Source organism: Pseudomonas sp. P867 (assembly GCF_019891455.1).
GTDB classification, from domain to species: Bacteria; Pseudomonadota; Gammaproteobacteria; order Pseudomonadales; family Pseudomonadaceae; genus Aquipseudomonas; species Aquipseudomonas synxantha_A.
The window spans coordinates 1-57,671 of record NZ_JAFLXB010000002.1 but is presented as its reverse complement, the minus strand read 5'-3'; the positions used below and the strand labels follow the sequence as shown (position 1 = coordinate 57,671).

General features: G+C 60.0%; 49 protein-coding genes (1 of these 49 running past the window's edge). 22 read left to right on the top strand and 27 right to left on the bottom strand.

The window, feature by feature from the left end:
* From yccS to betI, 12 genes are all read right to left on the bottom strand, one after another.
* On the bottom strand, nt 1–775 hold the 5' end (the start) of the coding sequence (yccS, locus tag J1G33_RS03720; protein WP_005792181.1) for a YccS family putative transporter. The gene continues 1,409 nt to the left of window position 1, outside the view; 775 of the gene's 2,184 nt are visible here — the first part of the coding sequence; the start codon lies at nt 773–775; its stop codon lies off the left edge, out of view.
* A gap of 216 nt (nt 776–991) precedes the next feature.
* Entirely contained in the window at nt 992–2,170 is a 1,179-nt protein-coding gene (locus tag J1G33_RS03715; RefSeq protein ID WP_032879024.1) for an NAD(P)/FAD-dependent oxidoreductase, read from the bottom strand.
* 159 nt (nt 2,171–2,329) lie between these two features.
* Nucleotides 2,330–3,667 (bottom strand): ATP-dependent RNA helicase DbpA, encoded by a 1,338-nt coding sequence (gene dbpA, locus J1G33_RS03710; protein ID WP_262416734.1) that lies wholly within the window; start codon nt 3,665–3,667, stop codon nt 2,330–2,332.
* 130 nt (nt 3,668–3,797) lie between these two features.
* A complete protein-coding gene (mdtD, locus tag J1G33_RS03705; RefSeq protein WP_032879027.1) occupies nt 3,798–5,225 on the bottom strand; it encodes a multidrug transporter subunit MdtD in 1,428 nt (475 codons plus the stop codon).
* Nucleotides 5,226–5,260: 35 nt separating this feature from the next.
* Entirely contained in the window at nt 5,261–6,151 is an 891-nt protein-coding gene (locus tag J1G33_RS03700) for an alpha/beta hydrolase (protein ID WP_103735275.1), read from the bottom strand.
* Nucleotides 6,152–6,365: 214 nt separating this feature from the next.
* Complete coding sequence (locus tag J1G33_RS03695) at nt 6,366–7,103, bottom strand: hypothetical protein (RefSeq protein WP_050549381.1); 738 nt, start codon at nt 7,101–7,103, stop codon at nt 6,366–6,368.
* A gap of 75 nt (nt 7,104–7,178) precedes the next feature.
* Nucleotides 7,179–8,696 (bottom strand): hypothetical protein, encoded by a 1,518-nt coding sequence (locus J1G33_RS03690; RefSeq protein ID WP_223017708.1) that lies wholly within the window; start codon nt 8,694–8,696, stop codon nt 7,179–7,181.
* A gap of 247 nt (nt 8,697–8,943) precedes the next feature.
* Nucleotides 8,944–10,260 (bottom strand): TldD/PmbA family protein, encoded by a 1,317-nt coding sequence (locus J1G33_RS03685; protein ID WP_223017707.1) that lies wholly within the window; start codon nt 10,258–10,260, stop codon nt 8,944–8,946.
* Nucleotides 10,260–11,702, bottom strand: coding sequence for a TldD/PmbA family protein (locus J1G33_RS03680; RefSeq protein WP_223017706.1), 1,443 nt, complete (start codon nt 11,700–11,702; stop codon nt 10,260–10,262). Before J1G33_RS03680 ends, J1G33_RS03685 begins: the two co-directional genes overlap by 1 nt.
* 224 nt (nt 11,703–11,926) lie before the next feature.
* Entirely contained in the window at nt 11,927–13,630 is a 1,704-nt protein-coding gene (gene betA, locus J1G33_RS03675) for a choline dehydrogenase (RefSeq protein ID WP_005792174.1), read from the bottom strand.
* A 143-nt stretch (nt 13,631–13,773) separates the two neighbouring features.
* Nucleotides 13,774–15,246 carry a betaine-aldehyde dehydrogenase gene (betB, locus tag J1G33_RS03670; RefSeq protein ID WP_032879038.1) on the bottom strand — a complete coding sequence of 491 codons (1,473 nt, stop codon included), beginning with the start codon at nt 15,244–15,246 and terminating at the stop codon, nt 13,774–13,776.
* Between the two features lie 110 nt (nt 15,247–15,356).
* Nucleotides 15,357–15,950: a transcriptional regulator BetI gene (betI, locus tag J1G33_RS03665; RefSeq protein ID WP_032879040.1), complete on the bottom strand. Its 594-nt coding sequence runs from the start codon at nt 15,948–15,950 to the stop codon at nt 15,357–15,359.
* A 390-nt stretch (nt 15,951–16,340) separates the two neighbouring features.
* Between betI and J1G33_RS03660 the strand changes: the two genes are divergently transcribed.
* Nucleotides 16,341–18,275, top strand: a complete 1,935-nt coding sequence (locus J1G33_RS03660; RefSeq protein ID WP_228309931.1) for a BCCT family transporter — start codon at nt 16,341–16,343, stop codon at nt 18,273–18,275.
* Nucleotides 18,276–18,348: 73 nt separating this feature from the next.
* On the opposite strand, the gene choV is transcribed toward J1G33_RS03660, so the two are convergent.
* The 3 genes from choV to J1G33_RS03645 all read right to left on the bottom strand — a co-directional run bounded on the left by choV (nt 18,349) and on the right by J1G33_RS03645 (nt 21,386).
* Nucleotides 18,349–19,527 (bottom strand): choline ABC transporter ATP-binding protein, encoded by a 1,179-nt coding sequence (gene choV / locus J1G33_RS03655; RefSeq protein WP_005792170.1) that lies wholly within the window; start codon nt 19,525–19,527, stop codon nt 18,349–18,351.
* On the bottom strand, nt 19,524–20,369 hold the full coding sequence (gene choW, locus J1G33_RS03650) for a choline ABC transporter permease subunit (RefSeq protein ID WP_003194913.1): 846 nt from the start codon (nt 20,367–20,369) through the stop codon (nt 19,524–19,526). The genes choV and choW overlap by 4 nt, the downstream gene beginning before the upstream one ends.
* Nucleotides 20,370–20,438: 69 nt before the next feature.
* Nucleotides 20,439–21,386 (bottom strand): choline ABC transporter substrate-binding protein, encoded by a 948-nt coding sequence (locus J1G33_RS03645; protein ID WP_032879044.1) that lies wholly within the window; start codon nt 21,384–21,386, stop codon nt 20,439–20,441.
* Between the two features lie 416 nt (nt 21,387–21,802).
* Here J1G33_RS03645 and J1G33_RS03640 point away from each other — a divergent pair, with 416 nt between their 5' ends.
* The gene (locus J1G33_RS03640; protein ID WP_032879045.1) at nt 21,803–23,179 is read left to right on the top strand and encodes an L-serine ammonia-lyase; all 1,377 of its coding nucleotides are present in this window, start codon (nt 21,803–21,805) and stop codon (nt 23,177–23,179) included.
* A 497-nt stretch (nt 23,180–23,676) separates the two neighbouring features.
* On the top strand, nt 23,677–24,780 hold the full coding sequence (locus tag J1G33_RS03635; RefSeq protein WP_005792167.1) for a GlxA family transcriptional regulator: 1,104 nt from the start codon (nt 23,677–23,679) through the stop codon (nt 24,778–24,780).
* Between the two features lie 88 nt (nt 24,781–24,868).
* On the opposite strand, the gene J1G33_RS03630 is transcribed toward J1G33_RS03635, so the two are convergent.
* From J1G33_RS03630 to J1G33_RS03610, 5 genes are all read right to left on the bottom strand, one after another.
* Entirely contained in the window at nt 24,869–25,132 is a 264-nt protein-coding gene (locus tag J1G33_RS03630; RefSeq protein ID WP_032879047.1) for a hypothetical protein, read from the bottom strand.
* 225 nt (nt 25,133–25,357) lie between these two features.
* Nucleotides 25,358–25,849 (bottom strand): thioesterase family protein, encoded by a 492-nt coding sequence (locus J1G33_RS03625; RefSeq protein ID WP_223017705.1) that lies wholly within the window; start codon nt 25,847–25,849, stop codon nt 25,358–25,360.
* A gap of 12 nt (nt 25,850–25,861) precedes the next feature.
* Nucleotides 25,862–26,827 carry an L-carnitine dehydrogenase gene (locus J1G33_RS03620; protein ID WP_078822524.1) on the bottom strand — a complete coding sequence of 322 codons (966 nt, stop codon included), beginning with the start codon at nt 26,825–26,827 and terminating at the stop codon, nt 25,862–25,864.
* Nucleotides 26,828–26,868: 41 nt separating this feature from the next.
* Nucleotides 26,869–27,756 carry a 3-keto-5-aminohexanoate cleavage protein gene (locus J1G33_RS03615; protein ID WP_078822523.1) on the bottom strand — a complete coding sequence of 296 codons (888 nt, stop codon included), beginning with the start codon at nt 27,754–27,756 and terminating at the stop codon, nt 26,869–26,871.
* A gap of 73 nt (nt 27,757–27,829) precedes the next feature.
* Nucleotides 27,830–28,774, bottom strand: coding sequence for a choline ABC transporter substrate-binding protein (locus tag J1G33_RS03610; protein ID WP_032879054.1), 945 nt, complete (start codon nt 28,772–28,774; stop codon nt 27,830–27,832).
* 193 nt (nt 28,775–28,967) lie between these two features.
* Between J1G33_RS03610 and J1G33_RS03605 the strand changes: the two genes are divergently transcribed.
* Together J1G33_RS03605 and J1G33_RS03600 are read left to right on the top strand one after the other, a co-directional pair.
* A complete protein-coding gene (locus J1G33_RS03605; RefSeq protein WP_005792161.1) occupies nt 28,968–29,912 on the top strand; it encodes a GlxA family transcriptional regulator in 945 nt (314 codons plus the stop codon).
* Between the two features lie 68 nt (nt 29,913–29,980).
* Entirely contained in the window at nt 29,981–31,159 is a 1,179-nt protein-coding gene (locus J1G33_RS03600) for a hypothetical protein (protein ID WP_103735270.1), read from the top strand.
* A 31-nt stretch (nt 31,160–31,190) separates the two neighbouring features.
* On the opposite strand, the gene J1G33_RS03595 is transcribed toward J1G33_RS03600, so the two are convergent.
* The 3 genes from J1G33_RS03595 to J1G33_RS03585 all read right to left on the bottom strand — a co-directional run bounded on the left by J1G33_RS03595 (nt 31,191) and on the right by J1G33_RS03585 (nt 32,755).
* Entirely contained in the window at nt 31,191–31,607 is a 417-nt protein-coding gene (locus tag J1G33_RS03595) for a DUF3010 family protein (protein ID WP_148854078.1), read from the bottom strand.
* A gap of 37 nt (nt 31,608–31,644) precedes the next feature.
* Nucleotides 31,645–32,259 carry a hypothetical protein gene (locus J1G33_RS03590; protein ID WP_032879060.1) on the bottom strand — a complete coding sequence of 205 codons (615 nt, stop codon included), beginning with the start codon at nt 32,257–32,259 and terminating at the stop codon, nt 31,645–31,647.
* A gap of 94 nt (nt 32,260–32,353) precedes the next feature.
* Entirely contained in the window at nt 32,354–32,755 is a 402-nt protein-coding gene (locus J1G33_RS03585) for a lysozyme inhibitor LprI family protein (protein ID WP_005792155.1), read from the bottom strand.
* A gap of 218 nt (nt 32,756–32,973) precedes the next feature.
* On the opposite strand from J1G33_RS03585, the gene J1G33_RS03580 reads away from it, so the two are divergent.
* The 6 genes from J1G33_RS03580 (at nt 32,974) to J1G33_RS03555 (ending at nt 40,726) form a co-directional block, all read left to right on the top strand.
* Nucleotides 32,974–33,951: a dipeptidase gene (locus J1G33_RS03580; protein ID WP_005792153.1), complete on the top strand. Its 978-nt coding sequence runs from the start codon at nt 32,974–32,976 to the stop codon at nt 33,949–33,951.
* A 52-nt stretch (nt 33,952–34,003) separates the two neighbouring features.
* On the top strand, nt 34,004–34,534 hold the full coding sequence (locus tag J1G33_RS03575; RefSeq protein WP_005792152.1) for a DUF5943 domain-containing protein: 531 nt from the start codon (nt 34,004–34,006) through the stop codon (nt 34,532–34,534).
* 15 nt (nt 34,535–34,549) lie between these two features.
* Nucleotides 34,550–36,610: a dimethylglycine demethylation protein DgcA gene (dgcA, locus tag J1G33_RS03570; RefSeq protein WP_032879068.1), complete on the top strand. Its 2,061-nt coding sequence runs from the start codon at nt 34,550–34,552 to the stop codon at nt 36,608–36,610.
* 174 nt (nt 36,611–36,784) lie between these two features.
* Nucleotides 36,785–38,725, top strand: coding sequence for a dimethylglycine demethylation protein DgcB (gene dgcB / locus J1G33_RS03565; protein ID WP_223017704.1), 1,941 nt, complete (start codon nt 36,785–36,787; stop codon nt 38,723–38,725).
* Nucleotides 38,725–39,945 carry an electron transfer flavoprotein subunit alpha/FixB family protein gene (locus J1G33_RS03560; protein WP_032879074.1) on the top strand — a complete coding sequence of 407 codons (1,221 nt, stop codon included), beginning with the start codon at nt 38,725–38,727 and terminating at the stop codon, nt 39,943–39,945. Before dgcB ends, J1G33_RS03560 begins: the two co-directional genes overlap by 1 nt.
* 10 nt (nt 39,946–39,955) lie before the next feature.
* The gene (locus tag J1G33_RS03555; RefSeq protein ID WP_223017703.1) at nt 39,956–40,726 is read left to right on the top strand and encodes an electron transfer flavoprotein subunit beta; all 771 of its coding nucleotides are present in this window, start codon (nt 39,956–39,958) and stop codon (nt 40,724–40,726) included.
* Nucleotides 40,727–41,504: 778 nt separating this feature from the next.
* Here J1G33_RS03555 and gbcA read toward each other — a convergent pair.
* Nucleotides 41,505–42,800, bottom strand: a complete 1,296-nt coding sequence (gbcA, locus tag J1G33_RS03550) for a glycine-betaine demethylase subunit GbcA (RefSeq protein WP_032879076.1) — start codon at nt 42,798–42,800, stop codon at nt 41,505–41,507.
* A gap of 281 nt (nt 42,801–43,081) precedes the next feature.
* Here gbcA and gbcB point away from each other — a divergent pair, with 281 nt between their 5' ends.
* Nucleotides 43,082–44,182, top strand: a complete 1,101-nt coding sequence (gene gbcB, locus J1G33_RS03545) for a glycine-betaine demethylase subunit GbcB (RefSeq protein WP_032879077.1) — start codon at nt 43,082–43,084, stop codon at nt 44,180–44,182.
* A 94-nt stretch (nt 44,183–44,276) separates the two neighbouring features.
* Here gbcB and J1G33_RS03540 read toward each other — a convergent pair whose 3' ends face one another.
* A complete protein-coding gene (locus tag J1G33_RS03540; protein WP_032879079.1) occupies nt 44,277–44,477 on the bottom strand; it encodes a hypothetical protein in 201 nt (66 codons plus the stop codon).
* Nucleotides 44,478–44,670: 193 nt separating this feature from the next.
* Nucleotides 44,671–45,711: a low specificity L-threonine aldolase gene (locus tag J1G33_RS03535; RefSeq protein ID WP_032879081.1), complete on the bottom strand. Its 1,041-nt coding sequence runs from the start codon at nt 45,709–45,711 to the stop codon at nt 44,671–44,673.
* 90 nt (nt 45,712–45,801) lie between these two features.
* Here J1G33_RS03535 and J1G33_RS03530 point away from each other — a divergent pair, with 90 nt between their 5' ends.
* The 8 genes from J1G33_RS03530 (at nt 45,802) to fdhA (ending at nt 55,634) form a co-directional block, all read left to right on the top strand.
* Nucleotides 45,802–46,530 carry a TraX family protein gene (locus tag J1G33_RS03530; protein ID WP_148854074.1) on the top strand — a complete coding sequence of 243 codons (729 nt, stop codon included), beginning with the start codon at nt 45,802–45,804 and terminating at the stop codon, nt 46,528–46,530.
* A 235-nt stretch (nt 46,531–46,765) separates the two neighbouring features.
* Entirely contained in the window at nt 46,766–48,019 is a 1,254-nt protein-coding gene (glyA, locus tag J1G33_RS03525; protein ID WP_032879086.1) for a serine hydroxymethyltransferase, read from the top strand.
* A gap of 22 nt (nt 48,020–48,041) precedes the next feature.
* Nucleotides 48,042–49,292, top strand: coding sequence for a sarcosine oxidase subunit beta (locus tag J1G33_RS03520; protein WP_003176546.1), 1,251 nt, complete (start codon nt 48,042–48,044; stop codon nt 49,290–49,292).
* A 15-nt stretch (nt 49,293–49,307) separates the two neighbouring features.
* A complete protein-coding gene (locus J1G33_RS03515; protein WP_003194855.1) occupies nt 49,308–49,610 on the top strand; it encodes a sarcosine oxidase subunit delta in 303 nt (100 codons plus the stop codon).
* Nucleotides 49,607–52,624 carry a sarcosine oxidase subunit alpha gene (locus J1G33_RS03510; protein WP_032879087.1) on the top strand — a complete coding sequence of 1,006 codons (3,018 nt, stop codon included), beginning with the start codon at nt 49,607–49,609 and terminating at the stop codon, nt 52,622–52,624. The genes J1G33_RS03515 and J1G33_RS03510 overlap by 4 nt, the downstream gene beginning before the upstream one ends.
* Nucleotides 52,625–52,747: 123 nt before the next feature.
* Entirely contained in the window at nt 52,748–53,380 is a 633-nt protein-coding gene (gene soxG, locus J1G33_RS03505; RefSeq protein ID WP_032879088.1) for a sarcosine oxidase subunit gamma family protein, read from the top strand.
* 10 nt (nt 53,381–53,390) lie between these two features.
* The gene (purU, locus tag J1G33_RS03500; RefSeq protein WP_005792124.1) at nt 53,391–54,248 is read left to right on the top strand and encodes a formyltetrahydrofolate deformylase; all 858 of its coding nucleotides are present in this window, start codon (nt 53,391–53,393) and stop codon (nt 54,246–54,248) included.
* Between the two features lie 186 nt (nt 54,249–54,434).
* Nucleotides 54,435–55,634 (top strand): formaldehyde dehydrogenase, glutathione-independent, encoded by a 1,200-nt coding sequence (gene fdhA / locus J1G33_RS03495; protein WP_005792122.1) that lies wholly within the window; start codon nt 54,435–54,437, stop codon nt 55,632–55,634.
* Nucleotides 55,635–55,836: 202 nt separating this feature from the next.
* On the opposite strand, the gene J1G33_RS03490 is transcribed toward fdhA, so the two are convergent.
* Nucleotides 55,837–56,295: an anti-sigma factor gene (locus tag J1G33_RS03490; RefSeq protein ID WP_005792120.1), complete on the bottom strand. Its 459-nt coding sequence runs from the start codon at nt 56,293–56,295 to the stop codon at nt 55,837–55,839.
* Between the two features lie 136 nt (nt 56,296–56,431).
* Between J1G33_RS03490 and J1G33_RS03485 the strand changes: the two genes are divergently transcribed.
* Together J1G33_RS03485 and J1G33_RS03480 are read left to right on the top strand one after the other, a co-directional pair.
* Nucleotides 56,432–57,004 (top strand): DUF2780 domain-containing protein, encoded by a 573-nt coding sequence (locus J1G33_RS03485; RefSeq protein WP_223017702.1) that lies wholly within the window; start codon nt 56,432–56,434, stop codon nt 57,002–57,004.
* Nucleotides 57,005–57,198: 194 nt separating this feature from the next.
* Nucleotides 57,199–57,671 (top strand): hypothetical protein (locus tag J1G33_RS03480; RefSeq protein ID WP_223017701.1); only part of this gene is annotated, 473 nt, incomplete at its 3' end.

Genomic DNA, 57,671 nt, shown 5'->3' with positions numbered 1-57,671 from the left:
CGCGTTCGTGGATGTCCTGGGCCAGGAAATACAGCTTCAGGTAGCGGCTGACCTTCGAGCCCGGTCGACCATTGCCGACACGGTGCAGAATGATTTCCTTGGCCGCATTCAGCGCGGCGACCACCCGGCCATTTTGCTGGGCCAGTTCCAGGCGTCGGGCTTCCACATCCAGTTGGCGGATCGGCTCGAACAAGGATGACTTGAGCTTGAGATAGCGCCCCAGCTCACGGAACAACCGCGCCAGGCTTTGCTGCACCGGCTGGTTGGAAAACAACGCCTGCCACAGCACCGACAGCACGCCGTACCAGGCGGCGCCGGCCACCAGCAGCAGCGGCTCATGCCAGAAGTCGGTGACGGCGCCGCCGCGCTGGTCCACGCCGATCATGGTATAGACCGACAGAATCAGGGTGGCTGAGGCAATCGCGCCATAGCGTTCGCCCAGCGCACCGAGCATGGTCAGGGAGAAACTGGCCAGGGCCAGGGCGATGGCGAAGATCCAGGGGTAGGGGAACAGCAATTCCACCGACAGCGCGGCGATGCTGAAACACACCAGTGTCACCGCAAGGGCGTTGAGGCGGCCCTGCCAACTGTCATCAGTTTCGGCCAGGGCACTGGCGATAATCCCCAGGAACAGCGGGATCAACAGCGTCATTTCATCCTGGTACCAACACAGCGCCATGCTGCCGGTGAGGGCGATGAACACCCGTACGCTGTAGCTGAATTTATCCAGCGCCCACAGGCGCCGCATGGACTGCTTGAACGAGGTCGATGACATGAAGTCTGGAGTCTTCCGGGACGTTGTCGCTAAATTGAGCTATCAAGGACGCCACGGCAAGTGTGCTGATCACATCCAACCGCAAATTTTTCAAGATCACTACAAAACCAATGTGGGAGGGGGCTTGCTCCCGATGGCGGTGTATCAGTAACAGATGTACTGACTGATACACCGCCATCGGGAGCAAGCCCCCTCCCACATTTTTACTGCGTTGTGTCAGGCGTATTGCGCGGCTGCGTAGCCCGACGCCCAGGCCCACTGAAAGTTGAACCCGCCCAAGTGACCGGTCACATCCAGCACTTCGCCGATGAAGTACAGGCCAGGGCTTTTCAGTGATTCCATGGTCTTGGACGACACTTCCCGCGTGTCCACTCCACCTAAGGTTACCTCGGCAGTGCGATAGCCCTCGGTGCCGGCCGGTACGAGTTGCCAGCTCCCAAGCTTTTGCGCGATATCGGCAATTTCAGCATGGGTGTACTGCTTCATCGGTTTGGATTCGAACCAGCTTTGGGCCAGCAGGTTGGCCATCTTCTTGGTGAAAATCTCCCCCAGCAGGGTCTTTAGCTCGCTGTTGGGATGCTCGGCCTGTTGCTGTTGCAGCCAGTCATGGGCGTCATGATCGGGCAACAGGTTGATTTCCACCGTGTCGCCGGATTCCCAGTAAGACGAGATCTGCAAAATCGCCGGCCCGCTCAGGCCGCGATGGGTGAACAGCATGTTCTCGCGAAAGCTCTGGCCGTTGCAGCTCACCAGGCAATCCACTGAAGTGCCGGATAACTCACTGCACAATGGCTTGAGCTGGTCGGTGATGGTAAACGGCACCAGCCCGGCGCGGGTTGGCAGCAGTTCGTGGCCAAATTGCTTGGCCACTTGATAGCCAAAACCGGTGGCGCCCAATGTGGGGATCGACAAGCCACCGGTGGCAATCACCAGCGACTCGCAGTGCAACTCGCCGAGCGTGGTCTGCAATTGGTAGCCGCTATCGAGCCTGGCGATTTCCTCGATGGAGGTGTCCAGGTGCAGGCTCACGCCGGTCTGGATGCACTCATCGAGCAACATGCCGAGGATGTCGCTGGACTTGTTATCGCAGAACAGCTGGCCGAGTTTTTTCTCGTGGTACGGCACGCCGTGCTTGGCCACCAGCCCAATGAAATCCCACTGGGTGTAGCGCGCCAGGGCCGACTTGCAGAAGTGCGCGTTATGCGAGAGGAAGTTGGCAGGCTCGGTGTACATATTGGTGAAGTTGCAGCGGCCGCCACCGGACATCAGGATCTTCTTGCCGGCCTTGTTGGCGTGGTCGATCAGCATCACTTTGCGCCCACGCCCGGCGGCGGTCAGTGCGCACATCAAGCCTGCGGCGCCGGCGCCAATGATCACAACTTCGGTCGAGCGCAAAACGGTGTCCTCATACAAATTCTGAATTGAAATACAGTCAAATGTGGGAGGGGGCTTGCTCCCGATGGCGGTGGTTCAGTCACATCTATATTGACTGAGACTCCGCTATCGGGAGCAAGCCCCCTCCCACATTTGAATCTCCATTGGTGTGCGAGATATTTACAGGATCCGCACGCGCAACGAACGGCCTTTGATCTTGCCGTCATTCAAGCGCTGCAACGCCTGCTTGGCGATCCCGCGTTCCACGGCCACGAATGCCTGGAAGTCAAAGATCGCAATCTTGCCGACCTGGGCGCCCGGAATGCCGGCTTCACCGGTCAATGCACCCAGAATGTCGCCTGGGCGGACTTTGTCTTTACGCCCGGCGCCGATGCACAGGGTGCTCATCTGCGGCAGTAGCGGGCCACCGCTTTGCGGCTTGAGGTTGTCCAGTTGGTCCCAGTTCAGCGGCGACTTCTGCAGTTGCTCGATGGCCTGGGCGCGGTGCGCTTCGGACGGCGCCACCAGGCTGATGGCGATACCGGTCTCGCCAGCACGACCGGTACGGCCAACGCGGTGGATGTGGATTTCCGAGTCGCGGGCCAGTTCGACGTTGATCACCATGTCCAGCGAGTCGATGTCCAGGCCACGGGCAGCCACGTCGGTAGCCACCAGCACCGAGGTGCTGCGGTTGGCGAACATCGCCAGTACCTGGTCACGGTCGCGTTGTTCCAGGTCGCCGTGCAGGCCGACGGCGGAAATGCCTTTGGCTGTCAGGTGGTCGACAGTTTCCTGCACTTGCTGCTTGGTGAAGCAGAACGCCACGCAGGAAGCCGGGCGGAAGTGCGCGAGCACCTTGGTCACCGCGTCCATGCGCTCTTCCGGCGAGATTTCGTAGAAGCGCTGTTCGATCTGGTCATCGGAGTGGAACGCCTCGGCCTTCACCTGCTGCGGCGCACGCATGAACTTGGACGCCAGCTGCTTGATGCTCACCGGGTAGGTGGCCGAGAACAGCAGGGTCTGGCGGCGTGGTGGGGTCTTGCTGATGATGTCTTCGATGGCGTCGTAGAAGCCCATGTCGAGCATACGGTCAGCTTCGTCGAGGATCAGGGTGTTCAGGCCGTCCAGTACCAGCGAGCCTTTGCGCAGGTGCTGCTGGATACGGCCCGGGGTGCCGACGATGACGTGAGCGCCATGCTCCAGGGAGGCGATCTGCGGGCCGAGGGACACGCCGCCGCACAGGGTCAGCACCTTGATGTTGTCTTCGGCACGGGCCAGGCGACGGATTTCCTTGGCGACCTGGTCGGCCAGTTCACGGGTGGGGCACATCACCAGCGCCTGGCAACCGAAGTAACGTGGGTTGATCGGGTTCAACAGGCCGATGCCGAAGGCGGCGGTCTTGCCGCTGCCGGTCTTGGCCTGGGCAATCAGGTCCAGCCCCTTGAGGATCACCGGCAAGCTTTGCGCCTGGATCTGCGTCATCTCGACGTAACCCAGCGAGTCGAGGTTAGCCAGCATGGCGGCGGACAGGGGCAAAGTATTAAAAGCGGTGGCGATGGTAGTCACGGGACTGGCTCTGCAAAACAAAATGTCGCGCAGTGTACCAGCCCTGTGGGATTTTCCCCGCAAGTTCTCGACGAGAAGCCCGTCAGTGCTCGATATCGTGCTCGCGGCTGACCACGCGTTTGCCGTCTTTTGGCGACAATTGCAGGAAGATCGCCGCCGCCAGCATCGCCATGATGCCCACGGTGAGGAAGGTCAACTGGAACGCGCCGAGGACACTCTCCACACCGTCATTGCCGGCCTCGGCAGTAAACCCGCCAAGCAACGCGCCGGCGCAGGCTACGCCGAGGCTGAGGGACAACTGCGCCACCACCGACAACAAACTGTTGCCGCTGCTGGCCTGGGCGTCGTCGAGGTCGATCAGGGTCACGGTGTTCATCGCGGTGAATTGCAGGGAGTTGATCGCCCCCAGCACCGCCAGCATTGCCAGCAGCAGCGGGTAGGGCGTGTGCTCGCTGACCAGGCCCATGCTCGCCAGCATGATGCCCAGAGCCAAGGTGTTGCCGGTCAGCACGATGCGATAACCGAGGCGCTCGATCAACGGCCTTGCCACGGATTTGGCAAACATCGCCGCCGCCGCGAGTGGCAGCATGCTCATCCCGGCTTCCGATGGCGAGTAACCCAGTGCCACCTGCAACAGCAGCGGTACCAGGAACGGCAGTGCGCCGCTGCCCAGCCGCGCAAACAGGTTGCCCAGAATGCCGACGGCAAAGGTGCGGGTCTTGAACAGCACCGGCGAGAACAACGGGTTATCAATATGCCCGGCGCGCAGCCAGTACGCCGCCAGGCAGGCGAACCCGCCGAACAGCAGCAATATGACCCGCAGGTGCGGCAGGTGCAGTTCGCCCAGGCCCTCCATGGCGATGGTGATCAGCACCATTGCCGCGCCGAACAGCAGGAAACCCAGGCCGTCGAAGCGCGTGCGTTCGCTGCCGCGCAGGTCGGGAATGAATTTCCACACGGCATAGCAGCCGATCATGCCCACCGGCAGGTTGATCAGGAAGATCCAGTGCCAGGTCAGGTATTGCACCATCCAGCCGCCCATGGTCGGGCCCAGTAATGGGCCGAGCAGGCCGGGGATGGTGATGAAGCCCATGATGCGCACCAACTCGGAACGTGGATAAGCGCGCAGCACCACCAGCCGCCCGACCGGCAGCATCAGCGCACCGCCCAAGCCCTGGATCACCCGTGCGCCCACCAGCATGGTCAGGCTGCTGGACAACGCGCACAGCAGCGAGCCGAGGCTGAACAGCATGATCGCGCCAAAGAAAATCTTCTTGGTGCCAAAGCGGTCAGCGATCCAGCCCGATGCGGGAATCAGCAGGGCGACGGTGAGCATGTAGGCAATCACCACCCCCTGCATGCGCAGCGGGTTCTCCGCGAGGTCCCGAGCCATGGCCGGCAGGGCCGTGTTGAGGATCGTCCCATCCAGCGATTGCATGAAGAAGGCAATCGCTACCACCCAGGGGAGCCAGCGGGCGGTCTTGGCATCGAGAGGGGCACGATTCGGCATGGGGACCCTTTTATTAGCAGGCTATGTGTTGGCGATTATGCGCCATTCGTCGCTCCTTTTCCCACTGGCGGTTCGTCTAAGTCCGACAACGTTGCGTGCTCTCCGACCAGGAAATCCAGCAATGCACGGTGAACTGCCAGCGCCGCCTCCCGAGACTCCAGGTCCAGCAGGTGGCCGGTATGCTCGGCCACCGCAAAGCTGCTGCGGCCTACATATTGTTTGAACAGCTGGGCCTCGGCGGCCGGGGTGTATTCGTCCAGGGCACCGTTGAGAAAGTGCACCGGCGTCTCGATCTGTCGCAGCGCTGGCAAGTAGTTGCCATCGCCCAAGGCCAGGACCTGGTGAATGTGAAAGCGCGCCTGGCGGTACTCGGTAGTGGCCATGGTCGACAGGTGCCGATGGTTGTTGCGCTTGAGGCGCGGCGACAGGTATTTGCCGACCGTCTCGTTGAGCAGGTGGCCGACCGCAGATTTGTCATCGGCCTCGATCAACACGCGCACGCGCTCCACGTATTCGAGCATGGCCTGGTTGAGGTTGGGCGCCAGGGCCATCACCACCGAGCTTTCGATGGAGGGCGGGTTGTGCGCCAGGGTCAGCAGCGTAGAGATGCCGCCCCACGAGGCCGACACCAGATGGTTGACCTCAAAGCGTTCCACCAGGGCACGCAGGATTTGCACCTCGTCGTCCTTGGTGACCAGGTCAAGGTCGGTGTTGTGCTCGCGCGAGTAGCCGGAGAACGGCAAGTCGAACAGCAGCACATTGAAATGCTCGGCCAGGCATTTGCTGGTGCGGGCAAAGGAGCGCGTGGTGGACAGCGCGCCATTGACCATCAGTACGGTTTTTCTATGCGGATGGTTACCGAGCTGCTCTACGTGAACGTTGTAGTGTTTGAACAGCTTCTCTATGACAAAACTTCCATGGTTCATCTGAAGGCTCCAGCTTGCCCAGTCCAGGCAAGGTCATGCATCACGTGCGGGCACGTGGGTGGGGTGGCGGGATGCCATCAAGCCTTATAACGAGGAATCAGGGAGGGGACAATAGGCGGATTCGCCAAATGAGAGCACCGCAGAAAGTTTACCAGTGGGAAGGGATTTGCCTGACAGATGAGTCCACTTACAGGCAAGTCAGGCAAAGATTGATTTAAGCCAACACCAATACGGTATTTTCTTTACTGTCGAATGGTGAGTCGCCAAGAGGAACTTTGATACTCCACAAGTCGATATGGCCATCAATGACGGCGACAGAATGGCTGGAGTTGGCAAGGGTACCTATCGCTCCATTTTTTAATTCCTCAAGAGTGCCGCTGCGCATAGAGTGCTTGAGCCCAAGGCGTGTTAACGCTTCACCAGGGTGTTCTCCGTCGTTCAAGGTGTCCATTGCGGTCTTAAAGTTCTGGCTGGCCCGGTGGTCATTGTTTTCGTTCTGCGCCCGCTTTGCGCTGGCCGCATATAGAAAAACGGCATGTCGCAAGACCTTGCCGCTACCAGCGAATCCTGTGTGCTCCATGGCTTGAAGCAGTTCTTGATGGGTCAGGGTGATGCGGACATCGTCGCGCATCACTACGTCATAACCTTCAGGTGTCCGGGTTATCTTTTTATAAATACCCTCTGGATGGCTGCCGAACTTGGCCATCGCCGCCTTGATGGCTGACACCGTGACACAGTTACCTTCGGTGACTTGAAAGAAATCTCGCCATATGTTTTTTGGTCTGATGCCCGAGTCGGTGGTCGAGCGAACAATTGTACGGGCGGGGGCATCATCTTTGCGGGTGTAGGCAGCATTGAATTCGCCTTTTTCCAAGTGGCGATTGTTGATGCGACTATTATCGTAAGGGGTTGGATAGTTGAGGCCATTCAGTGGAGAGAAACCGATATTCATAGTGATTGACTCGGGGTGCATAAAGGGGACTGTCGGTGAACAGGTTGTCTGAGAACTGACGGTGAGGATTTATTATTATGCGAGTTGATATCCGTGGGTGTGTACCTTCTCATCCCCAGGAAGGTTTTTACCTTCCTTTATGAGCCTGCCGTTGTAGAACAGCCCACCAGCGTTACTGCCGATCAACACGGTCAGGCCATCGGCATCGCCTGCTCTTTCCATGTATTTAATAGATGAGCTCACGCCCATCCCTTCCAGAACATTTTTTACCGTACGGCCATCAATGTTGCCAATCAATGCTGCTTCGAAACTCTGCCCAAAGGAACGCACGGGGGGCTGGAGTTGTTGACGTTTGATGTAGGCTGCGAAGATGAAGTTGGCGTCCTTTATCATGCCATCATCGTGCCCGATGAATAAGGAGTGTTGTTGGGCTTGCTCAAGTTCGTCCCGCGAGAGGGTCAATTCAAATCCGTCCCTAAAGGTGACCTGATAGGCGTTATGGGCGAATTTTACATTTGAAAAAACATCGGTTGGGCTCTGCCCGAACTTGGACATCAGCAATTTTATGACATCGGCGTGGGTTGAAGTCTCACCTTGAAAGACAAAAGGTCTTTGCGTATAAAACCCGGTGACCAGGTTATCTGGTTTCTGTCCATTTCGTTTGGCAGAAAGCTCCGGAAGTTCATGGTCGGCCTGAACATCACCTTCAGTGGGAAGGGGTTCGAGCGTGAAGGTGGGAGGTGTTGATATCTGAGGGACCGCAATAGGCGTGGGCATGGAGGTGTGGGGGGCCTTGAGGACAATAAAGCTTTCTATCCATTGTGGTACTTTTTTCTTGTGCCCGTAGTTTTCCATAAAGCCGTCATTAATCATGCCGCGCTTACTCGAAAATACCTTCATTGCCGGTACGGCTACCTGGTTCCCTACGTCCTGAGACCACACATGCTGTAGTTGGTAGTCAAGCCCTAAAAGCTTTAAACCCTCGTACCCGCTGATCCCGTAATCAGAAGAGCTCAGAACAGCACCAAAGCTGTGTTGGTGAATATGGGTGCGATAATCGATTTTTCTGTAGTTGTATTGTGCTTCAAGGTGCTTGCGTTTATTCATGATCGCAAAAATAAAGCGTGCATCTTTTAGCATGCCCTCATCGTCGCCCGCAAACTTGGCATGGTGGGTAGCCAGTGCTAGTTCATCGTTGGATATATGCAGTTTGAAGTCGTCTTTCATGGTGATGTTGTAGCCGTTTCCGGTGTCCTTGACTTCATCAAAAATACTCAAGGGGCTCTGGCCGAGGCCCGACATGGCGGCCTTAATTACCGCCACCCAGTCATCGTGGTCATAACGGCCAAAGTAGGGGTATTTTTCATAGGTGGCATACAAGCCAGTCCACAAGTTACTGGGTGGGGCGCCTCTATCTTTTCCTGACATGACATGTGTTGCGGATGTTTCGGTAGGCACGGCGCGGAGGAGGTGTGAAGACAATAGTTTGTTTTCAGAGCTCGACGTGTTATTTGCGGATTTGCCCCTTGTTTGTAAATAGCTATTTACGCTCGACCGATGACTGCCGGTGGGCGTCGAAATGCTCAGGCTCATAAGTATGCTCCGCAGTTGATAGTGGGTTGCCCGCAAATGAATCACTGTTGTAAGTGTCCTGTTGCTGCAATGCGTTCCCGCTATAGGTGAGAGGATAGGTTACAGAGAGTGACCTCGATTGGTTTTGGATGCAGGATAAATCCGGCCTTGGGTCGGTTTGTACGCAGGAAGGGAAATAGCCGGACACTTATATAACTAATGGCAGCCGGAGTGGCTGCCATTAGTTTTTACGCGGGCTGTGAAAGTTTCACAGCGTCAAGGTCAGGCGCTTGACCAAGGCACCCGGCAGCAGGTTGGAGGCGGTATTGCGCTGGCTGTAAGTGCTGGCCGAGAGCAGCAACTCCCGATCAGCGGTCAGGGCCTCAAGTTGCGAGCCGAGCAACTGATAGACACTGTCATCAAAACGCATGGTGCTGACCGGCGCCTTGATTTCGCCGTTTTCCACCCAGAACGTGGCGAAGCGCGTCATGCCGGTCAGGCGCGCCGCTGGCAGGTCGGAATAGTTCAGGTACCAGAGGTTGCTGATATATAACCCGGTGCCCAACTGCTTGAGGATATCGGCCTGGGCCAGGCTGCCTGCCGCCATTTGCAAGGCGCTGGGCGACTCGTCGCTGCTGGCGCCGTTGGTGCTCAAACCGTATTCGGCGGCGCTGCGAGAGTTGATCAACTGGCCCTCGGCCTTGCCTGCCCGGATCAGGGGCACATCCCCGCGCGGGTAGCCTTCGGTGGAAAATGCCTGGCTCAGGGAACCGCTGATCTGTTCATTGATTGTCACCAGCGGGCTCAGTGATTGTTCACCGGCATACAGGCGCTGCAACGAACTGCCTTTGCTGGCGATGGCCTGGGCCGAAAAACCACCCCAGGTAATGATGCTGATGATTTCTTCCAGCGCTGGCGGTGCAAGGTAGGCACGGTATTGGCCGGGCGCCAGCTTGTGCAGCGGCCGCCCCAGAAACGCCAGTTGCTCGCGGGCCTGTTGAAAGCGTGCGGCAAATTCGGCGCTGTCCCAGGTGTGCCCGGCGTAGCTGGCCTTGACCGCTTCGCCATTGGCGTGGAACAGGCTGAAATCGAAGTTGAAGCTGTTGGCGCAATGCCAGCCGAACGCGCCCGAGGAACTGGCGAAACCACGGCTGATGGGGCCGGCGGCGTAGAAGCCGACCAGATCGACGCCGTCGGCAGACTGGCTGATATCGTCCAGCACCTGGTCCAGGGCCGGCAGCGGCCGTCGCTGTTCGTTGCTGCTTTGCCAGGCGTTGTGGTTGAGCAGCAGGTACGGATCACGTGGCAGTAGCGGCAGGGTTTCACGCAGCTGTTGCAGGGCATCGGCCAGACGCTGGCGATCCAGTGCCGCCTCGCCGGACAGGGTGATGCCCAGATCGGCGTGGCGGCCATCGTTGATCAGCTTGAGGTTCAGGCTGGCCTGTTGCACTTGGCCGGCCTGGCGCACCTGTGCGTGGTTAAAACGCACGAACTCGGACGATTCATCCGCGTAACCCAGGTGGAACTGCTCCTTGTCGGTGACGGCCTGCTTGAGCCAGTCCACCAGTGCCTTGAAGTGGTTCATCAGGCATCGCCCCCAAATACGTCAATGTTACTGAATACACAGGCCGGCGACGCATGGCCGACGCGGATCACCTGGTTGGGCTCGCCCTTGCCGCAGTTGGGCGTGCCCAATACCTTGAAGGTGCTGGCGTCGCCGACCGCGCTGAGGTTGCGCCAGAATTGCGCGGAAATTGCCCGATAGTTGGGGTTCTTCACCACGCCCTTGAGTTCGCCGTTTTCGATCAACTGGCCCCACTCGCAACCGAACTGGAACTTGTTGCGCGCATCGTCGATGGACCACGAACGGTTGGTCGACATCAGGATGCCGTTTTCAATGCCACCCACCAGTTGCTCCATGCTTTTATCGCCGGCCTCGATATTCAGGTTGGCCATGCGGTCGATGGGCGGGCGGTTCCAGCCGCAGGCGCGGCTGTTGGCAACGCCTGGCAAGTCGGCGCGAAATTGCGACAACGCACCGCCCAGGGGCTTGAGCAGCAGGCCATCGCGGATCAGGAATTGCTTGCTGGCGCGGGTGCCGTCGTCGTCATGGCTGTAGCTGGCGAGCTGTTCGGGGATGTCCGGGTCGAAGGTCACGTTAAGCAGCGGTGAGCCGTATTGCAGATGGCCGAAGTCGCTGGCCTTCACAAAACTGGTGCCGGCGTAGTTACGCTCGTCACCGAGGATGCGGTCGAGTTCCAGCGGATGGCCGATGGACTCGTGGATCTGCAGGATCATCTGGTCGGGCATCAGCAGCAGGTCACGTTGGCCGTGGGGCGTATTGGGTGCGAGCAGCAATTGCAGGGCTTCGTCGGCCACCTTGCGGGCGGCGCCCACCAGGCCAAAGCGCTGGATCACACCGGCACTGCCTTGCTGGCCGAAGTTGGTACCGCCCAGGGTGCGGGTCTGGCTGTCGTTGCCGTCGAAGGCGGTGACACTCAGGCCAGGAAAGACGAAGCGCTGGGCCTGACGTAGTTGCGCGCCGGCGCTGTTGAGGTAGATCTGCTCAACATGGGTGGTGCCCAGGCTGACTTCCCAAGTCACCAGGCGTTCATCCTTGGGCACGGCGGCAGATTCATCGCCGAGCAATTGGTAGCAGTCGCTCAGGGACGGGAAGGGCTGATCAAGGTCCGGAGACAGGTAGTCGGCGACTTCATTGGAAACCGGCTGCTGGTGCAGGTCGAGCAGGGCGTGGGGCTGGATCAGCCGGGCTTGCTGTTCGGCGCGCTCAAGGGCCGCTTGCAGGCCGGCAAGGGAAATGTCGTTGGTCGCGGCATAGGCTTCCACGCCATTGAGACGCACGGTAAGCATGGCGCCTTCATCGTGGCTCAGGTGTGGTGGTTCGGCGACGTTCTTGCGTACCGACAGGTACTGACCGGATTCGCGTACGTAGCGCAGGGAGAAGAATTCGGCACGGGTGCGCAGGGCACTGAAGTGCTGTTTGAGGGTGGCGTGGTGTTCGAACATGGGGCCTTCCTTGTGGGCGGCTCGGCGCGCGGCAGGCCAACAGAGTAGGCCGGGGCTGGGAGCTGATCAAGGAAAGTGTAGAGGGGGAGGTTTTGTGGTGTCTGTCAGGGCCTCATCGGGGGCAAGCCCCCTCCCACACTGACTGTGTTCACAAATTCAGATGTGCAAATACAGTCAAATGTGGGAGGGGGCTTGCTCCCGATGAAGGCGCCGCGGTGTATCAGTTACTGCGCAGTAGGCCCTACTTCACGCATCGGCTTGCCACGCACCGGCGCATCGCCCGCCACATAGTAATCGGCAGTGCTGCGCGGGAGTGGCTTACGGCCACGGATCTTGTCGGCGATTTTCTCGGCGATCATGATCGTCGGCGCGTTCAGGTTACCGGTGGTGATGATCGGCATGATCGACGCATCGACCACCCGCAAACCCTGCATACCATGCACGCGGCCTTCGCCATCGACTACGGCCATCTCGTCGGTGCCCATCTTGCATGAGCAGGACGGGTGGAACGCGGTCTCGGCGTGCTCGCGGATGAACTTGTCCAACTGCTCATCGGTTTGCACTTCAATGCCCGGGCTGATTTCGCGGCCACGGTATTGATCCAGCGCCGGCTGCTGCATGATTTCACGGGTCAGGCGGATGCCATCACGAAACTCCTGCCAGTCCTGCTCGGTGGCCATGTAGTTGAAGAGGATGCTCGGGTAGTCCCGTGGGTTCTTCGACTTCAGTTGCACGCGGCCACGGCTTGGCGAACGCATGGAGCCCATGTGTGCCTGGAAACCGTGCTCTTTCACACCGTTGCTGCCGTTGTAGTTAATCGCGACCGGCAGGAAGTGGTACTGGATGTTCGGCCATTCGAATTCCGGACGCGAACGGATAAAACCGCCGGCTTCGAACTGGTTGCTGGCGCCAATGCCAGTGCCGTTGAACAGCCACTCGGCACCGATGGCTGGCTGGTTGTACCAGAGCAGCGACGGGTACAGCGACACCGGCTGGGTGCATGCATATTGCAGGTACAGCTCAAGGTGATCCTGCAGGTTTTCGCCGACGCCCGGCAGGTCGTGGACCACCGGGATGTCGAGGCTTTCCAGCAGCTTGGCCGGGCCGACACCGGAGCGTTGCAACAACTGCGGCGAAGCGATTGCACCGCTGCACACCAATACTTCTTTACGCGCACGGGCTTCAACGCGCTCTTCGGCGGCGCCGATCAGGTAGCGCACGCCAACGGCACGCTTGCCTTCGAACAACACTTTGTCGGTAAGGGCATGGGTGACGATGGTCAGGGTCGAACGCTTTTTAGCCGTGTCCAGGTAACCGCGTGCGGTGCTGGCGCGACGGCCATTCGGCGTGACGGTACGGTCCATCGGGCCGAAGCCTTCTTGCTGGTAACCGTTCAAGTCTTCGGTCCGCGGGTAACCGGCTTGTACGCCGGCTTCGACCATGGCGTGGAACAACGGGTTGTTGCCCGCTTTCGGCGTAGTCACGCTGACCGGGCCTTCGCCACCGTGGTAGTCGTTCGGGCCAATATCGCGGGTTTCTGCCTTGCGGAAATACGGCAGGCAATCGAGGTACGTCCAGTCTTCCAGACCGGGCAGCTTCGACCAGTTGTCATAGTCCATGGCATTGCCACGGATATAGCACATGCCGTTGATCAGCGAAGAACCACCCAGGCCCTTGCCGCGCCCGCATTCCATCCGGCGGCCGTCCATGTGAGGCTCAGGATCGGTTTCGTAGGCCCAGTTGTAGCGGCGGCCTTGCAGCGGGAAAGCCAGGGCGGCGGGCATCTGGGTACGGAAGTCGAGGCGGTAGTCCGGGCCACCGGCCTCCAGCAGCAGGACGGTGACGCCTTCGTCTTCGGTCAGACGGGTCGCCAGGGTGTTACCGGCGGAGCCGGCACCCACAATGATGTAATCGTATTCTTGGGACATTGGATGCACCCTCTTTGAAGTCTAGTCAGGTCGGGCCTCATCGGGAGCAAGCCCCCTCCCACATTTGATCGGGTTCACACAGTCAAAGGTGGGAGGGGGCTTGCCCCCGATGGCGGCCTTACAGGCAATACAAGGCTCGGGTGTTAGAACACCGAGGCGTAATCGCCCAGCTCAACCTGTACCGATTTGATGCGGGTGAAGTTGTTCAGCGAGCTGATCCCGTTCTCACGGCCCACACCGGATTGCTTGTAGCCACCGACCGGCATCTTGGCGTCGGACTCGCCCCAGGCGTTGATCCAGCAGATACCCGCTTCCAGTTGATGAATCACGCGGTGGGCGCGGTTCAGGTCCTTGGTCACCAGGCCGGCAGCCAGACCGAAGTCGGTGTCGTTGGCGCGACGGATCACTTCTTCTTCGGTCTCGTAGGTGAGGATGCTCATCACTGGGCCGAAGATTTCTTCACGCACGATGGTCATGTCATCGGTGCAGTCGGTGAACACGGTCGGAGCCACGAAGGCGCCTTTGGCGAAGTCGCCATCGGTCAGACGATCGCCGCCGCACAGCAGGCGGGCGCCTTCTTCCTTACCTTTGGCGATGTAGCCCAGCACGCTTTCCATGTGGGCGAAGCTGACCAGCGGGCCGAAGTTGGTGTTGTCGTCCTGCGGGTCGCCGACACGGATGCGCGCAACGCGCTCGACAATCTTGGCTTCAAACGCAGCTTGCAGATGCTTGGGCACGAACACACGAGTGCCGTTGGTGCAGACCTGGCCGGAGCTGTAGAAGTTGGCCATCATCGCGATGTCGGCGGCGCGATCCAGGTCGGCGTCTTCGAACACGATCAGTGGCGACTTGCCGCCCAGTTCCATGGTCACTTCCTTGAGCGACGAGCTCGAGGCGCTGGCCATGACTTTCTTGCCGGTGTCGGTGCCGCCGGTGAACGAGACTTTCTCGATGCGCGGGTGCTCGGTCAACCAGGTGCCGACTTCACGGCCGCTGCCGGTCAGTACGTTGAACACACCAGCCGGAACGCCGGCTTCGGTGTAGATCTCGGCCAGTTTCAGGGTGGTCAGCGAGGTGACTTCGCTTGGCTTGAAGATCATCGCGTTGCCTGCGGCCAGGGCCGGGGCGGATTTCCACAGGGCGATCTGGATCGGGTAGTTCCACGCGCCGATACCGGCGACTACACCCAGCGGCTCGCGGCGAGTGTAGACGAAGGAGGTGTCGCGCAGCGGGATCTGCTCGCCTTCGATGGCTGGCACCAGGCCTGCGTAGTATTCCAGCACGTCGGCGCCGGTGACGATGTCGACGTACTTGGTTTCGGAGAAGGCTTTACCGGTGTCCAGTGTTTCCAGGGCGGCCAGTTCATCGTTGCGCTCGCGCAGGATGTCGACAGCACGACGCAGGATGCGCGAACGCTCCATGGCGGTCATGGCAGCCCAGATTTTCTGGCCCTTTTCAGCGCTGACCACGGCACGCTCGACGTCTTCTTTCGTGGCGCGTTGCACTTGGGCGAGAACTTCACCGTTAGCCGGGTTGATGGCTTCGAAGGTGGCATCGCTGCCAGCGTCGCTGTAGCCGCCGTCAATGTAGAGTTTTTGCAGGTCGAAACGGGCCATAAAGTCCTCGCAAGTGCATAAGTGGTTGGCGTTACCCGCCGTACAGTGGGCCATGGAGTTGTGGCAACACTGAGCGGCGGACGTTCAGGGGTTGAGCGTTTATAAGTGCTCTAACTCACCTGCTTGGCCAATTGGAAATCCATGTATTCGTAAGCGATCCGTTGCGCTTGCTCCGTGTCGAAAGCGTCTCCCGACAGGGCGCCGCGCAACCACAAACCGTCGATCAAAGCCGCCAGGCCGCGGGCTGCGCTGCGTGCCTCGGGTAACGGCATCGCACGGCGGAACTGGCAACACAGGTTGGAATACAGACGGTGATCGTTGATCCGCTGCAACCTGTGCAATGACGGGTGGTGCATGCTGGTGGCCCAGAAGGCCAGCCAGGTTTTCATTGCCGGGCCATTGACCTGGCTGGCGTCGAAGTTGCCTTCGATGATCACCTGAAGGTGTGCCCGTGGGCTGTCTTCCTTCAAGGCACGCCTGCGTTCGTGGACGTTCTCGATCAACGCATTCATCAGGTAGCGCATGGTCGCTGCGATCAGGCCGTTCTTGTCCTGAAAGTAGTGACTGATGATGCCGTTCGAGACGCCGGCCAGCCGCGCAATCAGCGCAATGCTGGCATCTCCCATTCCGACCTGATCGATGGCCGTCAAAGTGGCTTCGATCAACTGCTGGCGGCGTATGGGTTGCATACCGACCTTGGGCATGTAGCACCTCTCCTTAGGCCTGCCGATGGGCGATCCACGTCCGTCGGCTTGAGGGCCAGTCTATTTTGTTTTGATTGAACGTTCAATCAACAAAGAATAAGATCTGCGACAAATGGTCGCTGCCTACAGATATTTCCTACCTGCGAGCTGCAACCTCTGACACCTGCAAAAACCCTTGAAACAGGCCACTTCAGAGCCTGATCACCGCTTCGGCGGGCTCAAGAATTTTCGGGGTGTCTTTATAACACCCGTCCGTCGACTGCCGAAAAATCGATGTCCCGGGATAACCGTTGCCTTGTGTTTCTCTCTCGCACTGCCTGGAGCATCTGCGCCATGAGTTCTGCCTCTCTTATAAAGACCCCGCCGGAAAAGGTCCGGGTCAACGGTTGGGTGTTCTACACCTCCACCGCGCTGATTCTGATATTGACCGCCATTCTGATCATCGCCCCGCAGGAGGCCGGGCGCCTGCTCGGCGTAGCCCAGGCGTGGCTGTCGAAAAGCTTCGGCTGGTACTACATGGTGGTTATCGCCGCCTACCTGGTGTTTGTGGTCGGTCTGGCGTTTTCGTCCTACGGGAAATTGAAACTGGGTAGTAAGGACGACACCCCGGACTTCAGCTACGGCGCCTGGGCCGGCATGTTGTTCTCGTCGGGCATCGGCATTTCGCTGTTGTATTTCGGTGCGTCCGAGCCGTTGGACCACTACTTCAACCCGCCCGAAGGCGCAGCGGCCAGCAATGGCGCGGCACGCCAGGCGCTGCAACTGACCTTTCTGCACTGGGGCCTGCACGGCTGGGCGATCTATGCCCTGGTCGGTTTGGCCGTGGCGTACTTTGCCTACCGCCATAACCAGCCGCTGGCCTTGCGTTCGGCGCTGTACCCATTGGTGGGCGAGCGTTGGGTGAAGGGCGCGGCCGGCCATGCGGTAGACGGTTTCGGCATGTTCGTCACCTTGCTGGGGCTGGTGACCAACCTGGGTATCGGCTCGATGCAGGTGTCGTCGGGGCTGGAAAACCTGTTCGGCATGGAGCACAGCAACACTAACTTGCTGATCGTGATCATCGTGATGAGCACCGTAGCGACCATCGCTGCTGTATCGGGCGTGGAGAACGGCATTCGCCGCCTGTCCAACCTCAACATCGTGCTGTTCAGCGGCTTGCTGATTTTTGTGCTGCTGTTCGGCCCGACCCTGCACCTGCTCAACGGCCTGGTGCAGAACACCGGCGATTACCTCAACGGCATCATTCTGAAAACCTTCGACCTGTATGTGTACGAAGGCGACGCCGACAAGACCGAGCGCTGGATGGGCCTGTGGACCCTGTTCTACTGGGCCTGGTGGATTTCCTGGGCGCCATTTGTGGGCATGTTCATCGCGCGTATTTCCCGTGGCCGTACCGTGCGTGAACTGGTGGCGGGCGTATTGCTTATCCCGCTGGGCTTTACCCTGGCGTGGCTGTCGATCTTCGGTAACTCGGCCCTGGACCTGGTGTTGAACCACGGGGCGGTGGAGTTGGGCAAGACGGCTCTGGAGCAGCCGTCCATGGCCATCTACCAACTGCTTGAGCATTACCCAGCATCGAAAATTGTTATCGGCGTATCGATCTTCGTGGGCTTTGTGTTGTTCCTGACCCCGGCGGATTCCGGCGCGGTGATGATGGCCAATCTGTCCTGCAAAGGCGGCAATGTGGACGAAGATGCGCCGCACTGGTTGCGGATCTTCTGGTCGGCGGTCATTACGCTGGTGACGATCGGTCTGTTGTTTGCCGGCAACTTCGAAGCCATGCAAACCATGGTAGTGCTGGCAGGGCTGCCGTTCTCGGTGGTGCTGATCTTCTTTATGTTCGGTTTGCACAAGGCGATGCGCCAGGACGTGGCCATCGAACAGGAGCAGGCGCAACTGGCTGAACGCGGGCGTCGTGGGTTCAGCGAGCGCTTGACGGCGCTGGACCTGCAACCGAGCCAGGCCACCGTGCAACGCTTTATGGACAAGCACGTAACGCCGGCGCTGGAAGAAGCGGCGGTTGCGCTGCGTGAGCAAGGTTTGGAAGTGCAGACACTGCTGGGCAAATCCAAGCGCTGCATTGGTGTGCGCATCGAGATGGAAGAGGGCAACCCGTTTGTCTACGAAGTGAGCCTGGATGCTTACTCGTCGGCGCCGGCTGACTTGCCTGAAGAAGAGCGCACCCGTTATTACCGTGCCGAGGTGTACCTGCACAACGGGCCTCAGGAATACGACCTGATGGGCTTCACCCAGGAACAGATCACCCGGGATGTGCTCGATCAGTTTGAAAGCCATCGGCAGCTCCTTGGCCGTGTCTATAGCTGATAGTTGAAGCCTGGTGGTGCTTTGAATGTGGGAGGGGGCAAGCCCCCTCCCACATTTTGCTTTGCAGTGTTTGCTAGCCCAGGTTCTTGCCTAAGAGGGCATGGTAGAGCTCACTGTCACCCAAGATCCCCACCACCTTGTTGTTGTCATGCAACACCAGCTTGTTCCCCGTCTGGTAGCGAATCTGCAACGCATCGCGCATACCGATGTTGGAGTCCACCAGCGTCGGCACCCGGCCCAGACCTTCCACCGCTTGCCCCGGCGCCCAATTCTGCAGGTTCATCGCCACGCCATTCTGGCGTGCGCCCTGGATGGTGTTGCCTTCGGCCAGGTCCAGCCACGAGTCACCACCCGGATCAAGGCACACCGAACCGTTCACGCGCTTGCAGTTGTCCAGCGTGCGCATCAGGCTGCGTCCGCACAGCACGTTCAGTGGGTTGGTGTGGGCGACGAAGGTGCGTACATAGTCGTCCGCCGGGTTCAGCACGATCTCTTCCGGCACGCTGTACTGGATGATCTTGCCGTCTTTCATTATCGCGATACGGCTGCCCAGTTTCAGCGCTTCATCCAGGTCGTGGCTGACGAACACGATGGTCTTGCTCAACTTGCGTTGCAGCTCCAGCAGCTCATCCTGCAAACCTTGGCGAATCAGCGGGTCGAGGGCCGAGAAGGGTTCGTCCATCAGCAGGATATCGGCGTCCATCGCCAGGGCGCGGGCCAGGCCGACGCGTTGCTGCATACCGCCGGACAGCTCGTCGGGCTTCTTGTTGCGCCATTGGCTCAGGCCCACCAGTTCAAGCTTTTCATCCACCAGCGTGCGCCGTTCCTTCTCCGGACGGCCCTGCATTTCCAGGCCGAAGCTGATGTTCTCGCGTACCGTCAGCCAAGGCATCAGGGCGAACTTCTGGAATACCATGGCGATGCGTTTGGTGCGCATCATTTTCAACTCGGCGGGGGTGCAGGAGGCGATGTCGATCTGGCGACCTTCATGCTCTACAAACAGTTGGCCACGGCTGACGGTGTTGAGGCCGTTGATGCAGCGCAGCAGGCTTGACTTGCCGGAGCCCGACAAGCCCATCAGCACACAGATCTCGCCTTTCTCGATATCCAGGCTGGCCTTTTCAACGCCGACAATCTGCCCGGTCTTCTTCAGAATTTCGTTACGGCTCATGCCCTGGTCCAGCAGCTTGAGCGCTTCGCGTGGGTCTTTGGAAAAGATCACGTCGACATTGTCGAATCGGATAATGCTCATGCATCACCCCCTACTTTAGCGTCGGGTTGTTTGCAGATACGGTCGAGCATGATGGCCAGCAAGACGATCGCCAGCCCCGCTTCAAAGCCCAAGGCGATGTCAGCGGTGTTCAGTGCGTTGACCACCGGCTTGCCGAGGCCGTCGGCACCCACCAGCGCGGCGATCACCACCATCGACAACGACAGCATGATGCATTGGGTAATGCCGGCGGCGATGCTCGGCATGGCGTGGGGCAACTCGATGCGCGAGAGCAACTGGCGGCGCGAGCAGCCAAAGGCTTTACCGGCGTCCATCAGCTCTTGCGGCACATCGCGGATACCCAGGTAGGTCAGGCGGATCGGCGCGGCAATCGCGAACACCACCGTGGAAATCAGCCCGGGCACCACACCCAGCCCGAAGAGGGTCAGGGTAGGGATGAGGTAGACGAAGGTCGGTACGGTCTGCATCAGATCGAGCACCGGCCGCATCATGGTGTAGAACATCGGCTTGTGCGCGGCAACAATACCCAGCGGCACGCCGATGACCACGCAGACCAGGGTGGCGAACAGCACCTGCGCGAGGGTTTCCATGGTTTCCTGCCAGTACCCCAGGTTGAGGATCAGCAGGAAGGAGGCAATGACAAACACCGTCAGGCCCCATTTGCGTTGAATAAAGTGAGCCAGCAGCGCAATCAGACCGATCAATGCCAGCGGATTGAACCAGGTCAGCGCAAACGTCACGCCGTGGATCATCGTTTCCAGTGTCGATGCGATTGCGTCGAAATAGTTGGCACCGTGTTGGGTCAACCAGTCGACGAAGGCAGCGATGTACTGGCCTAGAGGGATTTTCTGTTCAGTCAGCATGGTAGTGAATGTCCACATGCGAAGGGGAAAACATCCCGGGCCAGCGCACCGGCCCGGGGTCAGCGGGTGCTATTTGGCGAGGTAAGCTTTGACGGCATCGAGCCCTGGTTTGCCATCGACGGTGGTGACACCGGCGAGCCAGGTGTCGAGCACTTGCGGGTTCTTCTGCAGCCAGGCCTTGGCGGCGGCGTCGGCCTTCATCTTGTCGTCCAGGACGTTACCCATCAGGGTGCTTTCCATGTCCAGCGTGAACACCAGGTTTTTCAGCAACTGGCCGACGTTGCTGCATTCCTGGGTGTAGCCCTTGCGGGTGTTGGTGTAGATGGTGGCCTGGCCATAGTTGGGGCCGAACGAATCGTCGCCGCCGGTCAGGTACTTCATCTTGAAGCGGGTGTTCATCGGGTGCGGTTCCCAGCCGAGGAACACAATGGCCTGGTTGCGCTTGGAGGCGCGTTCAACCTGGGAGAGCATCCCGGCTTCGCTGGACTCGACCACCTTGAAACCGGCGGTCTTGAGGCCGAAGGCGTCTTTGTCGATCAGTGTCTGGATAGTGCGGTTGCCGTCGTTGCCCGGCTCGATGCCGTAGATCTTGCCGCCCAGCTCATCCTTGAATTTGGCGATATCGGCGAAGTCTTTCAGGCCCTTGTCGTACAGCGCCTGTGGGACTGCCAGGGTGTACTTGGCGTTCTCCAGGTTGGCGCGCACGGTTTCCACGGTGCCGGCATCACGGTACTGCTTGATGTCGTTTTCCATGGTCGGCATCCAGTTGCCGAGGAAGATGTCCATGTTCTTGCCGTCGGCCAGGGACTTGTAGGTCACCGGTACCGAAATCATCGTGGTGCGCGGTTTGTAGCCCAGGCCCTTGAGGATTTCGCTGGTGGTCGCGGTGGTGACGGTGATGTCGGTCCAGCCGACATCGGAGAAGTTGACGGTCTTGCACTGTTCCGGTTCTGCGGCGTGTGCCATGACGGGCAGACTCAGCATGGCGGCCAACAACAACGAGGGTGAACCTTTCATCGGGGTAGACTCCTGTGTCTTTTCTGGCGGCATTCGCCGCGCTTTATAAGTGTTGCGGTTGGAGCGTGCGAGAACAGCTCTGGCGCGGTGCCTTGCAAACGAGTCGAGACTGATCATGTACTAGTGAAAATCTGACGCCTACAGGGGGCGTCGTATCCAGTACAGGGAGGGTCGCATCCAGTACCGATGACGTCGCTTACAGCTTTTTCCCAAGGTAAAACTGCTGTTTTTACCCATCTGCACCGCAAAAAACGGCCAAAACAGGCGTTCGCACGCGAGCGACGCTGGTGAGCATGGATGCGTCGGTGTGAGACGCCGTGGCGAGCAACAAAAGCTTGATGATGCCGCCATCTGGGCGATCTGAGCGTAGCACCTCGTTCAAGCCCGGCCCGCGCTTATCGAGGAGTTACACGTTAATGGCTATCAGCGTTTTCGACCTGTTCAAGATCGGCATCGGGCCTTCGAGTTCTCACACCGTGGGCCCCATGCGCGCCGCGGCGTTGTTCGTGCAGGCGTTGCGTGAGCGTGAACTGTTGGAACGGGTTCGGCGTGTCGAAGTGCAACTGTACGGCTCGTTGTCTGCCACTGGCATCGGCCATGGCAGTGACACCGCAACCATCATGGGCCTGATGGGCGAGTGGCCGGACGCAATCGACCCCTCGCAAATCGGCGTACGCATTCAAACCTTGCGTGAAACCGACACCCTGTTGCTGGACAGCCGCTTGCCGGTGCCATTTGTGTGGGCGCGGGACATGCGCTTGCTCGACGAGAACCTGCCGTTCCACCCCAACGCCATGACCCTGGTGGTATGGGGTGATGACGGCGAACTGCATCGCGATACCTACTATTCGGTCGGCGGCGGCTTTGTGGTGGATGAGGCCCAGGCCCAAAGCGGCGTGGCCGATATGGACCGCACCGAATTGCCTTACGATTTTTCCAGTGCGGTGGAGCTGTTGCAGCTGTGCAAGACCCACAACCTGCGCGTCGCCGAACTGATGCTGGCGAACGAAAAGACTTGGCGCTCCGAAGAAGAAATCCGCAGCGGCCTGATGAAACTCTGGCGCGCCATGCAGGATTGCGTGGAGCAGGGCCTCAAGCACGAAGGCATCCTGCCCGGCGGCCTCAATGTGCGCCGTCGCGCCGCCAAGTTGCATCGCAGTTTGCAAGAGCTGGGCAAACCCAATGTGATCGGCTCGACCTTGAGCGCCATGGAGTGGGTCAACCTGTTCGCCCTTGCGGTCAACGAAGAAAACGCCGCCGGTGGGCGCATGGTGACGGCGCCCACCAATGGCGCGGCGGGGATCATCCCGGCAGTGCTGCACTACTTCATGAAGTTCAGTGAGGAGGTCACCGAAGCCAACGTGGTCGACTATATGCTCGGCGCGGCGGCGGTAGGTATCTTGTGCAAGAAGAACGCTTCGATCTCCGGTGCTGAAGTCGGCTGTCAGGGTGAAGTAGGCTCGGCTTGCGCGATGGCCGCAGCTGGCTTGGCGGAGATTCTAGGTGCCACGCCGGAGCAGGTGTGCAACGCCGCTGAAATCGGCCTGGAACATAACCTCGGCCTGACCTGCGACCCGGTCGGCGGCCTGGTACAGGTGCCGTGTATCGAGCGCAATGCGATTGCGGCGGTGAAGGCCATCAACGCGGCGCAAATGGCCCTGCGCGGCGACGGCCAGCACTTTATCTCCCTGGACCGGGTGATCCGCACCATGCGTGATACCGGGGCCGATATGCATGACAAGTACAAAGAGACATCACGCGGTGGGTTGGCGGTGAGTGCGGTTGAGTGCTGAGACCCAGTCGCCTGCATCGGGGCTTGCCCCCTCCCACACTTGATTTGTGAACACCTTCAAAATGTGGGAGGGGGCTTGCCCCCGATAGCAATAGTGCAGACACAATTGCTCATAAAGTGAACACCAGATCAAAAAACGCCACCTTTTAGCGCGTCGCAAACAGATAAGTAGCTACCAAACGATTTCCCTCTCGTCACCTGCGCATTGTGCTTTGGGTGACAGACATGTCCTACGCCCGCAAAGTGCCTTCCCACAAGTGCTACCGATTTGCTCACACGCTTTGAGTAGCACCCTTCTCACGTCATATCCCGCACCCCACGCGCGGGCTTATATAGACGCATCAACAGGTCGTTTTCAGGAGTTATTGAATAGCCATTCAATTTTCGGCATGGCATTTGCTCTGTCAATTCAAAGCCTCTCTCCCCTCGCAGGGGATGAGCGCAATAACAAGAGCCTCGCCTGAGGCCATCACCCGCTTTGTGTGAGGAGATACCGCGATGACGTCGTTCAACTCCGGGGCCCAACCCCAGAACCGTGCGCCTCAATCCATCGGCTTTTTGCTGCTGGACAATTTCACGCTGATTTCACTGGCGTCGGCCGTGGAACCCCTGCGCATGGCCAACCAGTTGTCCGGCCGCGAGCTGTACCGCTGGACAACCCTGAGCGTGGACGGCAACCAGGTATGGGCCAGCGACGGCCTGCAAATCACCCCGGACGCCTCCATGCACAAAGCGCCGGCGTTGGACACGGTCATCGTCTGCGGCGGTGTGGGTATCCAGCGCACGGTCACCCGTGAGCATGTGTCGTGGCTGCAAAGCCAGGCGCGCCAATCCCGACGCCTGGGTGCCGTGTGTACCGGCAGTTGGGCGCTGGCTTGCGCGGGTTTGCTCGACGGTTTTGATTGCAGCGTGCATTGGGAATGCCTGGCGTCGATGCAGGAAGCCTTCCCGCGCGTCGCGATGAGCACGCGTCTGTTCACGCTCGACCGCAACCGCTTCACCAGCTCCGGCGGCACTGCGCCGTTGGACATGATGCTGCACCTGATCAGCCGCGACCACGGCCGTGAATTGTCGGCTGCCATCTCCGAGATGTTCGTCTACGAACGCATCCGCAACGAACAGGATCACCAGCGCGTGCCGCTCAAGCACATGCTCGGCACCAACCAGCCGAAGCTGCAGGAAATCGTCGCGCTCATGGAAGCCAACCTGGAAGAGCCGATCGACCTGGATGAACTGGCGGTGTATGTCGCCGTGTCGCGCCGCCAGTTGGAGCGGCTGTTCCAGAAATACCTGCACTGCTCGCCGTCGCGTTATTACCTCAAGCTGCGCCTGATCCGTGCGCGGCAGTTGCTCAAGCAAACACCGATGTCGATCATCGAAGTGGCGTCGGTGTGCGGGTTCGTGTCCACGCCGCACTTCTCCAAGTGCTACCGCGAATACTTCGGCATACCGCCACGCGATGAACGTGTCGGCTCCAACACTACCCAGCAAGTGGCGATGATGCCGATTCCGCAGGCACTGGTGTTGTCACCGTTGTCGGGGCCGATGTCGGCGTTGAGCCAGGCCAGGAACGAGTCGACGTTTGCCAGTGTAAGGCTCTAAACCGAGTCGTCTGCATCGCAGGCAAGCCAGCTCCCACCTTGGAATGCGTTCTCCTGTGGGAGCTGGCTTGCCTGCGATAGCTGTATTTTCAGGCGCCGGAGTTCTGTTTGAATTGCATCAGCGCCGGCAACAACTGCTTGTCGATCGCCTGGCGTACCGCCGGCAAAATCGTCGCACTGCCGCTGTACATCTTTTCAACCATGCCCTTGAGCGCCTTGGCCCGCGCCTCGCTCAAACCGCGCACCGCACATTCACACGCCTGCTCGGCGGTGGTACCGCTGGATACTTCAAAACCCAGCGAGCGCAGTTGGCTCAGCAGGTCATCCTGGTCAATCAAATCCGCGTGCATCATGACGTTTATCCTGGTGTAGGGAACAGGGATTGACCTGGATTCTGGTTGGCCCCCGCTGGGTGGGCAAGAGCAGAATCGAGCAATGGCTTGGATGGCTATGAACAGGTCGTTTTCGGGTCACTTGGCAATACGGTTAATAGGCACACTGATCCCAGGCACGCAGCTTGACGGTTTGGTCACCCTCCAGATGCACAGCTCACACAAGGCCCCTCTGCCCCGATCCAGTCACGGCTGGCTCGGGGCTTTTTTTGCCGGTAAACCGATGACACGGCCAAGCAGGGCGGGCCTTGGCAGCTCGGCCTGTGCAGCGTTGATCGCGTCGAGCCGTTGCAGCGTGGCCTCGGTGAACGGCGTAGCTTGCGGCCCGGCCAGATCGACGTGCAGCAGCATCTGTTCATTGCCGGCCAGTTCCTTGTCATCGCCCACCCGGTGCAGGCTGTGATACAGGTGCAGGCGCTTGGCGTCATGGGCGATCAGTTGGGTGTGCACTTCAACCTCGGCGCCCAGTTTCACTTCGTGCAGGTAGTTCAGATGCAGCTCCAGGGTGAACAATGAGTGGCCGCTGGCTTCACGGTTGTCGCTGTCCAGGCCCAGGGTGTCCATCAGCGCGTCGGTGGCGTAGCTGAAGATCAGCAGGTAGAACGCGTCGCGCAGGTGGCCGTTGTAGTCCACCCAGTCGGGAAGGACTCGGGTGGTATAGGTGGTCAATGCGGGCATTATCGGTTCCCTTTATTCGGCGAAGGTCATGCCGTGCCGGGCCTTGGTGGTTTTCACCGCCTCAAGCACTGCCAACAGGCAATCATCACGATAGCGCTCCAGCGCCGAAATGCTGTGTTGGCCCAACTGATCGCTAGTGCCATCGACGACGTCGTCAATCAGCTTGTCGGTCAGTTCCGGTGCTGGCAGGTAGGTCCATGGCAACTGCAACGCCGGGCCGAATTGCGCCATGAAGTGCCGCATACCGGCATCACCGCCTGCCAGGGTGTAGGTGAGGAAGGTACCCATGAACGACCAGCGCAAGCCGGCGCCAAAGCGAATCGCGTCATCGATTTCGCCGGTGGTGGCCACGCCGTCATTGACCAGGTGCAGCGCCTCGCGCCACAACGCTTCGAGCAGCCGGTCGGCAATAAAACCGGGCACTTCCTTGCGCACATGCAGCGGGCGCATACCGAGGGATTCATACACCTTGATGGCCGCCTGGATCGCTTCTGGCGCAGTGCGCTTGCCGCCCACTACCTCCACCAAGGGCAGCAGGTAAACCGGGTTGAACGGGTGGCCGACCACGCAGCGTTCCGGATGGGTCGAACCTTCATAGAATTCGCTTGGCAACAGCCCGGACGTGCTCGAACCGATCAACGCATTCGGCTTGGCCGCCGCGCTGATCTGGCTGTGTAACTGCAGCTTGAGCTCCAGGCGTTCCGGGGCGCTTTCCTGAATGAAGTCGGCGTCCTTGACGCACTCCTCGATGGTGCTGACAAAGCGCAGCCGATGCTGGGAGGCACCCGCTGCCAGGCCTTGTTTTTCCAGCGCACCCCAAGCATTGGCGACGCGTTTGCGCAAGGCTGCTTCGGCACCGGGGGCAGGGTCCCAGGCGACCACATCCAGGCCGTGGGCGAGGGCACGGGATACCCAACCGCTGCCGATAACACCGCTGCCCAAGGCAGCGAAGGTTTTGATGTCAGTGATAAAGCTCATTGGCACATTCCTAAAGAGTTCGGGGATCCCCTCCCACATGTTTAACCGCGTTTGGTCAGGCCCATCTTGATTCGGCCCTCGGCCGGGGTCATGACCCGCGCACCCAGCCGGCTGAGGATTTCACGGGCGCGTTCCACCAACTGGCCGTTGGTGGCGAGCACGCCTTTGTCCAGCCACAGGTTGTCTTCCAGGCCCACCCGTACATTGCCGCCCAGCAGCACCGCTTGCGCGGCCATCGGCATTTGCATGCGACCAATCCCGAACCCTGCCCACACCGCGTCGGCGGGCAGGTTGTCGACCATGGCTTTCATGGTGGTGGTGTCGGCCGGCGCGCCCCAGGGAATGCCCAGGCACAGTTGGAACAGCGGGTTATCGAGCAGCCCTTCCTTGATCATCTGCTTGGCGAACCACAGGTGGCCGGTGTCGAAAATTTCCAGCTCGGCCTTTACGCCCAGGGCCTGGATACGCTTGGCGCCGGCCCGCAGTTGCGCCGGGGTGGATACGTAAATGGTGTCGCCGTCGCCGAAGTTGAGGGTGCCGCAGTCCAGGGTGCAGATCTCCGGCAGCAGCTCCTCCACATGCGCCAGGCGGGTCAGTGGGCCGACCAAGTCAGTGTTGGGGCCGAAGTCCATCGGGTTCTCGCCGCCACCGATTTCCAGGTCGCCGCCCATACCGGCGGTGAGGTTGACGATGATGTCGATGTCGGCCTCGCGGATGCGTTCCATCACTTCACGGTACAGGGCTACATCGCGGCTGAATTTGCCGGTGTGCGGGTCGCGCACATGGCAGTGCACCACGGTGGCGCCGGCCTTGGCGGCTTCTACTGCGGCGGCGGCAATTTGTTTGGGGGTGACCGGCACGTGCGGGCTTCTGGCGGTCGTGTCGCCAGCACCGGTGAGTGCGCAGGTGATGATGACGTCGTGGTTCATGAGGCGGTTCCTTACAGGCGTGGTGGTGCCGTTCGCGGTCGCAAGTGGCCGCGAAACGGTGATTCGGAGAAGGTTATTTGCTGGTGAGTTTCAGGTTGGCGGCCGCGGGTTTGCCATCGAACGTGGTCACGCCCTCCAGCCAGCGCTGCTGGTCTTGAGGGTGATCCTTGAGCCACTGCCTGGCGGATTCCAGGGCATCCTTGTGATCGAGCAGCGGCTGCATCATGCGGCTCTCGTCGGCGGCGGTGAACGTCAGGTTGGTCAGCAGCGTGTGCACGTTGGGGCACTGCTCGGCGTAGGTTGGCGACGTGACGGTCCATACGCTGGCCCGGCCTTCGTTCGGCCCCAGGGCGTCTTCGCTGCCGGTGAGGTAGGTCATCGCCACATTCACGTTCATCGGGTGCGGCGCCCAACCAAAGAACACCACGGCTTCCTTGCGGCGCACGGCGCGGTCCACGGCGGCCAACATGCCGGCTTCGCTGGACTCCACCAGTTGGAACTTGCCCAGGCCAAACTGGTTCTTGGCAATCATCGCCTTGATCTGGGTATTGGCACCCGAGCCAGGCTCGATGCCGTAGATCTTGCCGCCCAGCTCTTTCTGGAACCTGGCGATGTCAGCGAAGGTCTTCAGGCCCTTGTCCGCCAGATAAGTCGGCACCGCCAGGGTGGCGCGCGCGTCTTCCAGGCTGGGTTTATCCAGGACCTTGACCTGCCCGGCCTCGACAAACGGCGTGATGGTCTGGGTCATCAGCGGGTTCCAGTAGCCCAGGAACAGGTCCAGGCGTTGGTCGCGGATACCGGCGAAGATGATTTGCTGGGAGGCGCTGGTTTGTTTGGTCTTGTAGCCGAGGCCGTCGAGCAGCACTTGAGTCATGGCGCTGGTGGCGATCACGTCGGTCCAGTTCACCACGCCCATGCGTACGTTCTGGCATGAAGCGGCATCCGCTGCCATGGCGTTAGTGCTCAAAACGGCGCTGGCGCTGAGTGCAAGTACGCAACGGCGGATCAGTCGGTTCATGGTGGGTCCCTCGGCAGGTCGTTATTGTGGGGGCCGGTGTCTTTGTGCACCGTGACGCCACGTTACGCAGCTTGGCGAACCACAAAGCGCACGACGGCGACCGGCTCTTGCACTGCAGCGACCTGTCCCCTTGAATCCGTGCATCAACGGGAGTATCACAGTGCCACGCTGCCCGCCCCACGAGAGCGCCACCATGTCCCAGGATTTCTACTTCTTGCTGATGCCGGGTTTTTCGGCCATCGGTTTTATCTCGGCCTTGGAACCGTTACGGGTCGCCAACCGCTTTCGTGGCGAGTTGTACCGCTGGCACATATTGAGTGCAGATGGCGGTGCGGTGCTGGCGAGCAACGGTATGTCGGTCAACGCCGACGCCGCGCTGGAGCCGCTGGAAAAAGGCGCCACATTATTAGTGGTGGCCGGTTTCGAGCCTTTGCAATGCTCCACCCCGGCGCTGGAGCATTGGCTGCGTCGCCTCGATCACGACGGCGTGACCTTGGGCGCCATCGACACCGGCGCCTGTGTGCTGGCCGAAGCGGGGCTGCTCGATGGCCACCGCCTGACCCTGCACTGGGAAGCCATCGACGCCTTCAAGGAAGCCTATCCGCAGTTGAGCGTGACTCAGGAACTGTTCGAGATCGACCGTCGCCGCATTACCTGCGCCGGCGGCACCGCGTCCATCGACTTGATGCTCGATCTGATCGCCCAGGCCCACGGCTCGGAACTGGCGGTCCAGGTCTCGGAGCAATTCGTGCTCGGCCGTATACGCCCACGCAAAGACCACCAGCGCATGCAGATCGCCACGCGCTACGGCATCAACAACAAGAAACTGGTGCACGTGATCGGCGAAATGGAGCAACACACCGAACCGCCCCTAAGCACCCTGGCCCTGGCCGACGCGATCAAGGTCACCCGGCGTCAACTGGAGCGCCTGTTTCGTCTGCATCTGAACGACACCCCGAGCAACTTCTATCTCGGCCTGCGCCTGGAGAAAGCTCGGAAACTGCTGCGCCAGAGCGACATGAGTGTGCTGGAGGTGAGCATTGCGTGTGGGTTTGAGTCGCCGTCCTATTTCACCCGCAGCTATCGCGCCAGGTTTGCCAAGTGTCCTAGGGAGGATCGGCGACGGGAGGTGGTTTGACGGACAATTATAGTCAATTATACTTATCGCTATAATTTATAGTCCTTTCCATAATTGAGTATAAAATCATGTCCACGCACAGCGGCTTTGTGTTTCGCCGCCCCACCCTGGCAAGCAGTATTGCCGATGGCCTGGTGGGGGCCGGTATTCAGGATTTCACCTCCGGCCTGTTTCTTGCGGCGCCCCGACGCACGGGCAAAAGCACTTTTCTGCGCGAAGACCTGATTCCGGAATGTCAGCTCCGGGGCTGGCTGGCGGTGTATGTCGACCTGTGGGCCAACAAGGAAAAAGACCCCGCCGAGCTGATCGCGAGTGCCATTGCGGGGGCGTTGGTGCCGTTTGAAAAGGGCATTCGCAAACTGGCAAAGAACATTGGCATCGAGAAACTAAGCTTTCTGCGTACGCTTTCCTGGGACTTTACCAAGCCACAATTGCCTGTCGGTGCGACGCTGACCCAAGCGTTGGAATTGCTCCATAGGGCTGCAGGAAAACCCGTTGTGCTGGTGATTGACGAAGCACAGCACGCATTAACCACCGAATCAGGTATCAATGCGATGTTCGCGTTGAAGGCTGCCCGGGATCAGCTCAACCAAGGCCGTTACGAGGAGGGCAGCGGTTTGCGCCTGGTGTTTACCGGATCCAATCGCGACAAGCTCGCCCATTTGGTATTGGGTAAAAGCCAGCCATTCTTCGGTTCCAGCATCACGCCGTTTCCGCTGCTGGGCAAAGCGTTCACCCAGGCCTACACCGTGCACCTCAACGCGCACCTGGCCAAGAACAACCAATTCAACGCGGCTGATATTGATGAGGCGTTTGAGCGGGTAGGTCGGCGTCCCGAGATGTTGCGCACGATCATCGGTGAAGTCGCATTGGAGCTGGGCGAGGCGAGCAATCTGGGCCAACTGCTGCACAGTCGTGCAGAACTGCTGCGCGCGGGTGTATGGACCGAGTTCGAAAGCGCCTGGAACGCCCTGACCATCCCTCAGCGCGCCGTGCTGGAGGTGATGGTGGAGCGTTCTCAAAACAACGAACCCTTCGCGCCATTCACCGATAGCACCCTCACGGCTGTCAGCAAGGCGCTGGAAAAGATGGGTAGCGACGTGGTGCCGGGTACCCAGACCATCCAGGCCTGCATCGATGCCCTGCGCGATAAGGAACTGGTGTGGAAGTCGAGCCGAGGCGGCTATGCCCTGGAGGACAAAACCTTCGGTGACTGGCTGCAACACAAAAGCCCTGCACCGCGCTAAAAGGCCGGCTCCTAAAGAGAGCGGGTGTGGCTTATTTCTTTACCAGGGCCGAGCATGCCGCCTTGTAGGCTTCATGCTGGTACTTGTTCAGCGTCGCGGGCAGATCAAAGGTGTGCTTCTTGTTCTGTGCATTGATGGTCTGCGGCGACAGCAGCGTCACCTCCACCCCGTCCAGCAACTGAAACACCCCTTCAATCTTGAACGTCGTCGGGCCGCCGGCAAACTCGCCTTTTTTGCTGCGCTTCTTGATCGCGATACGGGTAATGGCGTTCGCCTGCACGAAGGCCTTTACCTGGGCGGCGAAGGCTTTGACGTTGGCCGCTTCATCGTCGTCATCAAGGGCGATTTTCTTGGTGGCCAGGGCGATGTGGGTCAGTGCCTGGTTGTCCAGAGCGGCGAGGGCGATGATGGCTTCGCTGCCTTTGATTTCGATGCCGCAAGTAGTCATGGAATGCTCCGCGCCCCAGAAAATGCTCATGGGTAAGTTATTTATCGGGGCGCATGATACCGCCAAGCTCAAACAGCTTCTTTACGGTTTCGCTCATGGGCTGCATTTGAGAGATCTCAATGTGCAATTTCAACAAACTGGCTTTCTTGATTTCTTCGTCGAGTTCATTTTGGCGCTCGTTTGGCCCGTGGATTTTTTTGCGCCAGCCGCTTAGGCCAAATACGGTTAGCCATGATGCGACGAGGGCGTATATGACGAGGGCGATCAATGAAAGCGCCTCTCGAGCACGTACGAAGTTAAATACAAGATCGAGGGTGTCAGGATCAGCAGGTTTGTAGCCGGCCTTCAGCTCTGACTGGATTTTCAATGCAGCTGCTAAAAAATCCGGATCGTTATTTAATTTCTTTGAAAGCTGCGGGATATAGTCTTTCTCGGTGTCACCCTCTTTAAGAGCGGTGATGCGGTTTTCGAATAATCTCTGATTATGCTGGTTTGAAAAGTTGTCCAGAGACGCGTTGGTCTGTACTTCGATTCGATAATCCAGGTAAGCCAATGACAGGATGGCAAACAGCGCGCCGCCGAGCATCAGCAAGCCGCAAACAGCGGCAAATTTGTACAGGTTGTCGGTGGGAGGGGTAGGAAACCATTGCATTGTTCAGTACTCATCCTTGAGAGGGAAAGCATCGTTAAATTTGACGAGCGCGCAAAAGCAGCGTGGGACTTGCTTGGCCAATAGGGTGCGCAAATCACTCCTGCCCAATCGACTCCAAAAACTCCGACCGCTCATCACTCATCCGCGCCAGGCAATCATTCTGCGCAATCGCATACTCCTTGCTGCCATTGACCGCCGGGAAGGTGTCCACCGCGCAATCGGCATCACGCAGTTTTTCCCATTTCTGCTGGGCGTCCTTCAGACGGGCGGTAATGTCGGCCAGTTTGGTCTTGTCGCTGCCGTAGGTTGAAGCCATGCGCTCCAGCAGGCCCTGATAGTTATCCTTGAGCAATTGCTCGGCGGTGGTTTTGTTGTAGGCGGCGCAGGCCAGGGTCTGTTTGTCGTTTTCGATGCCGTCGCACGGCGTGCTGTCGGTGTCTTCGGCTGCGTGAACGCCGGTTGCGATGAGTGCCAAAGCCAGGAAAATCGATTTCATTGCGCCGTCTCATATCACGTGATGCGCAATTCTGGCTCAAGCGTAAGACAAAGAACAGTCGCCCGTCAGGCATGTCTGCACAGCCTTTGTCGTGGATTGACGCTTTCGGCAATTCCCCTGTCGTTTTTGCACCCGGCTCGGGTTGTCCCTGGGCATATGCTGGCCCCAAAGCGCCGGCAGACGATTCGGCGCATGAATCGCCAATAAGGGGACGCCTGATGAGCCCAGCCGAGTTGCACGCCGACAGCATCGTTATCGACGGTCTGATTATTGCCAAGTGGAACCGCGACCTGTTCGAAGACATGCGCAAAGGCGGCCTCACCGCCGCCAACTGCACGGTGTCGGTGTGGGAAGGCTTCCAGGCCACGATCAATAACATCGTCGCCAGCCAGACCCTGATCCGCGAGAACAGTGACCTGGTGATCCCGGTGAAAACCACCGCCGACATCCGCCGTGCCAAGGAACAGGGCAAGACCGGCATCATCTTCGGCTTCCAGAATGCCCATGCGTTTGAAGACCAGCTCGGCTATGTCGAGATCTTCAAGCAGCTCGGCGTTGGCGTGGTGCAGATGTGCTACAACACCCAGAACCTGGTGGGCACCGGCTGCTACGAGCGCGACGGCGGGTTGTCGGGCTTCGGGCGCGAAATCGTCGCCGAGATGAACCGTGTCGGCATTATGTGCGACCTGTCCCACGTTGGTTCCAAGACCAGCGAAGAAGTCATCCTCGAATCGAAAAAGCCGGTGTGCTATTCCCACTGCCTGCCGTCCGGGCTCAAGGAACACCCGCGCAACAAGTCCGATGAAGAACTCAAGTTCATCGCCGACCACGGTGGGTTTGTCGGCGTGACCATGTTCGCGCCGTTCCTGGCCAAGGGCATCGATTCGACCATCGACGACTACGCCGAAGCCATCGAATACACCATGAATATCGTCGGCGAAGACGCCATCGGCATCGGCACCGACTTCACCCAGGGGCATGGCCAGGATTTCTTCGAAATGCTTACCCATGACAAGGGCTACGCCCGCCGCCTGACCAGCTTCGGCAAGATCATCAACCCGCTGGGCATCCGCACCGTGGGTGAATTCCCCAACCTCACCGAGACCCTGCTCAAGCGTGGCCACCCCGAGCGCGTGGTACGCAAGATCATGGGCGAGAACTGGGTCAACGTCTTGAAGGACGTCTGGGGCGAATAAGCCAGACACCTACCGGCAACACCACAACGAATTTTTCTGGAGTTAAGTTTCCATGGCCAAGATCGCCCCGCAATTGCCAATCGAAGTTGACAGCGAAACCGGTGTCTGGACCTCCGACGCCCTGCCCATGCTGTACGTGCCGCGCCATTTCTTCGTCAACAACCACATGGGTATCGAAGAGGTGCTGGGCGCTGATGCCTACGCCGAGATCCTCTACAAGGCCGGCTACAAATCCGCCTGGCACTGGTGTGAAAAGGAAGCCGAGTGCCACGGCCTGGAAGGCGTCGCGGTGTTCGAACACTACATGAAGCGCCTGTCGCAACGTGGCTGGGGCCTGTTCAAGATCCAGGACATCGACCTGGATAAAGGCACCGCCAGCGTCAAGCTTGAGCACTCGGCGTTCGTCTACGTGTACGGAAAGGTCGGGCGCAAAGTCGACTACATGTTCACCGGCTGGTTTGCCGGTGCCATGGACCAGATTCTTGAGGCCCGTGGCAGCAAGATCCGCACTGTCGCCGAACAAGTCTACGGAGGCTCCGAAGAGGGCCACGACGATGGCCTGTTCACCGTCAAACCGTTGTAAGCCGAGGACCGTGCCATGGCTTTCGAAGCAATGTTTGCGCCGATCCAGATCGGCAAGCTGACCATCCGCAACCGCGTGCTCAGTACCGCCCACGCCGAGGTGTATGCCACCGACGGCGGCATGACCACCGACCGCTATGTGAAGTACTACGAAGAGAAAGCCAAGGGCGGTATCGGCCTGGCGATCTGCGGCGGCTCCTCGGTGGTGGCCATCGACAGCCCCCAGGAATGGTGGAGCTCGGTGAACCTGTCCACCGACCGCATCATCCCGCACTTTCAGAACCTGGCCGACGCCATGCACAAGCATGGCGCCAAGATCATGATCCAGATTACCCACATGGGCCGTCGCTCACGCTGGGACGGCTTCAATTGGCCGACCCTGATGTCGCCGTCCGGCGTGCGTGAGCCGGTGCACCGTGCCACCTGCAAGACCATCGAGCCGGAAGAAATCTGGCGCGTGATCGGCAACTACGCCCAGGCGGCGCGTCGTGCCAAGGCCGGTGGCCTGGACGGGGTTGAACTGTCTGCCGTGCACCAACACATGATCGATCAGTTCTGGAGCCCGCGGGTCAACAAGCGTACCGACGAATGGGGCGGCAGCTTTGAAGGCCGCATGAAGTTCGGCCTGGAAGTACTCAAGGCCGTGCGTGCCGAAGTGGGCGATGACTTCTGCGTGGGCATGCGCCTGTGCGGTGACGAGTTCCACCCGGACGGCTTGTCCCATGAGGACATGAAGCAGATCGCCAAGTATTACGACGACACCGGTATGCTCGACTTCATCGGCGTGGTGGGCTCGGGGTGCGACACCCACAACACCCTGGCCAACGTGATCCCGAACATGAGTTACCCGCCGGAGCCGTTCCTGCACCTGGCAGCCGGGATCAAGGAAGTGGTCAAGGTTCCGGTGCTGCACGCGCAGAACATCAAGGACCCGAACCAGGCCACGCGCATCCTCGAAGGCGGCTATGTGGACATGGTCGGCATGACCCGTGCGCACATCGCCGACCCGCACCTGATTGCCAAGATCAAGATGGGCCAGATCGACCAGATCAAGCAATGCGTGGGCGCCAACTACTGCATCGACCGCCAGTATCAGGGCCTGGACGTGCTTTGCATCCAGAATGCCGCGACCTCCCGTGAATACATGGGCGTGCCGCACATCATCGAGAAAACCACCGGGGCCAAGCGCAAGGTGGTCGTGGTGGGCGCAGGCCCCGCTGGTATGGAGGCAGCACGTGTCGCCGCCGAACGCGGCCACGACGTAACCCTGTTGGAGAAAAAAGAGTTCATCGGCGGGCAGATCACCACCGCTTCGAAAGCGCCGCAGCGCGACCAGATCGCCGGTATCACTCGCTGGTACCAGTTGGAGTTGGCGCGCTTGAAAGTCGACCTGCGCCTGGGCGTGGCGGCGGATGCCGAGACCATTCTGGACCTGCGTCCGGACGTGGTGGTGCTGGCGGTGGGCGGGCATCCGTTCATCGAACAGAACGAACATTGGGGCGCCGCCGAAGGCTTGGTGGTGAGCAGTTGGGATGTGCTTGACGGCAAAGTCGCGCCGGGCAAGAACGTGCTGGTGTACGACACCATTTGCGAGTTCACCGGCATGTCGGTGGCGGACTTCCTGGCCGACAAAGGCTGCCAGGTGGAAATCGTCACCGACGACATCAAGCCCGGTGTGGCAATTGGCGGTACGTCGTTCCCGACTTACTACCGCAGCATGTACCCCAAGGAAGTGATCATGACCGGCGACATGATGCTGGAAAAGGTCTATCGCGAGGGCGACAAGCTGGTGGCAGTGCTGGAGAACGAATACACCGGCGCCAAAGAAGAGCGCGTGGTCGACCAGGTGGTGGTGGAGAACGGCGTACGCCCGGACGAGGCCCTTTACTACGGGCTCAAGGAAGGCTCACGCAACAAGGGCCAGATCGACGTTGAAGCCTTGTTTGCGATCAAACCGCAGCCGTGCTTGAGCGAGGCGGGCGAAGGGTACTTGCTGTTCCGCATTGGTGACTGTGTGGCCCAGCGCAACACCCACGCTGCGATCTACGACGCCCTGCGCCTGTGCAAGGATTTCTAAGCCGACACCGAACCAAAAAGTGGACTCGGTTCAAATGTGGGAGGGGGCTTGCCCCCGATAGCGGTGGGTCAGCTACAACAGTATCAACTGACACTCCGCCATCGGGAGCAAGCCCCCTCCCACATTTCAAGGCCAGTTTCACAGTAGACCTGTGTGGTCTGTGGGAGCTTCATCATGTTGAACACCTTGCTGCCTATTCTGTTGTTTGCCGCTTTGGGCCTTGCGGTCCTCGGCGCCCTGCGCCGGGTGAACATGTGGCGCCGTGGGCGTGCATCCAAAGTCGATCTGCTGGGCGGTCTTCTGGCCATGCCCAAGCGCTACATGGTCGACTTGCACCACGTGGTCGCCCGCGACAAATACATTGCCAATACCCACGTCGCCACGGCGCTGGGCTTTGTGCTGTCGGCGCTGCTGGCTATTGCGGTGCACGGCTTCGGCCTGCAGAACCGCATTCTCGGCTATGCCTTGCTGCTGGCTTCGGCGTTGATGTTTGTGGGCGCGATCTTCATGTACCTGCGCCGCCGCAATCCGCCTGCGCGCCTGTCCAAGGGCCCATGGATGCGCCTGCCGAAAAGCCTGATGGCGTTCTCGGTGAGCTTTTTCCTGGTGACCTTGCCGGTGGCCGGGATTCTGCCCGCTGACTTTGGCGGCTGGCTGCTCGCTGCGCTGCTGAGCGTGGGCGTGCTGTGGGGCGTATCGGAAATGTTCTTCGGCATGACCTGGGGCGGGCCGATGAAGCACGCCTTCGCGGGTGCCCTGCACCTGGCCTGGCACCGCCGCGCCGAGCGCTTCGGTGGTGGCCGCTCCACCGGTCTGAAGCCGCTGGACCTCAGTGATAAAACCGCGCCGCTTGGCGTGGAAAAGCCCAAGGATTTCACCTGGAACCAGTTGCTCGGCTTCGACGCCTGCGTGCAATGCGGCAAGTGCGAAGCAGCGTGCCCGGCGTTCGCTGCCGGCCAGCCGCTGAACCCGAAAAAGCTGATTCAGGACATGGTCGTTGGCCTGGCCGGTGGCACCGATGCCAAGTTTGCCGGCAGCCCGTATCCGGGCAAACCGATAGGCGAACATGGCGGCAACCCTCATCAGCCAATCGTCAACGGGTTGGTGGATGCCGAGACGTTGTGGTCGTGCACCACCTGCCGCGCCTGCGTGGAAGAGTGCCCGATGATGATCGAGCATGTCGACGCCATCGTCGACATGCGCCGCCACCTCACCCTGGAAAAAGGTGCCACGCCGAACAAGGGCGCCGAAGTCCTGGAAAACCTGATTGCCACCGACAACCCCGGCGGTTTCGCACCGGGCGGTCGCCTCAACTGGGCGGCGGACCTGAACCTGCCGTTGCTCAGTGACAAGGGCAGCTGCGAGGTGCTGTTCTGGGTCGGCGACGGTGCCTTCGACATGCGCAACCAACGCACCCTGCGGGCGTTTGTCAAAGTGCTCAAGGCGGCGGGGGTGGACTTTGCGGTACTTGGCCTGGAAGAACGCGACAGCGGTGACGTAGCGCGGCGTCTGGGCGATGAAGCAACTTTCCAATTGTTGGCCTCGCGCAATATCCAGACGTTGGGCAAATATAGCTTCAAGCGCATTGTTACCTGCGACCCGCACAGTTTCCATGTGCTGAAAAACGAGTACGGCGCCTTCAACGGCAATTACGTCGTACAGCATCACAGCACCTTCATGGCCGAGTTGATCGGCGACGGCGCGCTGAACCTGGGCCAGCACAAAGGCAGCAGCGTGACCTACCACGACCCTTGTTACCTGGGCCGCTACAACGGCGAATACGAGGCACCGCGCCAAGTGCTGCGGGCGTTGGGCATCGAGGTCAAGGAAATGCAACGCTCAGGCTTCCGTTCGCGCTGCTGCGGCGGTGGCGGCGGCGCGCCGATCACTGACATTCCCGGCAAGCAACGTATCCCCGACATGCGCATGGAAGACATCCGCGAAACCGGTGCCGAACTGGTGGCCGTGGGCTGCCCGCAATGTACGGCGATGCTTGAAGGTGTGGTCGAGCCGCGGCCATTGATCAAGGATATTGCCGAGCTTGTGGCCGACGCTTTGCTTGAAGACCCTGTGCCGGCAAAAGCGCCTAAACGTGAACCCGCGGAGGTGCATTGATGAGCGACATTATTCGCCGTGACCCTCGGGCCGAATGGATCGCCCGTAACCGTCTTCACCCCTTGCACGCGGCCATGCAGCCCGTGCAGCAGAGCTGGATGGGGCCCAACGGCATCATTCGTAAAAACGTGCACGGTGTCGGTTTTATCGGCCCCAACGGCATCAAGCGTATTGACCGCAGCGGTGCCCAGCAGGGCGGTGCGGCCAAGCGTACGGCGGCGGTGGAGGTACAGTTGCCACTGCATCAGGTGCCAACGCCCGCGTTCTACATCAGTGTGGTGCCGGACATGGTCGGTGGCCGCTTGAGCAGCCACGACCGTGACTTGCTTGGCCTGGCCAGGCAACTGGCTGGCAGCGACGGCGCGGTGCTGGCCGTGGTGTTTGGTGAACACAAGGAAAACGCCTTCGCCACTGCCGGTGTCGATCGCCTGCTGGTACTGGACGGCCACGCGTTCGACGGTTATTCACCGGAGCAACGCGTACAAGGCCTGCGCGCTGTGGATAACCAGTTCAATCCGCGCCACTGGCTACTGCCGGACAGCCGCAGCGGCGGCGGTGAATTGGGTCGGCGCTTTGCCGCCAGCCTCAAGGAACGCCCGGCGACACGCGTTTGGCAAATCAAGGGCGATGAGTGCATCGGCCGTGCGGGGGCGGGCCAGCAAGATTTGGCCCGGCCGCTGCCGCGCCTGATCCTGGCGGCCGTTGAGTGTGCCGACCCGGTCAGCGAGACCCGGCATGAGGTACTGCCCGTAGAGTTATCCACAAGCCTGGCGCGCAGTTTGTCGCGTATCGAGGACCTGGGGGCGGTGGCGGTGGATCCTGCGGCGATTCCCATGGCCGAAGCGGAATTCATTTTCTCCGGTGGCAATGGCGTGAAGGACTGGGCGCTGTTCCACCAGACCGCCGCAGCCCTGGGCGCCACCGAGGGCGCGTCGCGGGTGGCGGTGGACGATGGCTTCATGGCGCGTGATCGTCAGGTCGGCGCCAGCGGCACCTGGGTCACGGCGCGGGTGTACGTGGCCGTGGGTATTTCCGGGGCGATCCAGCACCTGCAAGGCATCGGGGCCTGCGACAAGGTGGTGGCGATCAACCTCGACCCGACCTGCGACATGATCAAGCGTGCCGACCTGTCGGTGATCGGCGAAAGCGCCGCGATTCTGCAAGCCTTGATCGATGCGGTGCAGGCCTACCGCAACGGCGCCAAGCGCGATGCAGCTTAGGGACATGACCATGACAACCACTGTAATCAGCTTGGTATCCATCGGCGCCCACCCCACTTCCGGGCGCCCGCGCCGTGCGGAGCAGGACGCCCGCGCTGTCGAGCTGGGCCTGCAAATGGCTGGGGATAAGTTGCAGGTGCTGCACGCCGGCGATATCAACGAGCCGACCTTGCGCAGCTACCTTGGGATGGGGCTGGCGCAACTGCATGTACTGGAACAACCGCCCGGCGCCGATGCCTTGCCGGTACTCAGTGAATACCTGCATGACGCCGGCGCCCAGGTGGTACTCACCGGCAGTCAGGCGGAAACCGGCGAAGGCTCGGGCATGTTGCCGTTTTTGCTGGCAGAACAATTGGGTTGGCCGTTGATTGTAGGGTTGGCCCAGGTGGAATCCATCGACGCGGGCGTCGCCCATGTACTGCAAGCCTTGCCTCGCGGCCAGCGGCGGCGCCTGAAAGTGCGCCTGCCGTTTCTGGCCACCGTGGATAACGCTGCGCCCAAACCGCGCCAGAGTGCATACGGCCCGGCGCAACGTGGCGAACTGGCGGCCCATGAGGTGGAGATCGAACAGGACGAGTTATTCACAGGCGCCCTGCTGCAACCGGCCAAGCCAAGGCCCAAGCGTCTCAAGGTGATCAAGGCCAAGAGCGGCGCCGACCGTATGAAGGCTGCCACGGCCAAGGCCAGTGGCGGTGGTGGGCAGGTGCTCAAGGGTGTGAGTGCTGAAGAGGGCGCTCAGGCGATTCTCAAGCTGTTGATTGAAGAGGGTGTCGTACGCTGATCCGCTGTGGGAGGGGGCGCGCTCCCTCCCGCATGAGTTCTGCGGTTTACCCACAATCGCTGTTGATCCGCTTGTGGATAACCTGTTCGCGGTTGTCCACACCCCCTATGTATCAAGCCTTGCAGCCCTCTGTACGAAAAATAGCCAGCCTAAACTGCGGTTTTTCCAGGAGTTTTCCCGGTTGGCAGTACTGACTTGCCCCCAAAGTCTGTTGGCGCATCTGTGGATAAGATGTTCGCTATCTTCTGTAAGCCATGTAAACAAAGGCTTTCAGAGGGTCGATCAAAAATCGATCAATTTCGGCTTTTTTCTGCATTGAAACCCTGGGAAGCCCGATTTATGCAGGGTTTGTGCGCTTTTCCACAGGTTGGATAAAGTTGCCCCCAAAGTCTGTTGGTGCATCTGTGGATAAGGTGTTCGCTTAGTGCTGTAGGCCATATGAATCAAGGTCTGCACAGATATGATCAATAAATGATCAGGTAAGGATGGATACCTTGGTTTCAAATAAGTCACGGATTTTCTTGATTTAATTTAAGCCGCACACCGACTTGCCCACAATTGCTGTGGGTGGCTTTGTGGATAAGTTGTTGGGCAAAGGCTGGAGGGCAGGGGGTTAGCGGTCTGCGCGAGAGTTGATCAAATAGTAGGCAGCGTCTGCTTGAAGTGTGGGAGGGGGGGCTTGCTCCCGATAGGGATGGCTCAGCTTGCACATGCATTGGCTGATACTCCGTTATCGGGAGCAAGCCCCCTCCCACATTTTTGATCCATAGGGCGTCAGTTACTCGTGTGCAGCCACACCTTTGAGGTACGGAGCAGGCGCGGCCCCCAAGTTGTTCAACATGCGCTCGCTGTACCAGTCCACAAAGTTCACCACGCCAAACTCATAGGTCTTGGAGTACGGGCCAGGCTGGTAGGCGGTGGAGTTGATGCCGCGCTGGTTCTCCTCGGCCAGGCGACGGTCCTGGTCGTTGGTGGCGTCCCACACCTGGCGCATGCGCTCCACGTCGTAGTCCACGCCTTCCACCGCGTCCTTGTGCACGATCCACTTGGTGGTGACCATGGTTTCCTGGGCGCTGATCGGCCACACGGTGAACACGATGATGTGGTCGCCCATGCAGTGGTTCCACGAATGAGGCAGGTGCAGGATGCGCATCGAGCCCAGGTCCGGGTTCTTGATGCGGCCCATCAGTTTGGCGCAGCCCTGCTTGCCGTCCAGGGTCATCGACACTGTGCCCTTGAGCAGCGGCATACGCACGATGCGGTTACGCAGGCCGAAGCTGGCGTGGGCGTAAGGGATCTTCTCGGCATCCCAGGCGGCGGCGGAGGCGGCTACGTGGTCCTTGAACGCCTGGTCGGCGCGCGGGTCGGTGACGTCGTCCCATTCCAGCAGGGTTTTGAGTAGTTCCGGGTGCGACGCGTTGCAGTGGTAGCACTCGCGGTTGTTCTCCAGCACCAGCTTCCAGTTGGCTTTTTCGAACAAGGTGGTCTGGATCGCCACCTTGGTGTTTTCCATGTCGTAGGGTTCCATGTAATGGCTGAGCGTGGACAGGAAGTCATCGATGGCCGGCGGGGTCTCGGCCAGGCTGATGAAAATGTAGCCGCCGGCGGTCTTCACGTTTACCGGTTTCAAGCCGTACTGCTTCATGTCGAAGTCGGCGCCCATCTCGGTACCGGCGAACAACAGGCGACCGTCCAGTTCGTAGGTCCATTGGTGGTAGTGGCAAACCAGTTTGGCGACCTTGCCCTTTTCGCTGGTGCACAAGCGCGAACCACGGTGGCGGCAGACGTTGTGGAATGCATGCACCACGCCTTCGGCGCCACGGATCACGATGATCGGGTTCTTGCCCACTTGCAGGGTCAGGTAGTTGCCCTTGGTGGGGATTTCGCAGGTCATGCCGGCAATCAACCACTCTTTCTGGAAGATCTCCTGCATGTCGATATCAAACAGCCGCTCATCAGAGTAGAACGGCTGTGGCAGCGAAAAGGTGCGCTCGCGCTCGTGCAGCATTTGCGCGGTGGCCTTGCGTGCGGGTTCCAGCGGATCGCCCAAGCTTAAGGTTGCGGTGACGTCCATCGTGTGTGTCCTCATGGCCATTCTGTGTGGCCGGCGAATAGTGGCTGATCAGGTTTGCAGCAAGGCGTAAAGAACGCGTCTTTGTTGGGAGCGAGTGTGGGCCCGGCGTTGGGTCGAACCTTATCCATGGGCGACATGGCCCAATCTGATCCCGACGCGCAAGGCCCTGTCTTTGGGGGCTGGTCGCCGTAAGTATGTGAATGTCGCAGATAGGTAAATGGGTGGCCCCGGCGTTACGCAGAATCGCCACCATAAGGCCGACGTCGGCGGTGGAGAACAACATGTCTAGCAATTTCCTGAATCCGGTAACCACCCAGACCTGGGCCAATGGTCGGCACATCGTCCGTTGCGTCAAAGTCATCCAGGAAACCTGGGACGTGCGCACCTTCTGTTTTATGGCTGACCAGCCGATCCTGTTCTTCTTCAAGCCCGGGCAATTCGTCACCCTGGAGCTGGAAATCGAAGGCCAGCCGATCATGCGCTCCTACACGATCTCCAGTTCACCGTCGGTGCCTTACAGCTTTTCGGTAACCATCAAGCGTGTACCGGGCGGGCGTGTGTCCAACTGGCTGCATGACACGCTGCACGAGGGCCAGGAGCTGGCGGTGCACGGACCTGTCGGGCTGTTCAACGCGATCGACTTCCCCAGCCCGAAAGTGCTGTACCTGAGCGGCGGGGTGGGGATCACCCCAGTCATGTCCATGGCGCGCTGGTTCTACGACACCAACGCTAATGTCGACATGACCTTTGTTCACAGTGCGCGTTCACCCAAGGACATCATCTACCACCGCGAGCTGGAGCACATGGCGTCGCGGATCGACAATTTCAGCTTGCACCTGATTTGCGAAAAGCATGGCCTGGGTGAACCCTGGGCCGGCTACCGCGGTTATCTGAATCACAAGATGCTGGAACTGATGGTGCCGGACTTCCTGGAGCGCGAAGTATTCTGTTGCGGCCCGACGCCTTACATGAGCGCAGTGAAACGCCTGCTGGAAACCGCCGGTTTCGATATGGCGCGTTATCACGAAGAATCCTTTGGTGCGACGCCGCCGGAAGCGCGGGCTGACGCCGTGGAGCAGGCCGAGCAAGCGGCGGATGCGCCGGAAATCGACCTCGCGGATCTGCACCAGGTGGAGTTCATCGCATCGGGCAAAAGCATTCGGGTGGCCCCCGGCGAGACTGTCCACGCAGCAGCTGCCAAGCTTGGCCTGTTGATCCCCAAAGCCTGCGGCATGGGTATCTGCGGCACGTGCAAGGTGATGAAGCTGGGCGGGGAGGTGGAGATGGAACACAACGGCGGGATCACCGAGGAAGACGAAGCCGAAGGTTACATCCTGTCGTGCTGCAGCGTGCCCAAGGGCGATGTGCGCATCGAGTTCTAATACCCTGCACATTCCCACGCAGGAGCGTGGGAATGGCCGGTCGGCTGCGCGCCGAGGGTCATGAGTCTTCGGCGCGGGCTTCAAGGGTTAACAGTTACTGCGCGTAGATATGCACGACGAAGTGCTGGCCGGATGCTGTCAGTTCATAGACCTTGTCGTAGATCCTCAGCGTCCTTGAAGGCTCGCGGATCGTATCGCCGATCTTTGCGTACTTCCTGAACTCATCCCAGTCAATCACCGTGGTGCTGATAGTGCCATCGCTTTGCAGGGTGTTGCCGTTGCTTTGATATTCCATGATTAAGCTCTCCATTGGATTTACGTTTCCAGCCGATTATTCGGCGGGTAGCGAACCCGGAAAGTGGCGGTTATGACTGCGTTTTCCTTCCGGGTACCAAGAGGCTAGTCAACGAATATCCAGCGCGTAGCTGTCAGAAATATCAAAAAACAGACTTGGCAATCGGCCAGTATTCGCTGGCCGAATTCCCACGTTAAGCCCTCATGACTTCCCTGATATCGGCGGCTAATTCTCGTACACGCTCTTCTTCTGTGTCCCACGCACACATGAATCGCGCCCCACCTTTACCGATAAAGGTGTAGAAGCGCCAACCCTTGGCTGTAAGCCCCGCAATGGCTGGCTCCGAGAGTTGCAGGAATACGCCGTTGGCTTGCACAGGGAACATCAATTCCACGCCGGGGATGTCCGCAACCAGGCTGCTGAGCAATTGCGCGCAGTGGTTGGCGTGGCGTGCGTGCTTGAGCCAGGCATCGTTTTCCAGCAAGCCTACCCACGGGGCGGACAGGAAGCGCATCTTTGATGCCAACTGGCCAGCCTGTTTGCAGCGGTAGTCGAAGTCTTCGGCCAGCTTGTGATTGAAGAACAGGATGGCTTCACCCACCGCCATGCCGTTCTTGGTGCCGCCAAAGCACAGCACGTCCACCCCGGCTTTCCAGGTCAGGTCGGCCGGTGAGCAACCCAGGAACGCACAGGCGTTGGAGAAGCGGGCACCGTCCATGTGCAGGTTCAGGCCCAGCTCTTTGCAGGTGGCGCTGATGGCGCGGATTTCTTCCGGGGTGTACACGCTGCCGACTTCGGTGGCCTGGGTCAGGGTGACCACCCGCGGTTTGGGGTAGTGGATGTCCTGGCGCTTGAGGGCGATCTCGCGGATCGATTCCGGGGTCAGCTTGCCGTTCTCGGTGCGTGCAGTGAGCAGCTTGGAGCCATTGGAGAAAAACTCCGGTGCGCCGCATTCGTCGGTTTCAACGTGGGCGGTTTCCGAGCAAATCACGCTATGGTAGCTCTGGCACAGCGAGGACAGTGCCAGGGAGTTGGCGGCGGTGCCGTTGAAGGCGAAGAACACTTCGCAGTCGGTTTCGAACAAATTGCGGAAACCGTCGGCGGCGCGATGGGTCCACTCGTCATCACCGTAGGCGCGTTGATGTCCGTGGTTGGCTTGTTCCATGGCGGCCCAGGCTTCCGGGCAGATGCCGGAATAGTTGTCGCTGGCGAATTGTTGGCTCTTGTCGGTCATGGCCCATTCCTGTGGTCGATGTTGGTGCGCACTTTAACCAAGATTGTCAGGGGCGCGCACGCTCTGTAAATGCAAAGTCGTTGGGGAATTATGCACGGTACTCACACCTTGCCTGTCGGACGTGTCCGAGATGGCGCTTTGGACTTACTCAAGTGGCTGGCGCTGCTGAGCATGGTGCTCGATCACCTGCGCTATGTGGGGTTGAGCCTGGATGGGCTGTATGTGCCTGGGCGTCTGGCGTTCCCGTGGTTTTGCCTGGCGATTGCGGCCAATTTGCACAGGGCCCGGAACGCTCCGGTGACCGGCCATCGGCGCTACCTGGGGTGGTTGCTGCTGTTCAGCGTGATCAGCGAAGTGCCTTATCGGATGTTCATCGAAGATGCCGATACCTTGAACGTGTTGCCGACTCTGGCGCTGGGCCTGCTGGTTGCCCGAGGTTGGCAGCAGAAGGCGTTGGTTGATCGAGGATTGGCGCTGATCGCCGTCACAATAGCAGCTGTGTTTTCAACCCAGTTGATGTTCGGTTTCTTTGGTGTATTGCTGCCACTGGCGATGCTGTTGGTGTTTCGCCGGCCTTGGTATTTCAGCGTGCTGCCGGGGCTGGTCTGTGTCGCCGCGAATCAATGGCAGATTCTGCTGAATAGCGGCACGCCTGTGGCGCAGTTGGGGTTGGCTGCATGTCTGATTGCGCCGCTGGCAGGATTGGTCTTATTGCGACATGGCAAAAACGCCAAGCCACCCGCCATGCGGCGCTGGGCCTATGCCCTGTATCCCATGCATTTTCTTCTGTTGCTACTCGTTCGCAAGCTCATCGCCTGACCCCTGTGGGAGCTGGCTTGCCTGCGATGCAGACACCTCGGTCTGCCAGTTGCACCGCAGCGATGCCATCGCAGGCAAGCCAGCTCCCACACAAGCTTTGCACATTCTTCAGTCCATGTCGTAAACGCACCTTTGCGTGGCGTGCGCAGGCATTTGACCTGTACGCGCCAGCCCTACCATCGCATCAAAGGGCCCTGCGAGGGCTTCAACAATACGAAAGGCTGGGAGAGACGCGATGTTCAGCAAACAAGACCAGATCCAGGGATATGACGACGCACTGCTGGCAGCCATGAATGCCGAGGAGCAGCGTCAGGAAGATCATATCGAGCTGATCGCGTCGGAGAACTACACCAGCAAACGCGTGATGCAAGCCCAAGGCAGCGGCCTGACCAACAAATACGCCGAAGGCTACCCGGGCAAGCGCTACTACGGTGGCTGCGAGCATGTGGACAAGGTCGAGGCACTGGCCATCGAGCGCGCCAAGCAGCTGTTCGGCGCCGATTACGCCAACGTGCAGCCGCACTCCGGTTCGTCCGCCAACAGCGCGGTGTACCTGGCGCTGATCAATGCCGGCGACACCATTCTGGGCATGAGCCTGGCCCACGGCGGTCACCTGACTCACGGTGCCAAAGTATCGTCCTCGGGCAAGCTGTACAACGCAGTGCAATACGGCATCAACACCGACACCGGCCTGATCGACTACGACGAAGTCGAGCGCCTGGCGGTCGAGCACCAGCCGAAGATGGTGGTGGCCGGTTTCTCTGCCTACTCCAAAACCCTGGATTTCCCACGCTTCCGTCAGATTGCCGACAAAGTGGGCGCGCTGCTGTTCGTCGACATGGCCCACGTCGCCGGCCTGGTGGCCGCCGGCCTGTACCCCAACCCGCTGCCCTACGCCGACGTGGTCACTACCACTACCCACAAGACCCTGCGCGGTCCTCGGGGCGGCCTGATTCTGGCCAAGGCCAACGAAGCGATTGAAAAGAAACTCAATGCTGCGGTGTTCCCCGGTGCCCAGGGCGGCCCGCTGATGCATGTGATCGCCGGCAAGGCGGTGTGCTTCAAGGAAGCGCTGGAGCCCGGCTTCAAAGCGTATCAGCAACAAGTGATCGACAACGCCCAGGCGATGGCCGAGGTGTTCATCAAGCGTGGCTACGATGTGGTCTCCGGCGGCACCGATAACCACTTGTTCCTGGTCAGCCTGATCCGTCAGGGCCTCACTGGCAAAGACGCGGACGCCGCCCTCGGTCGCGCCCACATCACCGTCAACAAGAACGCCGTGCCGAATGACCCGCAGTCGCCGTTCGTGACCTCGGGCCTGCGCATCGGCACTCCGGCGGTGACCACCCGTGGTTTCAAGGTGCCGCAGTGCATCGAGTTGGCCGGCTGGATCTGCGACATCCTCGACAACCTCGGCGATGCCGATGTCGAGGCCAACGTGGCCAAACACGTGTCTGCCCTGTGCGCTGATTTTCCGGTTTATCGCTGAGCGCGGTTTTGGAGTAATGACTATGCAACGCTACTCAGGCTTCGGCCTCTTCAAGCACTCCCTCAGCCATCACGAAAACTGGCAGAAAATGTGGCGCACGCCCACCCCGAAAAAAGTCTACGACGTGGTCATCGTCGGTGGCGGCGGGCATGGTCTGGCGACCGCCTACTACCTGGCCAAGGAGCACGGCATCACCAACGTGGCCGTGGTCGAGAAAGGCTGGCTGGGCGGCGGTAACACTGCGCGCAATACCACCATCGTGCGTTCCAACTACCTGTGGGACGAGTCCGCGCATTTGTACGAACATGCGATGAAACTCTGGGAAGGTTTGTCTCAGGACCTCAACTACAACGTGATGTTCTCCCAGCGTGGCGTGTACAACCTGTGCCACACCCTGCAAGACATCCGCGACTCCGAACGCCGTGTGAGCGCCAACCGCCTCAACGGCGTGGACGGCGAACTGCTCAATGCCCAGCAAGTAGCTGACGAGATTCCATACCTGGACTGCTCGAAAAACACCCGCTACCCCGTGCTGGGCGCCACCGTGCAACGGCGCGGCGGCGTGGCCCGTCACGATGCCGTGGCCTGGGGCTTTGCCCGTGCTGCCGATGCCTTGGGCGTGGACTTGATCCAGCAAACCGAGGTGATCGGGTTCCGCAAGGAAAACGGCGTGTGCATCGGTGTGGAGACCAACAAGGGCTTTATCGGCGCCAAGCGCGTCGGCGTCGTCACTGCTGGTAACTCCGGGCACATGGCCTCGCTGGCCGGTTTCCGCCTGCCGATCGAATCCCACCCGTTGCAAGCGTTGGTGTCGGAGCCGATCAAGCCGATTATCGACAGCGTGATCATGTCCAACGCCGTGCACGGCTACATCAGCCAGTCCGACAAGGGCGACCTGGTGATCGGTGCCGGTATCGACGGCTACAACGGCTACGGCCAGCGTGGTTCGTACCCGGTCATTGAGCACACCATTCAGGCCATCGTCGAGATGTTCCCGGTGCTGTCGCGGGTGCGCATGAACCGCCAGTGGGGCGGCATCGTCGACACCACGCCGGATGCCTGCCCGATCATCTCCAAGACCCCGGTACCGAACATGTTCTTCAACTGCGGTTGGGGCACCGGTGGCTTCAAGGCCACGCCGGGCTCAGGCAACGTGTTTGCTGCGAGCCTGGCCAAGGGTGAAATGCACCCGCTGGCCGCACCTTTCTCCATCGACCGTTTCCACAACGGTGCGTTGATCGATGAACATGGCGCTGCGGCCGTCGCCCACTAACAGGAGAAATTCCCTATGTTGCATATCTTCTGTCCTCACTGCGGCGAACTGCGCTCCGAAGAGGAATTCCACGCGTCCGGCCAAGCGCACATCCCGCGCCCGCTGGACCCGAATGCCTGCACCGACGAGCAGTGGGGCGATTACATGTTCTTCCGCGACAACCCTCGCGGCCTGCACCACGAACTGTGGATCCATGCCGCCGGTTGCCGCCAGTACTTCAATGCCACCCGCGACACCGTCACCTACGAAATTCTTGAAACCTACAAGATTGGCGAAAAACCCCAGTTCACCGCCAAGGCTTCTGGAGAGAAGGTATGAGCCAGATCAATCGCCTGTCCAACGGTGGCCGCATCGACCGCAATAAAGTCCTGACTTTCAGTTTCAACGGCCAGACTTACAAAGGCTTTGAAGGCGATACCCTGGCCGCCGCGTTGCTGGCCAACGGCGTCGACATCATCGGCCGCAGTTTCAAGTACTCGCGCCCTCGCGGCATCTTTGCCGCCGGCGCCGAAGAGCCGAACGCAGTGCTGCAGATCGGTGCTACCGAAGCCACGCAAATTCCTAACGTGCGCGCCACCCAACAGGCGCTGTACCAGGGCCTGGTTGCCACCAGCACCAACGGCTGGCCGAACGTTAACAACGACGTGATGGGCATTCTCGGCAAGGTCGGCGGCAAGCTGATGCCGCCGGGCTTCTACTACAAAACGTTCATGTACCCGCAGTCGTTCTGGATGACCTACGAGAAGTACATCCGCAAGGCCGCAGGCTTAGGCCGCTCGCCGACCGAGAACGACCCGGACACCTACGACAACTTCAACCGTCATTGCGACGTGCTGGTCGTGGGCGCAGGCCCTGCCGGCCTCGCGGCTGCATTGGCCGCTGCGCGCAGCGGTGCGCGGGTGATCATCGCCGACGAGCAGGAAGAGTTCGGTGGCTCGCTGCTCGATTCCCGTGAAAGCCTCGACGGCAAGCCGGCCACTGAGTGGGTTGCCAGCGTCATTGCCGAATTGAAAGCCCTGCCGGACGTGGTACTGCTGCCCCGCGCCACCGTCAACGGCTACCACGACCATAACTTCCTGACCATTCACGAGCGCCTCACCGATCACCTCGGTGACCGTGCGCCGATTGGCGTGGTGCGTCAGCGTATCCACCGTGTGCGTGCCAAGCGCGTGGTGCTGGCCACCGGTGCGTGCGAGCGTCCGCTGGTGTACGGCAACAACGATGTGCCGGGCAATATGCTGGCCGGAGCGGTCTCTACCTATGTGCGCCGCTACGGTGTGGCGCCGGGCAAAAAACTGCTGCTGTCGACCAACAACGACCATGCCTATCGCGTCGCGCTGGACTGGTTTGATGCAGGCCTTTCGGTGGTGGCGGTGGCTGATGCCCGTCACAACCCACGTGGCGCGCTGGTGGAAGAAGCACGCGCCAAAGGCATTCGCATCCTCACCGGCAGCGCCGTGATCGAAGCGCGTGGCAGCAAGCATGTGACCGCTGCCCGCGTGGCCGCGATCGATGTGAAAGCGCATAAAGTCACCAGCCCCGGCGAGTGGCTGGACTGCGACCTGGTCGCCAGTTCAGGCGGTTACAGCCCGGTGGTCCACTTGGCCTCGCACCTGGGCGGCAAGCCGACCTGGCGTGAAGATATCCTCGGGTTTGTACCGGGCGAAGCACCGCAGAAACGCGTGTGCGTCGGCGGTATCAACGGTGTCTACGGCCTTGGCGATTCCCTCGCCGATGGTTTTGAAGGTGGCGTGCGTGCGGCCAGTGAAGCCGGTTTTGCGCCGGTGGAAGGTGTGCTGCCTAAAGCCTTGAGCCGTCTGGAAGAGCCGACGCTGGCGCTGTTCCAGGTGCCCCACGAAAAAGCCACTGCACGGGCGCCGAAGCAATTTGTCGACCTGCAAAATGACGTCACCGCAGCCGCCATCGAACTGGCCACCCGCGAAGGTTTCGAATCGGTCGAGCACGTCAAACGCTACACCGCGCTGGGCTTCGGTACTGACCAGGGCAAGCTGGGTAACGTCAACGGCCTGGCCATCGCCGCCCGTTCGCTGAACGTGACCATCCCGCAGATGGGCACCACCATGTTCCGTCCCAACTACACGCCAGTGACGTTCGGCGCGGTGGCGGGCCGTCACTGTGGGCACATTTTCGAACCGGTGCGCTACACCGCGCTGCAAGCCTGGCACGTGAAGAACGGCGCCGAGTTTGAGGATGTCGGCCAGTGGAAACGCCCATGGTATTTCCCGCGTAACGGTGAAGATCTGCACGCCGCGGTGAAGCGCGAATGCCTGGCGGTGCGTGACAGCGTCGGCCTGCTGGATGCCTCCACCCTCGGCAAGATCGATATCCAGGGCCCGGATGCGCGTGAGTTCCTCAACCGCATCTACAGCAACGCCTGGACCAAGCTCGATGTGGGCAAGGCGCGCTACGGTCTGATGTGCAAGGAAGACGGCATGGTCTTCGACGACGGCGTCACTGCCTGTCTGGCCGACAACCACTTCCTGATGACCACCACCACCGGCGGCGCCGCCCGCGTTCTCCAGTGGCTGGAAATCTACCAACAGACCGAATGGCCTGACCTCAAGGTGTACTTCACCTCGGTCACGGACCATTGGGCGACCATGACCCTGTCCGGCCCCAACAGCCGCAAGCTGCTGGCGGAAGTCACCGACATCGACCTGGACAAGGATGGCTTCCCGTTCATGACCTGGAAGGAAGGTTTGGTCGGCGGTGTACCGGCGCGGGTGTTCCGTATCTCGTTTACCGGTGAGCTGTCGTACGAAGTCAACGTGCAGGCCGACTACGCCATGGGCGTGCTGGAAAAGATCGTCGAGGCCGGCAAAAAGTACAACCTGACCCCGTACGGCACCGAGACCATGCACGTCCTGCGCGCCGAGAAGGGCTTCATCATCGTCGGGCAAGACACCGACGGCTCGATGACCCCGGACGACCTGAACATGGGCTGGTGCGTAGGCCGTACCAAACCGTTCTCGTGGATCGGCTGGCGCGGCATGAATCGCGAAGACTGTGTGCGTGAAGAGCGTAAGCAACTGGTGGGCTTGAAGCCGATTGATCCAAACGTATGGCTGCCGGAAGGCGCGCAGTTGGTGTTCGATCCAAAGCAGACGATTCCGATGAAGATGGTCGGTCACGTCACTTCAAGCTATGCGCACAACTCCCTGGGTTATTCGTTTGCCATGGGCGTGGTGAAGGGCGGCTTGAAGCGCATCGGTGAGCGGGTGTTCTCACCGCAGGCCGATGGCAGCGTGATCGAGGCGGAGATTGTGTCCTCGGTGTTCTTTGACCCGAAAGGTGATCGCCAGAACATTTGATAGACCGCGTCGCGGCCATCGCAGGCAAGCCAGCTCCCACAGGGGAATGCATTCCAAGTGTGGGAGGGGGCTTGCTCCCGATGAGGCCAGAACAGTCACCACAGAATTCAGGAAAGGTGCTTTATGACAGCAGCCAATGTTTACCAACAACGCCCCACCACCAGCGCCAAGGCCGAGTCGTCGCTGCACCATGCAGACCTCGCCAGCCTGGTCGGCAAGGGCCGCAAGAACGCCGGCGTGACCGTGCGTGAAAAGAAACTCCTCGGCCACCTGACTATCCGTGGCGATGGCCATGATGCCGCCTTCGCCGCTGGCGTACTCCAGGCCGTCGGCATTGAACTGCCCGGCCCGCTAAGCGTGACCGTCAACGGCGAGACCAGCCTGCAATGGCTTGGCCCGGACGAGTGGCTGCTGATCGTGCCGAGCGGCGATGAATTTGCCGCTGAACAAAACCTGCGTGCCGCCTTGGGGGATTTGCACATCCAGATCGTCAACGTCAGCGGCGGCCAGCAGATTCTCGAGCTCAGCGGCCCTAACGTGCGCGATGTGCTGATGAAGTCCACCAGCTACGACGTACACCCCAATAATTTCCCGGTGGGCAAGGCGGTGGGCACGGTGTTCGCCAAGTCGCAATTGGTGATCCGCCATACCGCTGAAGACACCTGGGAACTGCTGATCCGTCGCAGCTTCTCCGATTACTGGTGGTTGTGGCTGCAGGATGCCTCGGCCGAATTCGGTCTGAGCGTTCAAGCCTGAGGAATCGCCCATGAGCCGCGCACCCGATACATGGATTTTGACCGCCGACTGCCCCAGCGTGCTCGGCACGGTGGACGCGGTCACCCGCTACCTGTTCGAGCAGGGCTGCTACGTCACTGAGCACCACTCGTTTGATGATCGTCTCTCGGGCCGGTTTTTCATTCGTGTGGAGTTTCGTCAGCCTGACGGTTTTGACGAGCAGGCGTTCCGCGATGGCCTGGCGACCCGTGGTGAAGCCTTCGGCATGATCTTCGAGCTGACGGCGCCGAACTATCGGCCGAAAGTGGTGATCATGGTCTCCAAGGCCGATCACTGCCTCAACGACCTGCTGTACCGCCAGCGTATCGGCCAACTGTCGATGGACGTGGTCGCGGTGGTGTCCAACCACCCCGATCTCAAGCCGTTGGCCGACTGGCACCAGATTCCCTACTACCATTTCCCGCTCGACCCCAACGACAAACCATCCCAGGAGCGGCAGGTGTGGCAAGTGGTGGAAGACACCGGCGCCGAACTGGTGATCCTTGCGCGCTACATGCAGGTGCTGTCGCCGGAGCTGTGCCGCAAGCTGGATGGCAAGGCCATCAACATTCATCACTCGTTGCTGCCGGGGTTCAAGGGCGCCAAGCCGTATCACCAGGCGTACAACAAGGGCGTGAAACTGGTGGGGGCCACGGCGCATTACATCAACAATGATCTGGATGAGGGGCCGATCATCGCCCAGGGTGTGGAGGTGGTTGATCACAGCCACTATCCCGAGGATTTGATCGCCAAGGGCCGTGATATCGAAGGGCTCACATTGGCGCGTGCGGTGGGGTATCACATTGAGCGGCGGGTGTTCTTGAATGCCAATCGCACCGTCGTTCTTTAGATCGCTATCGCAGGCAAGCCAGCTCCCACATTCCAGGATGTGTGAACCCGATCCACTGTGGGAGCTGGCTTGCCTGCGATGAGGCCCTTACAAGCAACACAAGAAACAGCATCTGTACCCGAGCACTAACGCGCTGCCCACCCAAGCGGCAACGCAGTTCCATAAAAACAACAGCGAGGTGAAAGCATGTCTGGTAATCGTGGTGTCGTGTATCTCGGCAACGGCAAGGTCGAAGTACAGAAAATCGACTATCCCAAAATGCAGGACCCGCGCGGCAGGAAGATTGAGCACGGCGTCATCCTGCGCGTGGTCTCCACCAACATCTGCGGCTCCGACCAACACATGGTGCGTGGCCGCACTACTGCCCAGACCGGCCTGGTGCTGGGGCATGAAATCACCGGCGAAGTGATCGAGAAGGGCAGCGACGTCGAGAACCTGAAAATCGGCGACCTGGTTTCCGTGCCGTTCAACGTCGCGTGCGGCCGCTGCCGCTCGTGCAAGGAGCAACACACCGGCGTATGCCTGACCGTCAACCCGGCGCGTGCCGGTGGTGCCTACGGCTACGTCGACATGGGCGACTGGACCGGCGGCCAGGCCGAGTACGTGCTGGTGCCGTACGCCGACTTCAACCTGCTCAAACTGCCGGACCGCGACAAGGCCATGGAGAAAATCCGTGACCTGACCTGCCTCTCCGACATCCTGCCTACCGGCTACCACGGCGCCGTCACTGCCGGCGTTGGCCCGGGCAGCACCGTTTACATTGCTGGTGCCGGCCCGGTCGGTCTGGCCGCTGCTGCCTCGGCACGGCTGTTGGGTGCAGCCGTTGTAATCATTGGCGACGTCAATTCCATCCGCCTGGCCCACGCCAAGGCCCAGGGTTTTGAAATCGTCGACCTGTCCACCGATACGCCGCTGCACGAACAGATTGCTGCGTTGCTGGGCGAACCGGAAGTGGATTGCGCCGTCGACTGCGTAGGCTTTGAAGCACGCGGCCATGGCCACGACGGTGTCAAGGCCGAAGCCCCGGCCACCGTGCTCAACTCACTGATGGGCGTGGTGCGTGTGGCAGGCAAGATCGGTATCCCTGGCCTTTACGTCACCGAAGATCCGGGTGCTGTCGATGCCGCCGCGAAAATGGGCAGCCTGAGCATTCGCTTCGGTCTGGGTTGGGCCAAATCCCACAGCTTCCACACCGGGCAGACGCCAGTGATGAAGTACAACCGCCAACTGATGCAGGCGATCATGTGGGACCGGATCAATATCGCCGAGATCGTCGGCGTGCAGGTGATCAGCCTGGACGATGCGCCACGCGGGTATGGCGAGTTCGACGCGGGTGTACCGAAGAAGTTTGTGATTGATCCGCATAAGTTGTTCAGTGCGGCGTAAAAGCGTTGGGCAAATGACAAAGGGCGACCCTTGGGTCGCCCTTTTTTGCGTCTGCGCTTAAGCCTGCAAACGCCGGCTGATGAAGATCAAATGTGGGAGGGGGCTTGCTCTCGATAGCGGTGGGTCAGTCGGTACTGCTGTAACTGGCCTGCCGCTATCGGGAGCAAGCCCCCTCCCACAAGGGTTTTATGGTGTTTAGGAATCAGCGAGTGGCCAGTGCGCCCTGGTATACAGTCGGGCCTGTCGGTTGTTTGCTGATGGAGCCACCCTTGGTCTCCGAACTCACCATCAACTCCACCGGCTTGCTGATGGTTTCCTGCTGGCGCGGGTTCAGGCCGATGATGCCCTCGCCGTCTTCCGGCAACAGGCCCAGCGACACCGGTGTGCCATCTTTAGGGATTGCCCACAGCTCCAGGCTTTGGTCTGGCGCCGGCGCCGTGGAGGCAATCGGCTGCACTTCAAGATAATCTTTGTGGGCCATGATTTGCGCGGCCGGCTGCTGGGTAGTGTTCACCAGCGTTGCCGCGGATTTGACGCTGTCCTGGGTGTAGAGCGCGCCGCCGATACCGGCAACCACCACCACACAGGCGCCGATGAACAGGCGTGGGCGGCTCCAGAATGGAGGCTTTTGCTCAATCACTTGGGGTTGGATCGCAGTCATAAGTCTCTTCTCGACAAATTTTGTAGTCTGTCCATGGACCCGATTATCCCGATTGGGTTCCGGGCAGGGCCTGGAACAACCGACGGGATACCTAGTCCAACGCTTGCTTTTGCATCCATCTCCTGAGGTTGTATTGATGAAGATTTCACGCGGTTTTGCCCTTTCCTGCCTGCTGTCCATGGCCGCCGGCCCGGTGTTCGCCGCAGGTTTCAGCCTTGGCGATGCAGCCAACGCGATTTCCGGTATGCAGGGTGGCAACAACAAAGCCGCTGCCGCCGCACCCTCGTCCGAAACGGCCGGCCTGCTGAGCGCCCTGACCTCGCAACTGAACATCACCCCCGAGCAAGCGGTGGGCGGCACGGGCGCCATGCTGGGCCTGGCCAAGAACAAACTGAGCGGCAACGACTATTCGAAACTGGGCAACAGCGTGCCGGGCCTCGATCAATTGTCGGGTAACAACGCATTGGGCAGCCTCGGCGCTTTAAGCGGGATGCTCGGCCAGAGCGGCGGCAGCAAGACCAGCGGCCTTGATGGTTTGCTGGGTAACGTGAAGAACACCAACGACCTGAATACCGCGTTCAGTGCCTTGGGCATGGACAGTGGCATGGTAAGCCAGTTTGCCCCGGTGATCCTCAAATACCTGGGCGGGCAAGGCGCCAGCGACTCGGTGCTGGGCAAGCTTGCCCAGGCTTGGGGGGCCAGCAGTTAAGCGGCCTTCTCCGAGAATCGCGTTTCCTATAGTTATTTCTGAATCATCTTTCATGATGCGTTGGATGTGGACGAAATAAATTGTAGTGAACCAGTAGGAACGGCAGGAAAGTTGGGTGCCACGTAGTAGTAACTTTCGCAGCATCACGTGGTGCTGTTCGAAGGTCAATCGACGAACTAACTACATGGTGCCTGATGAGTTCTATTAACCAGCTGCAAACCACACTCCAGAATATATACAACCAGGTTGGCGCCAATGTGCCGGCCAGCAAGGCTGGGCTGATCGACCACAATGTGTTGCATAACCTGGGGTTGAGCGCGAATTTGTTGCAGAACTTGCGCAACGATCTGAGTGCCGTCGCTAATGGATCGAATCCTGAGCGGGCACTCAATAACTTGATGTCTGGGCTGCAACAAATCTCGGGTTCTACCAATGCTCGGGCCAAAGAGTGGCCGGCAGACAAACTGTTGCCTGAAGGCGGCGTGCACCTTGTGAAGGGTGCGGACGGTCAACCAGAAGCAGTCACTGCTGCTAAAGAGTGGCCGGTAGACAAACCGTTGCCTGAAGGCGGCGTGCACCTTGTGAAGGGTGCGGACGGTCAACCAGAAGCAGTCACTGCTGCTAAAGAGTGGCCGGTAGACAAACCGTTGCCTGAAGGCGGCGTGCA

Bases quoted from the DNA above. Each gene is read 5' to 3' on its own strand.
- dbpA (WP_262416734.1), bottom strand. From the start codon at position 3,667: ATGCTGGCTAACCTCGACTCGCTGGGTTACGTCGAGATGACGCAGATC.
- mdtD (WP_032879027.1), bottom strand. From the start codon at position 5,225: ATGCCGAATCGTGCCCCTCTCGATGCCAAGACCGCCCGCTGGCTCCCC.
- J1G33_RS03700 (WP_103735275.1), bottom strand. From the start codon at position 6,151: ATGAACCATGGAAGTTTTGTCATAGAGAAGCTGTTCAAACACTACAAC.
- J1G33_RS03695 (WP_050549381.1), bottom strand. From the start codon at position 7,103: ATGAATATCGGTTTCTCTCCACTGAATGGCCTCAACTATCCAACCCCT.
- J1G33_RS03690 (WP_223017708.1), bottom strand. From the start codon at position 8,696: ATGAGCCTGAGCATTTCGACGCCCACCGGCAGTCATCGGTCGAGCGTA.
- J1G33_RS03685 (WP_223017707.1), bottom strand. From the start codon at position 10,260: ATGAACCACTTCAAGGCACTGGTGGACTGGCTCAAGCAGGCCGTCACC.
- J1G33_RS03680 (WP_223017706.1), bottom strand. From the start codon at position 11,702: ATGTTCGAACACCACGCCACCCTCAAACAGCACTTCAGTGCCCTGCGC.
- betA (WP_005792174.1), bottom strand. From the start codon at position 13,630: ATGTCCCAAGAATACGATTACATCATTGTGGGTGCCGGCTCCGCCGGT.
- betB (WP_032879038.1), bottom strand. From the start codon at position 15,246: ATGGCCCGTTTCGACCTGCAAAAACTCTACATTGACGGCGGCTACAGC.
- betI (WP_032879040.1), bottom strand. From the start codon at position 15,950: ATGCCCAAGGTCGGTATGCAACCCATACGCCGCCAGCAGTTGATCGAA.
- choV (WP_005792170.1), bottom strand. From the start codon at position 19,527: ATGAGCATTATCCGATTCGACAATGTCGACGTGATCTTTTCCAAAGAC.
- choW (WP_003194913.1), bottom strand. From the start codon at position 20,369: ATGCTGACTGAACAGAAAATCCCTCTAGGCCAGTACATCGCTGCCTTC.
- J1G33_RS03645 (WP_032879044.1), bottom strand. From the start codon at position 21,386: ATGAAAGGTTCACCCTCGTTGTTGTTGGCCGCCATGCTGAGTCTGCCC.
- J1G33_RS03640 (WP_032879045.1), top strand. From the start codon at position 21,803: ATGGCTATCAGCGTTTTCGACCTGTTCAAGATCGGCATCGGGCCTTCG.
- J1G33_RS03635 (WP_005792167.1), top strand. From the start codon at position 23,677: ATGACGTCGTTCAACTCCGGGGCCCAACCCCAGAACCGTGCGCCTCAA.
- J1G33_RS03630 (WP_032879047.1), bottom strand. From the start codon at position 25,132: ATGATGCACGCGGATTTGATTGACCAGGATGACCTGCTGAGCCAACTG.
- J1G33_RS03625 (WP_223017705.1), bottom strand. From the start codon at position 25,849: ATGCCCGCATTGACCACCTATACCACCCGAGTCCTTCCCGACTGGGTG.
- J1G33_RS03620 (WP_078822524.1), bottom strand. From the start codon at position 26,827: ATGAGCTTTATCACTGACATCAAAACCTTCGCTGCCTTGGGCAGCGGT.
- J1G33_RS03615 (WP_078822523.1), bottom strand. From the start codon at position 27,756: ATGAACCACGACGTCATCATCACCTGCGCACTCACCGGTGCTGGCGAC.
- J1G33_RS03610 (WP_032879054.1), bottom strand. From the start codon at position 28,774: ATGAACCGACTGATCCGCCGTTGCGTACTTGCACTCAGCGCCAGCGCC.
- J1G33_RS03605 (WP_005792161.1), top strand. From the start codon at position 28,968: ATGTCCCAGGATTTCTACTTCTTGCTGATGCCGGGTTTTTCGGCCATC.
- J1G33_RS03600 (WP_103735270.1), top strand. From the start codon at position 29,981: ATGTCCACGCACAGCGGCTTTGTGTTTCGCCGCCCCACCCTGGCAAGC.
- J1G33_RS03595 (WP_148854078.1), bottom strand. From the start codon at position 31,607: ATGACTACTTGCGGCATCGAAATCAAAGGCAGCGAAGCCATCATCGCC.
- J1G33_RS03590 (WP_032879060.1), bottom strand. From the start codon at position 32,259: ATGCAATGGTTTCCTACCCCTCCCACCGACAACCTGTACAAATTTGCC.
- J1G33_RS03585 (WP_005792155.1), bottom strand. From the start codon at position 32,755: ATGAAATCGATTTTCCTGGCTTTGGCACTCATCGCAACCGGCGTTCAC.
- J1G33_RS03580 (WP_005792153.1), top strand. From the start codon at position 32,974: ATGAGCCCAGCCGAGTTGCACGCCGACAGCATCGTTATCGACGGTCTG.
- J1G33_RS03575 (WP_005792152.1), top strand. From the start codon at position 34,004: ATGGCCAAGATCGCCCCGCAATTGCCAATCGAAGTTGACAGCGAAACC.
- dgcA (WP_032879068.1), top strand. From the start codon at position 34,550: ATGGCTTTCGAAGCAATGTTTGCGCCGATCCAGATCGGCAAGCTGACC.
- dgcB (WP_223017704.1), top strand. From the start codon at position 36,785: ATGTTGAACACCTTGCTGCCTATTCTGTTGTTTGCCGCTTTGGGCCTT.
- J1G33_RS03560 (WP_032879074.1), top strand. From the start codon at position 38,725: ATGAGCGACATTATTCGCCGTGACCCTCGGGCCGAATGGATCGCCCGT.
- J1G33_RS03555 (WP_223017703.1), top strand. From the start codon at position 39,956: ATGACAACCACTGTAATCAGCTTGGTATCCATCGGCGCCCACCCCACT.
- gbcA (WP_032879076.1), bottom strand. From the start codon at position 42,800: ATGGACGTCACCGCAACCTTAAGCTTGGGCGATCCGCTGGAACCCGCA.
- gbcB (WP_032879077.1), top strand. From the start codon at position 43,082: ATGTCTAGCAATTTCCTGAATCCGGTAACCACCCAGACCTGGGCCAAT.
- J1G33_RS03540 (WP_032879079.1), bottom strand. From the start codon at position 44,477: ATGGAATATCAAAGCAACGGCAACACCCTGCAAAGCGATGGCACTATC.
- J1G33_RS03535 (WP_032879081.1), bottom strand. From the start codon at position 45,711: ATGACCGACAAGAGCCAACAATTCGCCAGCGACAACTATTCCGGCATC.
- J1G33_RS03530 (WP_148854074.1), top strand. From the start codon at position 45,802: ATGCACGGTACTCACACCTTGCCTGTCGGACGTGTCCGAGATGGCGCT.
- glyA (WP_032879086.1), top strand. From the start codon at position 46,766: ATGTTCAGCAAACAAGACCAGATCCAGGGATATGACGACGCACTGCTG.
- J1G33_RS03520 (WP_003176546.1), top strand. From the start codon at position 48,042: ATGCAACGCTACTCAGGCTTCGGCCTCTTCAAGCACTCCCTCAGCCAT.
- J1G33_RS03515 (WP_003194855.1), top strand. From the start codon at position 49,308: ATGTTGCATATCTTCTGTCCTCACTGCGGCGAACTGCGCTCCGAAGAG.
- J1G33_RS03510 (WP_032879087.1), top strand. From the start codon at position 49,607: ATGAGCCAGATCAATCGCCTGTCCAACGGTGGCCGCATCGACCGCAAT.
- soxG (WP_032879088.1), top strand. From the start codon at position 52,748: ATGACAGCAGCCAATGTTTACCAACAACGCCCCACCACCAGCGCCAAG.
- purU (WP_005792124.1), top strand. From the start codon at position 53,391: ATGAGCCGCGCACCCGATACATGGATTTTGACCGCCGACTGCCCCAGC.
- fdhA (WP_005792122.1), top strand. From the start codon at position 54,435: ATGTCTGGTAATCGTGGTGTCGTGTATCTCGGCAACGGCAAGGTCGAA.
- J1G33_RS03490 (WP_005792120.1), bottom strand. From the start codon at position 56,295: ATGACTGCGATCCAACCCCAAGTGATTGAGCAAAAGCCTCCATTCTGG.
- J1G33_RS03485 (WP_223017702.1), top strand. From the start codon at position 56,432: ATGAAGATTTCACGCGGTTTTGCCCTTTCCTGCCTGCTGTCCATGGCC.